The following is a 57,671-nucleotide window of genomic DNA, read 5'->3' as shown; positions in this document are numbered from 1 at the left end:
ACCGTCACGGCTTTGAATGGGATTGATCCTAGTTTAGAAGAAGCTGGAGTCGCCTTTGGGATGACCAAGTGGGAGCGACTCAAAAAGTTTGAACTGCCTCTAGCAATGCCCGTCATCGTATCAGGAGTTCGGACGGCGACTGTCATGATTATCGGGACAGCAACTCTAGCAGCTCTTGTCGGAGCTGGTGGACTAGGTTCCTTTATCCTTCTAGGAATTGACCGTCGAAATGCCAGTCTGATCTTGATTGGAGCAATTTCATCCGCAGTTTTGGCTATTCTTTTCAACAGTCTCCTTAAATGGATGGAAAAGGCTAAGCTTCGGACAGTATTTACAGCTTTTGCGGTCTTAATCCTTGGGCTAGGCGCTTCTTACACACCGAGTCTGCTTCCCAAGCAGGAGAAGGATCATCTGGTTATTGCTGGGAAATTGGGGCCAGAGCCAGAGATTCTTATGAATATGTATAAACTCCTCATTGAGGAAAATACGGATATTACTGTGACAGTCAAGCCAAACTTTGGTAAGACAGACTTCCTTTATCAAGCGCTGAAAAAAGGTGATATTGATATCTATCCTGAGTTTACCGGTACGATTACTGGAACTCTCTTGCAGCCTGCTCCAAAGGTCAGCAATGATGCTGAAGAAGTTTTTGAAGCGGCGCGTGATGGAATCAGAAAACAGGACAATCTAGTCTTGCTCAATCACATGGCTTATCAAAATACCTATGCGATTGCAGTACCTAAGAGTGTTGCTAAAGAATACAATCTTAAAACCATCGCTGACCTTAAGGCAGTCCAAGACAAGCTCAAGGCAGGGTTTACCTTAGAGTTTAACGACCGTGAAGATGGGAACAAGGGACTCCAGTCTGTCTATGGACTCAACCTCAATGTGTCAACTATGGAGCCAGCCCTTCGCTACCAAGCTATCCAGTCGGGTGATATTCAAATCACGGACGCCTATTCGACCGATGCAGAGTTGGCGCGTTATGATTTACAGGTCTTGGAAGATGATAAGCAACTCTTCCCACCATATCAAGGGGCTCCTCTGATGAAAGAAGCTCTTCTCAAGAAACATCCAGAGTTGGAAACGGTTCTTAATAAATTGGCTGGTAAGATTACAGAAAGCCAGATGAGCCAGCTTAACTATCAAGTCGGTGTCGAAGGCAAGCCAGCAGAACAAGTAGCCAAGGAATTTTTGCAAGAACAAGGTTTCTTGAAGAAATAGCTTGAAAATGCTGAACTCAACTTCCTTAAACGACTATATAGAAGAGTGCTCAGATATTTTTGTCTGGGCTTTTTTGATGTTAGAGTTACTGAAGGTCACTTAAAATGGAAAGGAAGAGAAAATTTTCAGGATTTTCTAAAATTTTACTGTAAAGACACTTGACTATTCAGAGAATAGGTGTATAATGTGTTGTGAAATACTTAACAAATAAAGATTTCCAGCTCATGTCGACTAAGGATGGAAATCTTGTGTATAGACAGTTCAGTAGATATATAATAGAGCGTTGCGTCCGAAAGTCTATCCAGACACGGCTCTTTAAAAACAAAAGGAGAAGATTATGAAAACAGAACCGATTCATCGTACCAGTATGTGGAAATTTAAGTTAAGTGCTGCCACCATGACTTTGATTCCCGCTGCCGTGGGGATTAACTATGTTGCCAAAGCCTTGGCGGAGGGGTTAAAGTTGCCCGTTTGGCTGGGGTCTTTGGGAACCTTTCTTGCCAGCATGTTGGCTGGGCCGGTTGCCGGTGCCATTAGTGGTTTCATCAACAACGTGATCTATGGGCTGACCTTATCGCCAATTTCAACCGTGTATGCGATTACCAGCATCGGAATTGGGATTGCTGTCGGAGTTTTGAACGCCAATGGGTGGTTCTCGTCAGCGCGACGAGTATTTGTTTCTGCTATTATTATTGCCATCGTTTCAGCTGTCATTTCAACGCCGCTCAACGTCATCTTTTGGGGTGGTCAGACCGGTATCGCTTGGGGTGACTCATTGTTTGCGGTAATGGTCGCCAATCATGCACCAGTATGGCTGGCCTCATTTACCGATGAGTTTGTCTTGGATATTTTGGATAAAGTCTGCGTGGCCTACCTGGCATTCTTCATCTATCGTCAGCTGCCGAAGCGGATGGTGCACTTCTTTAGCGATGATAAATGATGACTGATAAAACATTGATTTCTGGAGCGCCACGGGTCAAGCTCAAGTGGTACCAGGTGATTGATCCGATTACTAAGCTCTTGTTCATCTTGGACATGACGTTGTTGAGCTTTGCCAGTATGAATTTATTGCTTCAGGCCGGATTAATTCTTGTCGCAACACTGCTATTGTTATTTTCCAAATTGAGTTCTACCACCTTTAAGGCGCTGGGATTCAGCCTGTTTCTGATTTGCACCATGCTGATTATCCAAGGGTTATTTTACAGTCGGAATCAAACTGTGCTGTTTTCTGTGCTTGGGGTGTCGTTCTACAAAGAAGGCCTGATTTACGCCACCACTCTGGGTTGTCGAGTATTGGTGATTATTTTGACCAGTGGCTTTTTTATGGTGACCACGAGTATTTCAGAAAATGCGGCCTATTTGGAACTGTCCGGATTGTCTTATAAAACCGTCTACGTTCTGATGTCGGTGTGTTATATTTTGCCGGAAATGATGCGCAATATGCGGAAAATCCAGCAGGCACAAAAAGTTCGCGGAACCAATCCGCAAAAAACGTTGATTCAGAAATTAAAGTCAGTCCTGCCGGTTCTAATTCCATTGGTGATTAAGACCTTGGATCAATCGATGACGCGGTCGATTTCTCTCCAACTGAGAGGTTTTGATAATCTCAACCGGACTGTCAGAACCTCCCAGCGCGTGTATCGCCTGTCGCGGACGCTGCACATTGGTCTGACTGGATTGGCAATTTTATTGATTGGGTGGAAGATATGGACGAAGATAAACGGATTGTAATTGAAAATTTGACCACCCGTTATCCGGGTACTGAGCAACCACAACTGCGTCAGATTAACGCGGAGGTTCATACCGGCCAGGTGGTTGGGATTATCGGGAATAGCCACTCCGGCAAATCGACTTTGTGCCGTGTGCTGGCAGGGGTCATTCCCAAAATTGTGTCTGCTGAGATTGAGGGCGACTGGCACATGTTTGGCCAGCGAGTGTCCGACAATTGGTCCGTTTATAATGCCATGAATGGAGTTGTACTGCAAAATCCAGCTGGCCAACTAAGCGGGTTGGCAGACACGGTTGCCGATGAAATCGCCTTTGACTTGATTAATCAGGGAATGGCTGAAGGACTGATTCAAAAACGGGTTGAAGAAGTTGCCACGCAAATGGGGCTGATTGAACAGCTGAATTTGCGTCCCGAGAGCCTTTCCGGTGGTCAGATCCAGCGGTTGGCAATTGCCACGGCGATTGTGGCTAATCCGGCTGTTTTGATTATGGATGATCCGACCAGTGAGATGGATCCCCTTGGCCGCCGGCAATTTTTCCAATGGCTAGCCCAAGTCAAAGAGACGACTGTCTTCATTGTCACCAGTGAAATTGACGATTTGTGCGAAGTCGCCGACGTTGTGTGGGTGCTGCACGAGGGTCAAATGGTAGCCCAGGGCAGGCCGGGTGAGGTGTTTAATCATTTGGCAGCTGACTGGCAGATTCCAGCTCCGACAATCCAGCAACTTGCTCAAAAAATGGATTGGCACTTGGCTGATGGCCGGTATCCGGTGAATTACGCTGATCTGAAGGAGGTTCGTTATGTCCACAATTGAACTGAGCCACCTGACGTTCACTTATCCGGAACGGTCCTTTAGCTTGGATGTTGAAGACAAACACTTCGCCGATCCGATGGTGGCGATTGTCGGCCAAAATGGTGCCGGCAAATCAACGCTCTTCAAATTGTTGACGGGCTTGCTGACACCACAAACCGGTGTGATTAAGATCGATGGAGAAAATTTTAATGATCTTAAACCAGTCGAAAAGTTACTGAAGGTTGGGATTACTTTTCAGAATCCTGACGATCAGCTTTTCAACCCGACCGTTCAACGAGAGGTGGAGTGGAATGTCGCGCAGGTCATGGATGACCACGACACGATTACGAGGCGGGCTTTAGCGGCTCTAAAAAGAGTTGGCTTGGATGATAAAACAGCTGAAAGTCCATATGACCTGTCATTGTCGGAACGCAAGCTGTTGAGCGTTGCCACAGTTTTGGCAGTGGATCCGGCGATTTATTTATTTGATGAGCCGATGATGTCGCTTGATTGGGAAAGCCGGCGCAAGTTGACCGCAATTTTCCATCAGTTGGCTGATTCGGGCCACCAAGTTGTGACCATCACCCATGACATGGATTGGGTCGCCGCCGAGTTTGAGTCGGTGTATGTTATGGAACACGGGAAGTTTGGCTTCGCCGGCAGTCCACGGGAATTGTTCAGCAATCACGAACTTGTCCAGCGAGTGGGATTACTACCACCGCGGATTATGGACATAGCGGAGTCGCTGGGTGATTCACAGACATATTTATCGGTTAATGATTATTGCCAGAAAAATCGAGATGTATAGAAAAAGTCACCTCTGCGGGTTTTCCAGGTTGAAGGATTAACTTCAGCTTCTGGCAAGAACTCACATGGGTGACTTTTGTGTTTAATAACGTTTCATGATCATCGGGTGCTTCCTCAGATCACTCGGTTTGATTTTACTTTGTTTCATGGTCATAATCATATACCATTTCTTTTGGATTTTTTGTTTGACTAATACAAAATAGGTCTTCATAGGTCTTCGCATTTTTAGCGCCCATTAGGATCATCAGTATAATTTTCTGAATTAGGAGACTGTCCCATCACTATTCGAACTTCGTCTCCCAACTTACGCTGTTCCCATTCATCCGTGAATCCTTTAAATTGCAATTCTGGAACTTTCTTTTTAACTGAATCATCTATTTTCGCCATAGTCCCCACCATTTTATTGGTTTTTCTTGTTCTTCTATCCTTTTTTGATCTTTGATTTGTTCCTGCAAATTTTCCAACTTCTCTTTAAGAGCATTCACTTCATCTTTATATTGATTGTCTAAGTGTTTGAATTCTGTTTCCTGTGAGGGCATTTTGAGGGCTTTTAAGTTATCATTTTCCGCCTTGTATTCTTCTAGCAACTTTTTATCTTGCAAGGCTAATCGTTGTTACTGGTCTAACAAATTAGTTAGTTTTTCTATTTGTTGGTCTTTGCTACTTATTGGTCTTTGCTACTTATTTGTTGGTCTTTGGTATTTGATTTGCTACTACTTTCTACTTTACCTAAAATTATTTTTTCTGCTTTAGAATTTATTAGATTAGACCCATTGGAACTTTTAAGCTGTAATTCTTTTGGTAACCTTTGGTAGTGATATTGAATATTTTGTTTTGTAACACTCAACTCATCCGCCAGCTCTTTGATCGTTTTTAAGTCTTCACTCATGGTTTAAGTCCTGCCTTTTAACCGTTGGTAGATATTGTTCAATGGCTTTTTTGAGGTAGCGTGCGATATTATGCTTAGAATATTCTTCACGTCTGCTGGCAACATAAGACAAGTGGTCTTTGACACTATTTAGCCCTCTTAATTCTTTCAGTTCGTCATAGAGGGGGTAAACATGGACTTGCAATCCTGCCATGATTTTTGTATCTTGCATTTCAAACGGACTTAGCAACATATTTTCTAGTAATAGCGTGGAGTACTTGCTTTTCATTGCTTCAATAGCTAGCTTAGAAAGACCAGTTTATCATGGTAGATTCCTTTTGTTTGACTATAGTTCTTAAAATTTTCCAGACGCTCGTCCTGGATGATTTCTTCTTGGTCAGTTGTTTCCTCAAGCCCTGTTAGAATCCCGATACGATCAAGCCCTTGGCTGAGGAAGTAATCTACAACTTGTTTTACAGCAGTGTAAAAGTCAGTGATAATACAGGTATGTCCCAATGAAAGAGTATCGCTGTCTAAAAAGACCAGGGGTTTTTGGTATTCTTCAAAGGCAGAAATTTGTGATTGGCTGAACTTTCCAATACAGAGTATCCCAATCACTTCCTCGCTCAGAGTAAAAGGATGGTCGTTAAAATAGCGCAAGATATCATAGTCCAACTCTTGGGCTCTTTTTTCAATACCGAGACGAATCTGGTAGTAGTAGAGGTCGTCCAGTTCCCCCTGCTCGCTGACTCATTGGATAATGGTAATCTTTTGCTTGGGTTTGTGGGATTCGCCTGTCTTGAGGTACTTAGTATAGCCCATTTCTTCAGCGACAGTTAAAATACTGTGTCTGATTTCTTCTGTAACAGATAGACTCTGGTTGCGATAGAGACAGAGGTTAGTTGTGCAATGTCTTTTAATGTAGCTATAAATGCTCCTCCTTTTTGGTTAGTATATCATATTTTTCTCTTTTTACCGATTGTTTAGTAAAACTTTAGTAAAAAGGATTGACTTTGGCAAAAACCTTGGATACAATAGAAGAAAACGATTACAATATCGGACATTTATTTTAAAGGAGTATAGCTTATGTCAAATTTGATTTCAGTGGAGCAAATCCGTACAGATTTTGCCAAGGTCTTTGGAGTAGAAGCGGATCACACTTTCTTTTCACCCGGTCGGATCAATCTGATTGGTGAGCACACCGACTACAACGGCGGCCATGTCTTTCCAGCAGCAATTTCTCTAGGAACTTATGGAGCGGCTCGCAAGCGGGACGACCAACTCTTGCGATTCTTCTCAGGAAATTTTGAAGAAAAAGGGATTATTGAAGTACCACTGGAAAATCTGCGCTTTGAGTCTGAGCATAACTGGACCAATTATCCAAAAGGAGTTCTGCATTTTCTGCAGGAGGCAGGTCATACAATTGACCGAGGCATGGATGTCTATGTTTATGGAAATATTCCCAACGGCTCGGGCTTGTCTTCTTCTGCATCTCTAGAGCTTTTGACGGGTGTCATTGCTGAGAAACTCTTTGATTTGCAGTTGGAACGTTTGGACCTAGTGAAAATCGGTAAATTAACTGAAAACAAGTTTATCGGGGTTAATTCTGGCATTATGGACCAGTTTGCTATCGGAATGGGTGCTGACCAACGGGCTATTTACTTAGATACCAATACTCTTGAGTATGATTTGGTGCCGCTTGATCTTAAGGATAATATCGTAGTGATTATGAATACCAATAAGCGTAGGGAGTTGGCGGATTCTAAGTACAATGAGCGTCAAGCAGAGTGCGAAAAAGCCGTTGAAGAACTGAACCGCAAGCTATCTATCGCAACCTTGGGTGAGTTGGACGAGTGGTCCTTTGACGAGTATAGCTATCTGATAGAGGACGAAAATCGTCTCAAACGGGCTCGCCATGCTGTTTTGGAAAATCAGCGTACTTTGCAAGCGAGGGCAGCTTTGCAGGCAGGCGATCTTGACAAATTTGGCCGTCTCATGAATGCGTCTCATGTTTCATTGGAGCATGACTATGAAGTGACTGGTCTAGAGCTGGATACCTTGGTTCACACAGCCTGGGAGCAAGAAGGTGTTCTGGGGGCTCGTATGACTGGAGCTGGCTTCGGTGGTTGCGCCATTGCTTTAGTTGCTAAGGATGCTGTGGAATCTTTCAAAGAAAATGTCGGTCGCAAGTATCAAGAAGTTGTCGGCTATGCCCCTAGCTTTTACATTGCTGAAGTAGCTGGCGGAAGCCGAGTGCTGGACTAATTCATAGGAAAAAAATCAGGTATGACAGCCTTCCTGTCCATTTATTAACAAAAGAAAGGAAAATCTATGACCAAGAAGTTACTGGATACTTTTGTATCAGCTGTGATTGATAATAGTGCTTTTGAGGAAATGGATACTATTTATCTGAGAAATCGTATCATGGCTTTAGTTGGAGAGACCGAGGCTGAGCAGGAGACCGAGGCTGAGCAGCTAATTGACCTGAAGGATGACATGGTAGCTGTGGCTGTCAAGAATGGGAAAATTGGTGATACCCTAGCTGAGCAGGATATACTGGGAGCTGAGCTCATGGACTTGATTACACCTGCCCCTAGCCAGCTCAATCGGGACTTCTGGACGACTTATGCTTCTAATCCTGAGCAAGCTGTGGCTGATTTTTACCAGCTTAGTCAAAAGAATGACTATATCAAGGTCAAGGCTATTGCTAAAAACATTGCTTTCAAAGCACCTACCGCTTATGGAGATTTGGAAATCACCATCAATCTATCTAAGCCAGAAAAGGATCCCAAAGAGATTGCGGCAGCTAAAAAAGCTAAGAATAGTAATTATCCAGCCTGCCAGCTTTGCATGGAAAATGAAGGCTACCAGGGTCGCTTGGATCACCCAGCCCGCGCTAACCATCGGATTATTCGATTTGACTTGACTGGACAGGAGTGGGGCTTTCAGTATTCGCCCTATGCCTATTTTAATGAGCATTGCATCTTTCTGCACAGCCAGCACCTTCCTATGGCGATTAGCCGGCTGACCTTTGAGCGCTTGTTGGACGTCGTTGAGACCTTTCCAGGCTATTTCGCAGGATCCAACGCCGACCTGCCTATTGTTGGTGGCTCCATCCTGACCCACGACCACTATCAGGGCGGACGTCATACCTTCCCTATGGAAATGGCAGAGCTGGATTGCAGCTTTACTTTTAGCGGTTTTGAAGAGGTAGAGGCAGGCATTGTCAAGTGGCCTATGTCCGTCATTCGTCTAAGGTCTGAGAAAAAGCAATTGTTGATTGAGTTGTCTGACAAGATCCTGCAAGCTTGGCGCACTTATTCTGACCCAAGTGTGCAGGTGTTGGCAGAGTCTGAGGGTGAGCCCCACCATACCATCACACCGATTGCCCGCAGGAAAGATGGATCTTTTGAACTGGACTTGGTCTTGCGGGACAATCAAACTTCCCCAGAACATCCAGACGGCATTTACCATCCTCATGCAGATGTGCAGCATATTAAGAAAGAAAATATCGGCCTGATTGAGGTGATGGGGCTGGCTATTCTACCACCTCGTCTCAAGGAAGAGCTCAAGCAGGTGGAACTGTTTCTGCTGGGAGAAGACTGTCAGGTCGCGACCTATCATCAGGAGTGGGCCAAGCAACTCAAAAACCAGAATCCGAATGTTTCCGCTGAGACGGTGGAAGGAGTAGTTCAGGCCTCGGTTGGACAAATTTTCAGCCGAGTACTGGAAGATGCTGGAGTTTACAAGCGAACAGAGGAGGGCCAGGAGGCTTTCATGCGCTTCGTCCAATCCGTCGGCATCCAGCCTTAGGAAATGTGTTATAATGAATCTAGCGTAACAGGGAAAGGAAGTTTTATGGCAATTTTAGTATTAGGCGGTGCTGGCTATATTGGTTCGCACATGGTGGATCGTTTGGTAGCAGCAGGTAAGGAAGAAGTAGTTGTCGTTGATAATTTGGTGACTGGCCACCGGGCAGCCGTCCATCCGCAAGCAGTCTTTTATGAGGGGGATTTGGCGGATAAGGACTTTATGCGTGATGTCTTTGCCAAACATCCATCCATTGATGCGGTCATTCACTTTGCTGCCTTTTCACTGGTTGCTGAGTCTATGGTAGATCCACTCAAGTATTTTGACAATAACACAGCCGGCATGGTTTCTCTTTTGGAGGTCATGCAGGAATGCGGCGTTAAAAACATCGTCTTTTCTTCGACTGCTGCGACTTATGGTATTCCTGAGGAAATTCCGATTTTGGAAACGACTCCGCAAAAGCCGATCAATCCTTATGGTGAGAGCAAACTCATGATGGAGACCATTATGCGCTGGGCAGACCAGGCCTATGGCATCAAGTTTGTAGCCCTGCGTTATTTCAATGTAGCCGGTGCCAAGCCCGACGGCTCAATTGGTGAGGACCACGGACCTGAAACCCATCTCCTGCCCATTGTACTTCAGGTGGCTCAGGGCAAACGTGAGAAGATTGCCGTCTTTGGTGATGATTACGATACTCCGGACGGGACCAATGTACGCGATTATGTCCATCCTTTCGACTTGGCTGACGCCCATATTTTGGCTGTTGATTACCTACGTGCAGGTCAACTATCAGATGCTTTTAACCTTGGCTCTTCGACTGGTTTTTCCAACCTGCAGATTGTAGAAGCAGCACGAAAGGTGACCGGACATCCTATTCCTTTGGAAATAGCAGAGCGGCGCCCAGGGGATCCGGATACGTTGATTGCTTCTTCTGAGAAGGCAAGAAAAGTTCTGGGCTGGCAACCGAAATTTGACAATATCGAAACCATTATCGAAACCGCTTGGAAATGGCATTCCAGTCATCCAAATGGCTATGATGATAGAGTTTAATAGTCCCTAAAGTAAACCAGTAGGATCTACTGGTTTTTTTGTTTAAATCAAATCTTAAACTAGAAGAAATTAAAAGGCCACTTCACAGTTTGGCCTACTGAAGGCCTGTAATTTTTATGGTATAATGGGTTCATTATAATTTAAAGGGTTCTGAAGATTTCTGTTTGACTCTTATAAAAAAGAATAGGAAATGAGTATGCGTTCGATTCTTGCTTTATATATCACCCTGATGCCGGTCATTCTAGCTGGGGTTCTGAATATGATCTTTTGCAAGTCTTCACTGCTAGAGGCAGCTTATCGACCAATGGATGCTGGGCTGATTTTAAAGGATGGGAATAGGCTTTTTGGAGCTAACAAGACATGGAAAGGTTTCTTGGGTATGATTGTCTGGGGAGCCTTGGCTCAGATCCTTTGGGGTTTGCTCTTAAAGAGTATTCCTACCCTAGAGAAGCTGCACTTGGTCTATGCTTTCTACGAAAATACAGTGCTGTTTAATCTGGTGCTTGGGGCTCTTTTGGGGCTGGCTTATGTTTTGTTTGAGTTGCCCAATAGCTTTATCAAGCGCCGTTTGGAAATCAGAGAGGGCAAGACGGCGGAGAATGGCTGGAAATGGACCTTTATCTGGATTGACCAGATTGATTCCTTGATTGGCTGTATTATTTTCTTACTTTTCTATATCCCTCTGTCTTGGCAGCAGATGCTGGGCATACTAATCCTAGGGGCAGGGACGCATCTGGGAGTCAATCGTCTGCTCTACTGGGCTAAGCTTAGAAAAAATCGTATGTGAGATGGGAGTATTTGATGAAAGAACTATGGCTGGAAAAAGAGCCTTCGGCCGTCTATGGCGGTAAAATCAATCAGTTAATCAACCTCTGTCAGCTGGGGCTTTCGGTTCCTAAGGGTTTGATTTTTCCTGCGGATCAAGTAATGGCTTGGTTAAGAGTGGCTCTGCCAGAATATTCAAAACAAGGACTTGAAGAGTTAATCAAACTGGGCAAGGAGGAAATTGCGGAGCGTTTGCAACATTATCCCTTGGAGTCAGCTTGGTTACAGGAGTTAGAAGACTTTTGCCAGGAAAATCAAGCTTATATTGTTCGCAGCAGTGCCCTCTTAGAAGACGGACAGACCATGTCATTTGCCGGCCAATATGACTCGATTGGCAATTGCCAGACACTGTCAGAAATTGAGCAGGGCATTCGTTCTTGTCTGCTTTCCCTCTTTAATCCAGAAGCGTTGGTTTACTGGCAGCGTCAGGGTCTGTCTGAGCAGGATTTTGCCATGGCAGTGCTGATTCAGGAGCAGATAGAGCCCGACTTTAGCGGTGTCTGCTTTTCCCTAGACGTGGCGACTAATCAGGACCAGACCATGCTATTAGAGTATGTGAAAGGCTCGGCTGAGAGCTTGGTTAGCGGTCTAGTTAATCCTGAGCAGTTGACCCTTCCTTGGTACAAGCCAGACTGGAGCCAATTTGAAAAGGCTGAAATCTCTCTTACAGTCTTGCAGAAACTGCATGCGCAAGTTTTGCAGATTGTGGCGTATTTTGGTCGGCCGATGGATATTGAGTGGTGTGCTGTCCAAGAGCAAGTCTATTTGCTGCAGGCTCGGCCCATCACGACAGTACCAACTAAAATCGACAGTGGCCGCTGGACGACGGCGAATTTTCGGGATGGAGGCGTGGCGGCCCAGCCCTGTCCCAACCTGATGTGGAGTCTTTATCGCCATTCTTGGCAAGAGGCCCTTTCTAGCTTTTTGCTGGCAATTGGCCTAGAGCCTGAAGGTGTGATGCCTCCACTGATGCGTCTCCATTATGCCCGACCTTTCTGGAACTTAGGCGTAGTCAAGCAAGGCATGGAGCAAATTCCAGGCTATATTGAACGTGACTTTGATGATGAGCTGGGAGTCAATAAAGACTACCAAGGTCAAGGTTTTACCAGCAAATTAAGTCCAGCCTTGCTCTTAAATTTCCTGCGGGTAGCTTTGAAAACGCAAAAAGTAACTAAGACTTTTCTGCGTCAGGCGCCAGACAAGCTGCAAGAGCTGCGCCAGCAATTTAACCTCCTGAATCAAGAAATCCAAGAACTGAACGAACAAAGCCCGCTCCAGCAAGTCGAGAGTCTTTGGCAGTTAGTGCTAAATCAGGCTTATTTAGACAGTGAAGGAACTTATTTCTGGCAGGCCTACATCAATACGGTACAGCTGTCTATGAAAAAGACCAGTCTGCTCAAATGGCTGACAGTTGATGAATTTTTCCAATTGATAGCTAAGTTAGGAAATGTTTCGCACACCAAGCCTTTAGCTAGGATGCTGGAAGCTGCGGATTTTGTTTTGGAAGACGAGAAGCTGACAGACGATTGGTTGAAGCTATCGGTGGAAGAGTTGCAGGAACTGGCTGCACAATATCCTGAACGAGCTGATTTTATCAAGATTCAGGATTTCCAAAAGGACTTTGGCTATCACTCGAAACGGGAGCTGGACTTGCGAGTAGCGAGTTATGAAGAAGATGTTCATCAAGTTATGACAGCGATCCAACAGTTGGTTGCTGATTCAGCATATTATCAAGCGGCCAAAGCTTCGCTCAGTCCTGTCTCAGAGTCAGATCTGGATCTTGCTCATCTATCTCGAGCCAAGCAGAAAAAGATAGAAAAAATCAGTCAAGACCTGCGGAACTTGCTCTGGTGGCGAGAGGAGTTCAAGGATATTTCCACGCGCTATTACCACCTCATTCGTCAGATTAGCCTCAAACTCGGCAGAGCCTACGAAAAGCGAGGCTTTCTGAAAAATGAACAAGATATTTTTTACATTAAGAAAGAAAGTCTGACTGCCTTTATGGAAGGGCAAAAGACTGCTGACCAGCTCCAAGAAGAAGTGGCTGATAATCGGCATTATTGCCAGGCCTATCGGAATTTTGAGCCAGTTGGTGATTTGACTGATAAAGAGATGAGTTTGGAAGAAGCGGCCCATGATAGTCAAGCTCTGCTGACGGGAATGCCAGCCAGCAGCGGTCAGGTGACCGGTCGGGTTCGGGTCCTCTTGGATTTGGCTGATATTGAGACGATTGAGCCGGGAGAAATCCTTGTCACTCGCTATACAGATACGGGTTGGAGCTATGTTTTCGGTATTCTGGGCGGTCTTGTGACAGAGTATGGCGGGGTTCTCTGCCATGCATCCATTGTCGCTCGGGAATGCGGGATTCCAGCTCTGGTCTGCGCTAAGAATGCAACTCAGCTGCTAGAAACTGGCATGCTGGTAACCTTAGATGGAAGAAGAGGAGAAATAAGAATTCATGAAGAAGAATGAACCTTTGTTTATCGGTGAATACGATAAATCTGTTATCCTGACCTATATGGGCGCTGCTTTTGCACTGTTGGCAGCCTATGCCATCATTCATTCCCAGCTGCGTCTGGCCATGATGGCCTTTATCGTTAGCGGTATCTGTGACCTCTTTGATGGTGTGGTGGCGCGGCGGATGAAGCGGACTGAAAGCCAGAAGCGCTTCGGCATTGAGATTGATTCGCTCTGTGACATGATTAGTTTTGCGGCTCTTCCGGCTGTGCTCCTCATGACTCAGTTGCCCTTGGGAGTGGCCAATATCATCTTGGCTGTCCTCTATGTCTTGGCTGCGGTCACACGCTTGGCGCATTTTAACCGCTTGGCCAAGCATGATGAAGGATCTGGCTCTTATTTTATCGGCTTGCCCGTGACCTACAGCGCCCTATTTTTCCCTCTGACCTATCTGGTCTTTCAATTGCTGGCGCCTGGTCTCTATGCTTGGGTGTGGCTGGGCTTGTCTCTTTTGCTGACCTTCTTATTTGTTTACAACTGCCGTATTTCCAAGCCAAATAAGCTGGCCTATCTGGTCTTTGCAATTTTAGCTGTTGCAAGTCTGATTGGTCTGGGGGTTCTCCCCCATGGTTAAGATCTATCAGAGAAGGACTGGCCAAGTAGTGGAACCGACAGAATACAAGGCGGGTCTGTTAGACAAGCTTTATGGTACTGCCTGGGGACGCTTCCTATTGCCTATCTTGACCCGACCTAGCATGTCTTATCTTCTAACCTTGAAAGACTACACTGCTTTTTCTCGCAAAAAAATAGCAGCTTTTGTGGAAAATTATCAGCTGAATCTGGCTGACTATGAAGATGGCCTCTATTCTAGCTTCGCTGCTTTTTTCCAGAGGAAAATCAAGCCCGCTCTGCGTCCGGTCTGTCCTGACAGTCAAGTACTGTCAGTGGCGGATGCCAAGCTAGAGGCTTTTACCATCAGTCAGGATTTGCAGCTAACGATAAAGGGTCAGATATACAGTCTAGCTGACTTACTGTTGGATGAAGAATTGGCTCAGCTGTTTAGTGGCGGAACAGCCCTTGTCTATCGTTTGGGAGTGGAAGACCTGCACCGCTATCTGGCTGCTGAATCCGGCAGAATTATCCAAAGCCGAAAAATCAAAGGACGCCTGCATACGGTCAGACAGGTAGCCCAGAAGTGGCGCCTGATTTACAAGGAAAATAAAAGAGAATACTGTCTTTTAGATACCGACCTAGGACCTGTCCTGCAGATGGAAGTAGGGGCTCTGTTGGTTGGTAAAATATACAATCACAGTCAGGACCATTTGGTCAGGGGACAGGAGAAGGGCTGCTTTGGTCTGGGCGGCTCAACCATTCTTGTCCTCTATCCAGTAGGCACGATTCGCTTGGATCAGGATATCCTGACTTACTCAGACCTTGGAATAGAAACCCAGATTCAAATGGGTGAAAAGATTGGAGAAAAGCTATGTTTAAACGATTAGCTGTTTATTATAAGGAAATGTTTCCTTTGCTGCCGCGCTTTTTTGTGGCTGCCATCATGTTTTTTGAGATTTATTTTGTCCTCTTGCTCAATGACGGAGTGACCACCTTTCACTTTGACCATCAGGAGTTGATTGGGATTTTTACGATTTTTGTCTTTTTGATGATTCTTCGGATTGCGGATGATTTCAAGGACTACGAGACCGACCGACGCCTCTTTCCTCATCGGGCTCTGCCGTCTGGCCGGGTGAAAAAGAAGGACATGGCTATTGCCCTCAGCTTTATCGTAGCTGTGTCTGTACTTTTCAATATCCTCTTTATGAACAATATTGGCTGGTTCCTCTTTCTCTATATCTACGGCACCCTCATGTCCTTCTGGTTCTTCAAGCGTGATAAGATTCAAAATTCCCTGCCGCTGGCTCTAGTGACCCATAATCCGGTCATGATGATTTTGAATCTCTATACCATTTCTTTTGTCTGCTACAAGTACAATCTGCCCCTCTTGTCCCTGCCGACGGTTTTACTGGCCTTTACCATGTATTTCCCAAGTCTGATCTGGGAAGTCTGCCGCAAGATTCGGGCGCCAAAAGACGAGACAGAGTATGTGACCTATTCTAAGCTTTTTGGCTACAAAAAAGCCACTCGCTTTATCGAGGTGGTGACTCTGCTGGATATCTTGACCAATTTCGCTCTTCTCTGGAATATTTCCCATGTCGGAGTGCTAGTCTTGGTGCTGAATGTCATCTGGATGACCATCCAGTTTGAGCAGTTTATCAAGGATCCGACTCGCTTTAATATCCGGGAGCGGGTGGAACGTTATACTTATATCACGGAGACGACCATGGTTCTGTCCGTTGCTGTTTATCTCTTAATGGGGGTACTTTGATGAAAAGAATCAAGCAGACAGGGCTTGACCAGGTCGGAGGCAAGGCCTATCATTTGCTGAAAATGCAGGCTGCTGGCTTGCCGATTCCTGACTTTGCAGTGTTTGCTTTTGACTTTTTTCAAAAATCTGCCAGCTCTGCTGACTTGGAGCGGATGGAAGAAGCTTATCGATCTGGAGAGTTGAACTTGTCCCAACTCAGTCAGCAGCTCCAGGACTGGGCTAAAGAGCAGTTTGCGCAGGAAGATCTGACAGCAGCAGAAAACTGGATTCGGCAGGAGTTTTCTCAGAAAGACTGCCGCTTTGCGGTTCGCTCATCAGCAACCATTGAGGATGGGAAGGCCTCCTCCTTTGCCGGTCAGTTTGAGAGCCAGCTCAATGTGAAGCCAGATGGACTTAAAGAAGCTATCCAAGCGACCTTGCTCTCTCTTTATCAGGAGTCAGCTCTTAGTTATCTATTTGAGCAAGGACTATCGTTGAAGCAGGCACAGATGATTTGCCTTGTTCAGATCATGCAGGAGGGAGACTTGTCTGGGATTTACTTCACAGCTAATCCCAAGGGCATTCTGAACGAGCATATCATTGTTATCGGTCGGGGCTTGGGCAATAAGGTTGTCGAGGATAAGATTCCTACGACAATGGTGACGCTTCATCCCAAGGACCAGCTCTTTTATACAGAGCAGACGGAGGACTCACCAGACGTATCACAGGAACAACTCGAGGAGCTACAAGCTTTGGCTAGTCAGGTAAGTCAGCTTTTCGGACCTTATATGGATATGGAATTTACCTTCGCAAATGGCCAGCTCTATCTTTTGCAAGCACGACCTATTACTACCTTGCCAGAGGGACAGCAGATTATTCTGGATAACAGCAACATTGTAGAAAGCTATCCGGGCGTTTCCAGTCCTCTGACTATTAGCTTTATTCAAGAGGCTTATGCCAGTATTTTCCGCAGTCTGGCCCAACGCTTGGTTGGCAAGGATTCCCCTGAGTTGGCTGCCTATGAAGCCACCTTTCAAAATATGCTGCAGCCGGTCAACAGTCGGGTTTATTACCAGATTCAGAGTTGGTATCAGCTCTTGCAACTTCTGCCTTTTTCTAAGAAAATCATTCCTATATGGCAGGATATGCTGGGAGTTCGAGAGACAGAGGTGCCTCAGATGCCGGTGCACCTGTCTGCTTTCAAACGCCTGCAAATCATGCTCCGTATCATCCGAGAGTTTTGGACAGCACCCAAGCAAATGCGGCAATTGGAAGAACAGTTTGCCCAGATTCAGCGCGAATATGATGCGAGTTTTTCTCCCGACGCAGATGCAGAGACCTTGATTGCCTTGGTCAGTAAGCTGAAAGAGGATATTCTGGCTCACTGGGACATTACGCTGGTCAATGACCTCTATGCTTTTGTCTATACTGGTCTCTTGAAGAAGTCGCGTCGCGGCGGAGCTGTTCAGGCTGAGATTGCGGGAATTGAGCAGATAGAAAGTATGAGGCCAGCTTTGGCCCTGCAGGCTTTAACAGCTCAGTTGAAAGCAGAAGAAAATGCAGAGATTAGACAGGCCATGACAAGTGAAAGTCCAGCAGTTGTTCTAAGTAGCCAGCATCCTTTGGCCAAAGAAATAGTCCATTTTATCCATGAATTTGGCGACCGGGCTCCGGAAGAGTTGAAGTTAGAAACACCAACCTTCCGAACGCACCCAGAGCGTCTGCTTAAGCTCCTGCTGCAAATGTGCCAGCAAGAGGAGAAGAAGTTGGCCCCTCAGAAACTTGAAGAAGAGGTGCAAAAATCAGACTGGTGGACGAATTTTCTTCGTAAGCGAGCCATGACTGGTGTTAAATATCGGGAGAGCTCCCGCTTAAACCGCACACGAATCTACGGCATGATGCGACAGATTTTCCGAACGCTTGGGCAGCAATTAGCCGAGCAAGGGCCGCTGGCTACGCCTGAAGAAGTTTTTTACCTGACAAAGGAAGAGTTGTTTGAGCTGACCAGAAAGCCCAGAGATGTTAGTGGCTTGATAGCCGAGCGTCGAGAGAAGTTGGAGGCTGACAAGGAGCTGCCAACCTTTAGTCGCTATGTTTTTGCTGGACAGGTCTTTGAGAAATATCTGAAACCGCAAAACCGCACCAGCAGTCATAATACGGGCAATCAAGCCTTACAAGGGATTGGCTGTTCACCTGGCTGCGTTAAGGCTCAGGTTTTGGTCGTGGAAGATGTGCAGGAGATTGAGTCTGCACAGGACCGAATTATCGTGACCAAGATGACTGATCCGGGATGGGTTTATCTTCTGACCCAAGCCAAGGGTGTCATTGCCGAGCAGGGTTCTCTGCTCTCTCACACAGCTATTATTTCCCGCGAGTTGGGTATTCCTTCTATTGTCAATGTCAGAGGCGCCTGCAGCCAGCTGCAAAACGGTGATTGGATTGAGATGGATGGCCTTACTGGCAAGATTCGACTAATCAAGGAGGAAGGTTATGCTTGAAATTAAACCAGTCAAACCTAATACGACAGAGCTGGCCGATTTTCTAGCCCTGCCTAAGCAGATTTACCAGCCAGATCACCTCATGCAGTCGGAAGAGGAAGAACTGGCTTTAATTGAAGGCAGTCACCCGCTGAGTTCTGGCCTAGATACCTATGCCTTTATTGGCTATGAGGAGAGCCAGCCTTGTATTCGCGGACTTCTGACCTTCTATCCAGATGATGAGGCTGCTTACTTGGGATTTTTCGAGTCGATCAATGACCAGAAGGTTGCATCTGCTTTTATCGAGCATTTAGCAGGTTTTGCTCGCAGTCTCGGAGCTATTAAGATAATCGGTCCCGTACAGGCAAGTTTTTGGCTAGGCTATCGAATGCAGCTGACTGGAACAGAGGAGCTCCCTTTTACAGGGGAGCCTCATAATCCAGCCTATTATCCTGAGCTGTGGCAGGCAGCTGGTTTTGAGCTCAAGGAGCGCTATCTGTCCAATTTTTATCCCAAGGTCAGCAATCAGACTCATCAGGATAAGCTGGCTCATCGTTTTGAGTCTTTTGAAGAAGCGGGTTTCACAATTTGTTCTCCAAAGAAGCAGGAGTGGGAAGAAGCTTCGCTGCAGGTTTTTGAGCTCCTCAATCGCCTTTATCAGGATTTTCCGATTTATCGGTCTATTTCAAGTCAGCAGTTCAGTCAGATTTTTCAAAAATACCAGTATATTCTTGATTTTTCTATGGTTAAACTGGCCTATAAGGAGGGCAAGCTAGCTGGTTTTCTGATTGCCATGCCGGACTATGGTTCTCTGGTTTATCAAAAACTGACTCCTCTTAACCTAGCCAAGTTTTTCTGGGCCAAGCATTTTCCCAAATGTTATACGATTATGTATCTAGGAGTAGATGAGCAATTCTTGGGGTTAGGCTCTGCCTTGGCCTATCCGATTTTTAAAGAAGCGCAGAAGCGACAAGCCTCAGCTATCGGAGCCTTGATTCATCAAAAAACCGTCACGCGCCACTATGCAGCAGAATTGCAAGGAGACAAGCATGAGTATGGTCTCTTTGAATTAAGATTGTATTCGTAGTTACTAAAGCATATTTACAAAAGATAAAAATGAATAATTTATTTGATTGAAAAAGAAGGCATTTTCAGTATTCAAAGATATATTTTTGAGCAAAGAAATTGTTTTTTTGAAAAAAATTCAGTAAAATTTTAAGAGATTATTATATTATGAAAAGGGAATTATTATGGAAAAAAGAATCACTGGTGAGAGGTTCCAGCGCTATTCTTTAAGAAAGTTATCAGTAGGATTGGTTTCCGCTACTATCGGAAGCTTCTTTTTTAGTACAGCGATAGCAGGAAATGTAAGTACGATTGAGGCTGCAGAAGTATCAGCTAGGCAAACTATTCCTGTTCAATATCACTACGTAGTAGAGTCTGAACTGACTGGGGCTGAAAAGAATGCGGTCGTTAAGGAGCTTCCAAAATTTGTAGAAGAAAACTCTGACGCTTATTATTTAGTATATCGTCCAAAAAATCAGGGGCTTTTGGGGAATAATCTGCCGAGGACGGGATACTCAAGTCTGTGGGAAGCAACTTTTGCAGTCGCTGGGCTGACTTTAGCAGTCTTAGTAATTGCACGAGGTAGAAATGGTAAGCGATACCTGTCTTCTATTTTGCTGGTGACGGGTCTAGGCTCTATTCTCTCAGCTCCTTCTGTGTTTGCAGTGACCAATATTGAATTGGCAGCTTACAATCAAAGGCTGAATTTGACAGTGGGAGATAAGCTGCCTGAGCCTTTAGAGATAAACGGTTTTGAATATGTCGGATATCTAAAAAGTGAAGGACAGGATAAGGTGAATGGAGAAAGAAATTACCAGATTCCTACGACTCAAAAGGGCTTGTCATCTGTTGAAGTCAATAAGCAGGTGGGTAAATCTGTGAGTTTTTCTGAGAATACAAGTACTCCCAATAAGCCAGTATCTACTGAAACAGAGAAACTGACAGAGCAAGAAAAAGCCGTTGCTGTCAAGGAGCGCGAGTCTGATCGACGTTTTCCAGTCACTGAATTACCTGAATTGCAACTCAAGAGCCAAGACAGCACCCAAACCCAAGTTCTGCCTTATCAAACTGAGTACCAATATTCAAATGAGCTCGCAGAAGGGCAATCTCAGGTCATTCGCGCAGGTGTCGCAGGTACACGTACTGTCATCACACGAAATTATATTGCTGGTAAAGAAATTGTAAAAAGTGAAGTGGTTTCAGACCAGGTTACTGTTACGCCTATTTCGGAAATTATTTTAGTTGGAACAGCTACAGTCAAATCTGTTCCGAAAGAAACTCCTGTCCAAGAAGTTCCTGAGTTGACCAACTACGGTACAACCCCTGAAACAGCACCAGTGCATGAAGTTCCTGAGCTGACCAACTATGGTACAACTCCTGAAACAGCACCTGTCCAAGAAGTTTCTGAGCTGACCAACTACGGTACAACCCCTGAAACAGCACCAGTGCATGAAGTTCCTGAGCTGACCAATTATGGTACAAGTCCTGAAACAGCGCCAGTGCATGAAGTTCCCGAACTGACAGAATATGGCACCAGTCCCGAGACAGCCCCAATTCACGAGACTCCAGAACTGACGGAATATGGCACAGCACCAGATACAGCACCAGTGCATGAAGTTCCCGAGTTGACCAATTATGGTACAACCCCCGAAACAGCACCGGTCCAAGAAGTTCCTGAGTTAACCAACTATGGTACAACCCCTGAAACAGCACCGGTGCATGAAGTTCCTGAGTTGACCAACTATGGTACAACACCAGAAACAGCACCAGTGCATGAAGTTCCTGAAGTTACAGAATATGGAACTAGTCCCGAGACAGCTCTTATTCATGAGAACTCTGAGTTGGAATTGACTACAAATGACGAGGTTAGAATAGAAAAGATTGATTTTTCTATTGAGGAGCAGTATACAGATGAGATTCCAGAGGGGAGACGTCAAATCGTAACTCCGGGAGTCCAAGGTGAGCGTACGATTAAGACTCGTGTCTACAGTTCTAACGGTCAAGAGGTTGATCGCCAAGAGTTGTCTAACGAGGAAACCCTAGCTCCCGTAACTCAAATCGTCAAAGTCGGCACAGCTAAGCCAAGCATGGTACCGAACGATGCACCGAAATCAGAAGCTTTACCAGAGTATCCGTTGACTTATACTGACGAAATTCGCGTTGAGAAGGTTGCGTTCAACACCGAGGAGCAATATACTGATGAATTGGTTCGAGATGCTCGTCAAATCGCAACTCCGGGTGTCCAAGGTGAACGGACGATTAAGACTCGTATCTACAGTTCTAACGGTCGGGAAATCGACCGCCAAGAGTTGTCTAACGAGGAAACCTTGGCTCCAGTAGCGCAAATCGTCAAAGTCGGCACGGCTAAGCCGAACATGGTACCAAACGATGCGCCGAAAGCAGAAGCTTTACCAGAGTATCCGTTGACTTATACTGACGAAATTCGCGTTGAGAAGGTTGCGTTCAACACCGAGGAGCAATATACTGATGAATTGGTCCGAGATGCTCGTCAAATCGCAACTCCGGGAGTCCAAGGTGAACGAACCATCAAGACTTGTATCTACAGTTCTAACGGTCAAGTGGTTGACCGCCAAGAACTATCTAACGAAGAAACCTTAGCTCCGGTAACGCAAATCGTCAAAGTTGGTACAGCTAAGCCAACCATGGTGCCAAATGAAGCACCAAAAGCAGAAGCTTTAGAAGAGTTCGATTTAATTCCACTGCATAATCTATTAGCAGAAGCGAATCAGATCAAAGCTCAGGCACTTTATTTTAACGATAGTCAGAGTCATCAATCTAACTACGATACTGCCTTGATGGCAGGTCAAGCTATTTTGAGCCAATCCCAAGCCAGTCAAGCAGAAGTTGACCAACTGGTGGAACAAATCAATCAAGCAAAGGCTCAATTAAGCGGTCTTGAGGTTGTCAAAACGGATCTTCAAAATGAGTACGATTTAAATCCAAGAATTAAAACTTCTGTTAAATATAAGAATGCGGATTCAGATAAGCAGACAGCTTATACTGACGAATTGTCCAAGGCAGAAAGTGTTCTGAACAATCAAACTGCCACTCAAGTGCAGGTCAATCAAGCATTTGCTAGCCTGACAGCAGCCAAAGAAGCTCTAAATGGAGTGCCTAAAGTCAAGCCGACAGTTTCTATTCTAAGTTTGACAGAAAATGCAGATGACAAGTCGGTTACAGTCCAATATAGACTGGAAGACCAGACCCAGTCCTTCCGTTCAGCGACTGCTGAATTGTATCAGGGAGATCAGCTTGTCCGCACTCTTCCGATTACCAATTTCGCAGGAAGTCTGAAGATTGGAGATTTAGACTACTACACAGGCTATACCCTGAAAACCAAGCTGACTTATGAATTGGATAATGGCAGCTTCACTGAGCTTGAAACAGACAGTCGTAACTTTGAGCTAGAATACAAGAAGATTGCCTTCCTAGATATTGATTCAGCAGAGTTTTACAGAAAAGAAAACGACCAGTTTAAGCGCGTCGTGTCCATGAGCTCTATGCCTACAGATCTGTCTACCTACTTTGTCAAAGTCAAATCAAGTGAATCTAAGGAAATGCTCCTGCCGGTTCATAGCATAGCGGAAGACCAGAAGGATGGCAGGGATGTCTATAAGGTGACCGTTTCTCTGCCTGAGCTGGTCCAAGAAGGTGAGACAGGCTATAAGTCTGGCTATGACTTCTATATCAGTAAGGCAGCTGTTCCTAGTCAGCAAAATGTCTACACTAGCTTTGCTGGTTTGGTAGACGCTATGAAGCAAAATATGGCTGGCAACTATGTTCTGGGAGCAGATTTGGATGCTAGCGAAGTTAGTCTTGCTCCTGCGGATTATGTCTACCTCAAAGGGAACTTCACAGGCAGTCTGACTGGTAGTCATGATGGCAAGCAGTACGCTATTTATAATCTAGCCAAGCCTTTATTTGAAAACCTCAAGAGTGGTTCCTCTATTTCTAATCTGGACCTGAAAGAGGTCAATATTGTAGGTACCTATGACTCAGCTGCACTAGCTCGTAGTGCTGAAAATGCTCAAATCACAGACCTCTCTGTCCAAGGTAGAGTATCAGTTGTAGGAAACGCTTCTAATGTAGCGGGTCTAGTAGTGAGTGCGACAAACACCCAAATTACCAATAGCTCCTTTACTGGAACTATCGTGTCAAATGATAAGCAGGGCAAAGAATACAATGTCGGTGGTTTGGTTGCCAATCTTAAGGGAGGAAACTCCTTGATTAGCCAAAGCAGGGCAGATGTGACTATTCTAGCTGGCGCTAGAGCCAACAACCAACGCTTCGGCGGTCTGGTTGGCCGTTTAGAAAACAATGCTCGCATTAGCCGTTCTTATGTAACTGGAAAGATCCAAAATTCTTCTAAAAACGGTCAGATTGGTGGGGTAGTAGGTTCCAATTACTTCAATGGCTTGATTGATAATGTCATCAGCAATGTCAGTGGTACAAATGTTTACAGTATTTCTGGCGATCAAGGATATGAGAATAACCGTATCACAGAAGCTTATGCCGTTGAAGGAAATAAAACTCTGGAAAATGACAAGTTTGTTACATCAACACTGACTCTGAACGAGGCAGAAGAGAAGCTGGCTGACCTAGACATTACGACCACGCTAGAAGACACGAATCTCAATATTTATTCTGTCAACTATGCTCAGGAAAAGAATGCCCGAGAAGACCGTCTAATAGCTTATGCTAACATGGAAAAACTCCTTCCATTCTACAATAAGGAGACCATTGTTGCCTATGGAAATAAACTTCCAGATAATCACAAGCTCAATACGGAGTACTTGCTGGATGTTGTTCCGATGAAGGGCGACCAGATTATCACTGATATCAATAGCAACAAGACCGGAATTAACCGTCTGATGCTGCACTTTGAGGATAATACGGTTGACTACCTGGATCTGACCTATAAGGGAGATTTCAAATATAAGGCCATTTCAGAGTACAGTGTAAATGGCTTAGACCTCCTTTATACACCAGAAGCCTTCCTATCAGACTATAGCAGGGTTCTCAATCAAGTGCTACCGGAGTTGAATAAGGTTGTACTTGACTCACCAACTATGCGAACTGTTTTAGGCGTGAATACTGATACTTCTCTGGATGATCTCTATCTGGATACAGCCTTTGACCAAGTCAAGACCAAGCTGTCAGAAGAGTTGCGCAAAGTTCTGGCTATGGACAAGTCCATCAATACTGAAGGCAATGTCGTGGCTGACTATGTAGCCCAGAAGATTACAGACAATAAGGAAGCCTTCCTGCTGGGTCTGACCTATCTCAACCGTTGGTATAATATCAACTATGACAATATCAATGTCAAGGATTTGTCAGCCTATAAGTTTGACTTCTTTGGAAACAATAATGCTTCAACGCTGGATACCATTATTTCACTAGGTCAGTCTGGCTTTAATAATCTTAAAGCCAAGAACAACTATATGGCTTATGATACCTCGCTTTCTGAAGCAACTGGTAAACAAGGACTCTTCAATTATCTTGAAGGCTACCGTCAGCTCTTCCTTCCGGAAAAGAGCAATAATGAATGGCTCAAGACCAATACAAAAGCCTACATCGTTGAGGCTAAGTCCGATGTAGCAGAAGCGAGACAGCTTCAGGATGCAGCCGAGGGCAAGAGCAAGTACTCTGTTGGCGTTTATGATAAGATTACTGCAGATAATTGGGAACACAAGGGCATGCTACTGCCGCTCTTGACCATGACTGAGAAGGGCGTCTATGCTATCTCCAATATGTCCACCATCTCCATGGGAGCTTATGATCGCTATCGCCTTGATGCCAATGGCAGGGTTCGGACAGATGCAGAGCTAGCTGAATATGTCGAAGACCGAGTGAGAAAAACAGCTGAATACCAGCGCGATCACTATGACTTCTGGTATAAGATTCTAAGCGATGAAAGCAAGGACAAGCTCTTCCGTTCTGTTCTGGTTTATGATGGATTCTCATTGGTTGACAAGGATGGTAAAAGATATTGGGCTCCAGCTAATGACAAAAAATCACTGGCTATGCAGGAGTTCTTCGGACCAGCTGGTAAGTGGTACCCAAGCAAGGGCTACAATGCCTATGCTACAGGAAGTGTAACCCACTTTGATGCTGCTCGCTTGTTAGAAGACTATGGAAACTCTGTCTATACGCATGAGATGACCCATAATTCTGACGGTGGTATCTACTTTGAAGGTTATGGTCGTCGTGAGGGCTTGGGTGCGGAACTCTATGCTCGTGGACTCTTGCAGTCTACTCCAAGTGCAGATGAAGCTACCATTACTCTCAATACCCTCTTCAAGGTGGGCAAAGACTCTAAGACACGTCTACACGCATATAACTTCAAGGGACGCGTTCAAAATGCAGAAGACCTGCAGCACTATGTTCATGGTATGTTTGACATGATCTACACCCTAGATTATCTAGAAGGTAGCTCTATGCTTAAGCAGAGCGATGATGCTAAACTTCAGTGGTTCAGAAAGATGGAGAATTACTATATTACAGATAAGTATGGTAAGGAGACTCATGCTGGTAACCAGACGCGAAGCTTTACTGCTGAAGAAATCAAGCAGCTGAAGACCTTTAACTCTTTGATTGAAAATGATGTGATCACTCGTCGGGAGAACAAGGATAGTGGGAAATACGGTCGAAATGGCTATCTCAGTCTCAGCCTCTTCTCACCAATCTACTCAGCCTTGAGCAATCCAAATGGAGCGCCGGGTGATGTCATGTTCCGTCGCACAGCTTATGAGTTACTGGCAGCCAAGGGTTACCATGAAGGATTTATCCCTTATGTTTCTGGTAAGTACTCTAAGGAAGCCTTTGATGAAGGTAAAAAAACGTGGGACGGATGGTCCGGAAGAGATGTTGGTTTAGTGACTGACCAGAAAGTCTTGGAGAATGTATTCAAGGGTGAATATGACTCCTGGGTAGCCTTCAAGAAAGCTATGTACCAAGAGCGGATTGATCAGCTGACCAGGCTTAAACCAATCACCATTGAGTACGAGCTTAAAAATCCAAACAGTACCAAGAAAGTAACCATTCGCTCTTATGAAGAGATGCAGAAGTTGATGGACGCAGCCGTAGCAGAGGATGTGCGCAACATTACCAATGCTACCAATCGTGTCGAAGCTAGCTGGGTCAACCTGCTCAAGAAGAAGATATATAATGCTTATCTTCGTGAGACAGATGACTTCAGACAGTCAATCTTTAATAAGTAAGCATTTTAATACTAGCTAAGGAAACTTAGCTAGTATTTTTTTACTTTTTCCTTGATTTTTGAATTAGGATATGGTTAAATCTTTTAAAGAAACAATTGTTGCGCAACAATTGTATCGGAAAGGAATATCAATGCCTCCAAAAAATAAATTCACCAAAGAAGAAATCATTGAAGCTTGTCTAGATCTTGTTCGAGAAGAGGGGAAGTCGGCTGTCACAGCACGCGCTGTTGCTTCAAGACTGAAGTCTTCGCCTAAGGTCATTTTTGGTCTATTTGATAGCATGGAAGAGCTTGACAAGGCCATTGTTATTGCTGCTGAGGAAACCTTTGTCAGACAAGTTGAAGTTGCTTTGCAGGAAGAAAAAGCCTTTCGAGCTGTAGGAATTGCTTATATCCGTTTTGCTGCTGAGGATGCCCAGCTTTTCCAACTGATCTTTATGAATGAGCCTGAACGTGCAATTCATCAGTTTTCTGAATTTTTACCAATCAAAGATTACAGTTATGAAAAAATGATTTTGTCCATTCAAGAGGAATATGGACTTTCAAGACAGTTATCAGAGCAACTTTATCAGCATCTATTTATTTATTCACATGGAATTGCCAGTATGACTGCTGCAGGAATCTATCGTTTTTCACCATCAGAACTAACAGCCATGATGACACAAGTTTTCACAGCACTTATAAAGGAATTATTAGGAGGAAATCATGATTGAACTAAAGGGAGTAAGAAAGTCCTACGGAGCCAATGAGGTTTTAAAAGGTATCGATTTACGGATAGAAGAGCAAGATTATCTAGTGATTTTGGGAGCTTCTGGATCAGGTAAGTCGACCTTGCTAAATATTCTTTCTGGCTTGGAAAAACCTGATCAGGGTGAAGTATTATATGATGGGGCAAATATTGCGTCTTTGAGTGAAAGTCAACTGACCAAATTCCGTAAAGATCAGGTCGCTTTTATTTTCCAGCAATATTATTTATTACAAGAGTTGACGGTGGAGCAGAACGTTAAAATGGGAGCCCATCTTGCAAAGAATCAGGATTACCTTCCAATCATCGAGGCCATGGGTTTAAAAGAAAAACTCCATCAATACCCTAGTGAACTATCGGGTGGAGAGCAACAACGCGTAGCGATTGCTAGAGCCTTGGCCAAGAAGCCAAAGGTACTTTTCCTTGATGAGCCTACAGGAGCTCTTGATGAGGCGACAGGCCGCCAGATTCTCTCCTACATTGCACAAATGAAAAAAGAGCTTGGATTTACCCTAGTGATGGTTACTCATAATGAGCATATTGCCAAGCTGGCAAATACTGTGGTGAGGGTGAATAGTGGACAAATTCAGGACATCGTGGTTAATGAAAAGCTAAAGAGCGTGGAAGAGATTGGGTGGTAGATTATGGTAATCAGTATCAAAGATTTACGGAATTTATCTGTTGTCTCCATTATCAGCTTTTGTGCAGTTTTGGTCTCGACTTTATTTATCAATTTTTACTTTGATCTTCAATCTATTGAGGTTGAGACATTATCTCTACCAGCCAAGGCCTATTATGATGCACAAGTTCTCATTGCTAAATTTGTCTCCTTAGTAAGTGGAGGAGTGCTTTCTCTTCTAGCTGTTCTTCTCTTATTCTTTTATATCAAGCAGTTTATTGATGATCATAAGGAAGAGCTAGGAATACTTAAAGCTCTGGGCTATCAAAATGTTGAATTAGCCAAGCATTTCTGGATTTTTAGTTGTTCAGTTTTTCTAGGAGCCTTGCTTGGGTTTGCTTCTTCATTCTTCTTTATGAAGGACTTTTATGATTTGCGCAATCAAAAAGATCTCTTGCCCACTATTGAAATTCATTTTCATTGGCAATTGTTCCTCGCTATGGTCATCTTGCCGACTTTTCTATTTGCCTTCTTAGGAATTGGCTATGCTTTGATAAAATTGAAGCAGCCAAGCCTTTATTTGCTGAAGAGATTAGAGTTGGCACAAGTAAAGCAAAAACATCGCACGACTAAAGCAAATAAACCTTTTTTGAAAGAGTTGGGGGCTGTTCATTTTTATAAAAGGAAATTATTGATTTTCTTTGTCGTCTTTGCAGCATTTTCTTTTGCAGCCATGATGCAGCTTTCCCTAGGAATGAAAGACTTTATAGATGGTACCATTCAAGTTATGATGATGGGAATAGGCATTCTTTTGTCACTTTCGATTTTGCTCCTTTGTCTAGGAACTGTCGTCCAAGAAAACAAAGCCAGTTTGGCTTTTATGAAGGCTTTTGGCTATAGCAAAAAAGAATGTAGTCTCGTTATTTTTGCTCGTTATCGAGTGGTTGCTTACCTTGGTTTTGTCTTAGGGACGGTATATCAGTATGCCCTGATGAAGATACTACTCAAAGTCATTGTAAAGAATGTTCAGGGTGTGCCCGATTATTCATTTGATGTTCAGCTTTGCTTAATCGCCTTCTTAGTCTTTGTAATCTTATATGAATTGCTCCTTGCCTACTATGTCAAAACTATTGAAGGCTTGACCTTAAAAGAAGTCATGCTAGCTGAATAATATAAATAATCTAGCTTTTACACTGATAAACCCATCTGTAAAAGCTATTTTTGTGCTATAATGATAAAAAAATATGAGGAGATTAAAATGAATCAAACTGTTCAATATTTACAAGAATTAACGGCGATTCCTTCCCCAACAGGCTTCACAGCCGAGGTGGCTGACTATCTGGTAAAAACTTTGGAAGGATTAGGATATGAGCCTGTACGGACTAATAAAGGTGGCGTCCATGTTGTGGTTAAGGGAGAAAATGATTCCCAGCATCGGGTAGTGACTGCTCATGTGGATACACTGGGGGCTATTGTTCGGGCTATTAAGTCTGATGGTCGTCTTAAGCTGGATCGGATTGGCGGTTTCCCTTGGAACATGATTGAAGGAGAAAACTGTCTGGTTCATGTGGCAAGTAGCGGTAAGACTATCAGTGGGACTATTTTGGTCCACCAGACTTCTTGTCATGTCTACAAGGATGCTGGGACGGTTGAGCGTACTCAGGACAATATGGAAGTTCGTTTGGATGAACAGGTGACAAGTGAGAAAGAAACACGTGATTTAGGAATTGAAGTTGGCGATTTTATTTCTTTTGATCCTCGTACCACAGTTACCGAGTCAGGCTTTATAAAGTCTCGCTTTCTAGATGACAAGGTCAGCGCAGCTATTTTGCTCAATCTTTTGCGCATTTATAAAGAGGAAAATGTTCAGCTACCAGTGACGACTCATTTTGCTTTCAGTGTCTTTGAGGAAGTTGGTCACGGGGCTAATTCCAGCCTTCCTGAGCAAGCGGTGGAATATCTGGCTGTTGATATGGGCGCTATGGGTGACGACCAGCAGACAGATGAGTATACGGTTTCCATTTGTGTCAAGGATGCTTCAGGCCCTTATCACTATGAATTTCGCCAGCATTTGGTAAATTTAGCCAAGGAGCAGGACATCCCTTACAAACTGGACATCTATCCATTTTACGGGTCAGACGCCTCTGCAGCCATGAGTGCGGGAGCAGAAGTCAAGCATGCCCTGCTAGGTGCAGGTATCGAATCCAGCCACTCTTATGAGCGTACGCATATCGATTCAGTCGTCGCGACAGAGCGCATGGTCGATGCTTATTTGAAAAGCGAGTTAGTAAGATAGGCAAAAGCGGAGTCCTATGCTAAAGTTTCTAAAATATTTTTCAAGCTTACTTCTGTTTATTCTAGTTCTTGCGTTTTTATACCATCAATATAGTCTGAACAAAGAAAAAAAGTTCCTCACCTCTAGTATCGGTCAGCGAGTAGAGGTAGACGGAAAGCAAATGAATGTCTATGTGGCTGGAAATGGACCGAAAACCCTGGTCTTTCTCTCGGGTAGTGGGACAAGTTCACCTATCCTTGATTTTAAATCCCTGTATTCCAAACTTGTCAAGGACTATCGAGTAGTTGTGGTAGAGAAGTTTGGATATGGCTTTAGCGATGACTGGTCTAAACATCGTGATTTGGATACTATTCTAAGTCAAACAAGGAAAGCTTTACAGAAGGCTGATGTCAAAGGGCCATATGTTCTCCTTCCTCATTCTATGTCGGGATTAGAAGCCATGCATTGGTCTGCTTCCTATGCTAAGGAAGTTGAAGCGATTATTGGGTTAGATATGTCCCTTCCTCAAGCATACGATAATTATAGACCCAATCAGCTTCTATACAAGACTTTGCATTTTGCTGCTAACTTGGGTCTGAGTCGATGGCTTTATTCTGCAGATAAAGAGGTTCATTCCCTGTCTAATGGTTCTTTAAATCTTAAGGAAAGGTCGATTTATAAAGCTTTATTCTATCGACGCCCCTTATCTAATGCCATAATAAAGGAGGCAGAAGAAGTAAAAAAGAATGCAAAACTTGTAAAACAAGACAAAGTCCCTGCCATTCCTTATTTACTATTTGTTTCCAATGGCCAAGGGACAGGTTTTGCTAAAGAGGAGTGGCAAGATATGTCAAAAGACTTTGCTAAAGATCATAAAAATGTTCAGCTGAAAATTTTTGATGTTCCTCACTATATTCATAGTTATATCCCTGATGAGCTTGCCAAGGAAATAAGAAAATTTTTGAAGTAAGTTCTGGAAAGGATATCTAGGAGATTTAATAAAAAACAGCAGATTAAACAAACTGCTGTTTTTCTAATATTTATTTTTTAAAAAAATTTTAATATAAATTTGTAGCTTGATGGGTTATAATAGATAATACACTCTAGGAATGAGATACAGAGATAGGATAGGTTTATGAGAAAACATAATAAAAAAAGAATTAATATAAAGAAACTGCTTTTCTTTAGCTTGCTTAGTTTTACAGTGGTTCTTGCCCTCTTTTTTGGAGTTAAGAGAATTTACTCATATTTTCAAGATAAGGAATACCAGGAGAAGATTGAAGCCTTAATTTCCAAGGAAGAGAAAAAATACGCATCAAATACTGAGAAGAAGAGTAGACAAGAGGGGAGCCACTATATTGAAACTTTCTATCCATTGAGAGATGGTCAAGTCAATACGACTGTCAAAGAAATGATGGATGCTGACAGTCAAACCATCAAGAATGACCATAAAAAAGATAGGAAGATTGATCAATTGACTTTCTATTATTCAGAAGAAAAAGATACCAGTCTAACTGATGTAAAAGAAGTTTTGGTCCATCGAAAGGACTATCAAACTAAAAACAGGAAAATTAGTCCTGCTGAAACTCGCCAAATAGCTTGGAACTATCTAGGTTCAGATGGCAATCGTTTCACCTTAGATAAGGTCTTTCAGGATGCAGAAGTTGCAAAAGAAGTCCTCCTAAGTGAAATCTCTAGCCAACTCACCTTTAGACAGATAGATGAGACGGCTCAGACAGAAGTTCTTAACAGTTTGTCCGCGAGTGACTTAAGCCAGTGGAATTTCCGGTATGAGAATAGTCATTTTTCTATTAGCTTACCTAGGGAAATTCAAGGCTTGACTAGTATAGATGTCCCTTTATCCAGCCTTTATAATCAAATCAACCCTTCTTTTCTTAAAGGAGCAGACTTGGAAGCATATCAGAACTATGAATCTAAAAGACATGAAAAAATGGTTGCTCTGACTTTTGATGATGGACCGGATGCTAAAACAACACCACAAGCGTTGGATATCCTAAAGAAATACGGTGTTAAGGCTACTTTCTTTATGCTAGGTCAAAATGTAGTAAGCAATCCAGACATTGTCAAGAGAGTAAAAAATGAAGGTCATCAAATTGGAATACATACATGGGATCATCCAGTTTTAACCAAACTTCCTATGGAAACAGTCAAGAAAGAAATTTTTGATACTCAGACGGCTATATATAACGTTGTAGGGATTAAGCCAACGATTACGCGACCACCTTATGGAGCTATTAATTCTACGATTCAAAATGCGATTGACCAATCCTTCATCATGTGGAATGTGGATAGTCTAGATTGGAAGACACGGAATACTAAAGCCATTATGCAGGAGGTTGCCAAGACCCAACCAGGCTCTATCATCCTCATGCACGATATACATCAGACCAGTATTGATGCTCTCCCTAGTGTCATCCAGTATCTGCAAAATAATGGCTACACTCTAGTGACAGTCGATGAGTTGCTAGAGGGTCAGTTAGAGCCACATCGTATCTATTATGGTAGAGACTAAGACAGTTCTTGGGGTTAGATTTTTGAAATCATTGTTGGTAATGAGTAAAAGCAAAAAGCTTTGGAAACATTAGATTTCCAAAGCTTTTTTAGCTTAACTCGTTACATAAAGTTCTTGATTTTTTAGTACAATTTCGCGAACAGAAGCATATTTTTTTAATGTCTTCAGCTCTTCTGGATGGCTGATGAGAGTGATGACATTGCCTTCTTTGCCCATACGGCCGGTTCGGCCAGAACGATGGGTATAGGTTTCTAAATCGCGCGGAAGTTCATAGTTGACGACGCATTCTAGGGAGTCAATATCAATGCCACGAGCAACCAAGTCAGTGGCCAGCAAGAGAGTAATCTGGTGTTCTTTGAACTTATCTAGAATAACCTTGCGGAACTTAACATTGATATCGCTGGCAAGTGAAACAGCATTGGCTTCTCGATACTGGAGTTTTTCTTCGGCACTGCCCAGGTCTGACAGAGCGTTGAAGAAAACCAACCCACGAAATTCTTCTACATTAGACAGTTTGCGTAGCAACTCTACTTTGTCACGTTTTTCAACTTGTATGTAAAAATGCTGGATATTGTCCAAGACTTGATTATCAATGCTGATTTTTAGGGTGTCTTTAGCAATCTTATCGTGGTCGAACTTAGCGGTGGCGCTCATATATACCAGCTGGTGGTCACGAGGTGCATAGCGAACGATTTTATCAACAAAATGATACTGAGAATCGCTGAGCAGTTGGTCAAATTCATCTAAGACGATTGTATCAATATTCATCATCTTAATTTTTTTCAGCTTGACCAATTCAAAAATTCGACCGGGAGTGCCAATGATAATTTCAGGTCCTTTTTTTAGACGTTCAATCTGGCGTTTTTGACTGGATCCGGAAATGAATAGCTGAGTGTTCAAACCAAGTGAGTCTGCCCAGCTTTTGCAAACTTCAAAGATTTGTCCAGCTAACTCAGTATTAGGAGCTAAAATCAAGAGCTGTTGAGCTTTTTTTGGTGTTAGCTTAAGTAGACAGGGAAAGAGATAGGCTAGAGTTTTGCCAGTTCCCGTTGGACTGATCCCTAAAACAGATTTTCCTGATGAAATCGGCTCAAATATCTCTTCCTGTATACTTGTAAGCTCTGAAAATCCTAAGTCTTCTAACTTGTCTTGCCAAGAGTTAGGAAAATATTTTTTAATCATAATCAACCTCAAATCTAATGCCAGCATCCTTACGCATGGTCCACAATGTTTGGTGAACGGCAGATGCTGCTTTTAGCCATTCCTCATAAGCTGTTCGATCTTTTCTTAGTAATACTGTTGCAAAGGCTTTAGCTTCCTCCTGCATGGTATGAGAAGCTTGCTGGATGAGAAGAAGGGTTTCTTGTCCATCTAGTCCTTGGAAAATAGCAGAACTGATAAATTCAATACTGTCTAAAGTCAGAGTTCCCTGATCCGTGTAGATTTCTGCGGGTAGATTGCTATTGATATTTTTTCCAGCCTGAATCCCGACTTGGAAATCAGGGTATATCAAAGCTCCCACTCCATTTAAGTCAATGGTATTAGGTAATTGTTGAGCACTGTATCGGGCAGATTGAGGGGAACCAAAGAGCCTAATAGCAGCGTAGACGGGATAGACACCTAGGTCCATCAAAGCTCCACCAGAAAACTTAGCAGAAAAGACATTAGGCTCTTTACCTGAAAGTAGTGCCTGCATCTTAGAAGAATATTTGGCATAGGTGAAGTGGGCTCCCCAGACAGTCTTGTCCTTGAGGAAGCCTTGAATAGTAGAGAAGGCTTTTTCATGATAGTTACGGGCAGCTTCAAAAATATAAACTTCTTTTTTCTTAGAAAGGGCTACTAGTTCTTGCCATTCTTCCGGTAGCGACACAGCTGGTTTTTCAATAATCGCGTGTTTACCTGCTAAAATAACTTGTTTAGCCTGCTCAAAGTGTAAGGAATTTGGACTTGCAATATAGACTACATCGAGCGAACTTTTTAAAAAATCTGTCAAATCACTAAAAAGTTCTACATTTTGATAATCTTGGGCAAAGGCTTGAGCAGAAGTTAAGCTCCGCGAATATACAGCCTGTAACTCATAATGGCCACTGAGTTTAGCAGCCTTGATAAACTCATGGGAAATCTGTCCTGTTCCAATAATACCTAATTTTAACATGCTTCCCTCCTTTAAAAATCTCTCTATTTTTTACTGATTAGCCCTTTCATTATACCATGATTTGGTGTAAAATAGATAGGATTAAAAATATTGGAGCAAGAAATGCAAAACAGACCTATTATTATTGGAGTGACCGGTGGATCAGGTGGTGGTAAAACCAGTGTCTCCAGAGCAATTTTATCTAATTTCCCAAATGAAAAGATTGCTATGATTGAGCATGATTCTTACTATAAAGACCAGTCTCATCTGACTTTTGAGGAAAGGATTAAGACCAACTATGACCATCCTTTTGCCTTCGATACAGATCTAATGATTGAACAAATCAAGGAGCTTTTGGCTGGCCGTCCAGTAGATATCCCAACCTACGATTATACGGAGCATACACGTAGTAGTAAAACCTATCGCCAGGAACCCAAAGATGTATTTATTGTAGAAGGGATCTTGGTACTTGAAGATCAGCGTTTGCGAGACTTGATGGATATCAAAATTTTTGTTGACACAGATGATGATGTTCGAATCATTCGCCGGATCAAGCGAGATATGGAAGAACGTGGTCGTAGTCTGGATAGCGTTATTGAACAATATTTGGGTGTTGTGAAACCCATGTATCATCAGTTTATTGAGCCAACTAAGCGTTATGCTGATGTTATCATTCCTGAGGGAGCTTCAAACAAAGTTGCCATTGATTTGATCACAACTAAGATTGAAAAAATCTTAAAAGAAGCTAGAAATTAATGAGGAGGAAGTCTAGTAAGGAGCTAGACTTTTTAAATAAAATGAGAAATATTGTGAAAAGAGAATTTCATTCCCGATCTAAATTTTTCGCCTGTTTGCTAACATTTTGCGCGGGGTTTGTGGATGCCTATACCTTCATTGAAAGGGGAGGGACCTTGGTAGCTGGGCAAACAGGAAATGTTGTTTTCCTTTCAGTTGAATTGATTAATCATGAGGCAAGAGAAATTGAAGTAAAACTGGCTACGATGTTAGCTTTTATGCTAGGGATCTTTTTAATGACGGTTTTTCAAAATCTTTTTGAGAAATCTTGGTGGCGACTTTCGAGCATTGTGCCACTAATTCTAGTATCTTCTATAATTGGATTTTTGCCAGGCAACTTCGCCAATATCTACATTGTGCCTCCTCTTGGTTTTTGTATGGGTTTGGTAGCGACGGCTTTTGGAGAAGTAGATGGCATTGCCTATAATAATTCCTTTATGACAGGTAATCTTAAGAAGACCATGGTTGCTTTTGGGACTTACGTTCGAACCAAGAAAATACCTTACTTAGAAGAAGGCTTGTTTTTTGTAGCTCTCTTAGCTAGTTTTGTAACGGGAGCCATCGTGTCTACCTATCTCATCCAATTCTGGTACCTGAGGACGATTTGGTTAGTAAGTTTGATTTTATCAGCCTTTCTAATCTTTAGATTAACTCAATATCTGCGTAGAAGATAACAAGTAAATAGCATTAAATATAAACTGAGATCAGCTTATCTCGGTTTTTTTGTTTCTTAATTTGGTTAAGTAGGGTAGACGTCATGTATTTCAGAATTTATGCCCAAATGATTTTTAAAGAGTTAGAAAAATATCTTGACTTTTAACTGCTTTTAGAGAAGGATTCAGCTAGGAGAGTCTCTTTATGATATAATAATAAGGAAATAAGGAGGAATGAAAATGTCTAAGATAATTAATACAAATAAAGCACCTAAAGCTATTGGTCCCTACGTTCAAGGTCGAGTGGCTGGTAATCTTTTGTTTGCAAGTGGTCAGATCCCTTTATCGCCAGAAACTGGTGAGATTGTCGGTAGCACGATTGAGGAGCAGACTGAGCAAGTTCTTTCAAATATCAAGGCTATTCTAACAGAAGCTGGAACTGATTTTGATCATGTTGTCAAAGCAACTTGTTTTCTGAGCGATATCAATGATTTCGCGGCCTTTAACGCTGTTTATCAAACAGCTTTTTCAAGCGCCTATCCTGCTCGATCTGCTGTAGAAGTAGCGCGCTTACCTCGTGATGTTAAAATTGAAATTGAAGTCATTGCTGAGCTAGATTAAAGCTCTAGCTGGAGGGGAGAGAATATGTCAGAGAAAGAGATGAAACTAGTCATTGTTACAGGAATGAGCGGTGCAGGAAAGACAGTAGCTATTCAGTCATTCGAAGATTTGGGCTACTTTACTATTGATAATATCCCGCCAACACTTGTACCCAAGTTCCTGCAATTATTAGAAACAACTAATGATATTGACAAACTAGCTCTTGTCGTGGATATGCGTAGCCGTTCATTTTTTGCTGAAATTCAGAACGTTTTAGATCAGGTGGAAAACAATTTAGAAATTGATTTTAAAATTCTCTTTCTAGATGCGGCTGATAAAGAATTAGTAGCTCGTTACAAGGAGACACGACGAAGCCATCCATTGGCAGCAGACGGTCGGATTTTAGACGGAATTAAGTTGGAGCGGGAATTGTTGGCTCCTCTTAAGAATCTCAGTCAAAATGTTGTTGATACGACAGATTTAACTCCTCGTGAATTGCGAAAGACTATTTCAGAACAGTTTTCTGACCAGTCTCAACTACAATCCTTTCGTGTTGAGGTCATGAGTTTTGGATTTAAGTATGGGCTTCCTTTGGATGCGGATCTGGTTTTTGATGTTCGTTTTTTACCAAACCCATACTATCAGCCAGAACTACGTAATCAAACAGGATTGGATAAACCAGTCTTTGACTATGTCATGAACCACGAGGAGTCATCCGAATTTTATCAACATCTTCTGAATTTAATTGAACCGATTTTACCTGGTTACAAGAAAGAAGGGAAGTCAGTCTTGACAATTGCAGTTGGTTGTACGGGGGGGCAGCATAGAAGTGTTGCTTTTGCTCAACGTTTGGCAGACGATTTAGCTAAAAATTGGCCTGTCAACTGTAGTCATCGTGACAAAGACCGTAGAAAGGAAACGGTAAATCGCTCATGAGAAAGCCCAAAATAGCTGTTATTGGTGGTGGAACCGGGATTTCCGTTATCCTTGATAGTTTACGAAAAAGGGATGTAGATATTTCTGCTATCGTAACGGTTGCTGATGATGGGGGGAGTTCAGGTGAGTTAAGAAAAAATACCCAGCTAACTCCTCCAGGCGATTTACGAAATGTACTTGTTGCTTTGTCTGATATGCCAAAGTTTTATGAGCGCGTCTTTCAGTATCGATTTGCTGACCAAGATGGACCTTTAGCGGGGCATCCTTTAGGAAATTTAATTATTGCTGGTATTTCTGAAATGCAGGGCTCAACCTATAATGCCATGCAAATTCTGACTAAGTTTTTCCATACAACAGGAAAAATCTATCCATCCAGCGATAGTCCATTAACCCTTCATGCTGTTTTTACTGATGGTGTCGAAGTAGCTGGTGAAAGTCGGATTGCCGATTATAAAGGCATGATTGACCATGTCTATGTGACTAATACTTATGATGATGAAAAGCCCCAAGCCAGTCGTAAGGTTGTCCAGACTATTCTAGACAGCGATATGGTCGTACTTGGTCCAGGATCACTTTTTACCTCTATTTTGCCAAATTTGGTGATTGAAGAGATTGGCCAAGCTCTACTTGAAACCAAGGCTCAGGTAGCTTATGTCTGTAATATTATGACCCAAAGAGGGGAAACTGAACACTTCACGGATGCCAATCATGTGGAAGTTTTGCATCGTCATTTGGGACAAAAATTTATCGATACAGTACTGGTGAATATTGAAAATGTTCCAAAAGATTATATGAATTGTAATAAATTTGATGAGTATTTGGTACAAGTTGAGCATGACTTTAAGGGACTCCAAGAACAAGTTCCCCGTGTCATTTCTTCTAATTTTTTACGTTTGGAAAATGGTGGAGCCTTCCACGATGGTAATTTGGTTGTGGAAGAATTGATGAAGAACATTCAGGTGCGAAAATGAGCTTTACGGTAAAGGTAAAAGAAGAACTATTGGGACTAGATACCAAGAGTAAGAGTGAATTGGCTGCTATCATGAAGATGTCTGGTAGTTTAGGAATTGCAAGTCAAGGACTAACTCTATCCATTACTACTGAGAATGCAAAAATTGCTCGTCATATTTATGAGTTGCTTTTGAGCTTTTACCAGGTGAAATCTGACATACGTCATCACCAGAAAACCAATCTCCGAAAGAACCGTGTCTATACTGTTTTTCTAGATGAAAAAGTTGAAGATATCTTGTCAGACTTGCACCTGGCGGATGCTTTCTTTGGAATCCAAGAGGGGATTGATCCTCTTATTCTATCTGATGATGAAGCAAGTAGAGCTTATCTTAGAGGGGCTTTCTTATCAAACGGTAGTATGCGAGACCCAGAATCTGGTAAATACCAACTAGAAATTGTTTCTGTCTATTTGGACCATGCTCAAGGACTTGCTAGTTTGATGCAACGTTTTTTACTAGATGCAAAAACCATCGAACGAAAAAAAGGAGCAGTTACATATTTGCAGCGAGCAGAAGATATCATGGATTTTCTGATTGTTGTTGGAGCAATGGAGGCCATGGCTGAGTTTGAAGCTGTGAAAATCCTTCGGGAGACTAGAAATGATATCAATAGAGCTAATAATGCAGAGACTGCCAATATAGCTCGAACCGTGACAGCTAGTATGAAGACCATCAATAATATTGTAAAGATTATGGAGACAAGTGGTTTGGAGAGTCTGCCAATTGATTTACAAGAGGTTGCACATTTGAGAGTTAATCATCCTGATTACTCTATCCAGCAGTTGGCTGATAGCCTTAGTAAACCTCTGACCAAAAGTGGCGTGAATCACCGCCTTCGGAAAATTAATAAGATTGCAGATGATTTATAACCAAGAAAACTAGAAACGGCTCTAGTTTTCTTTTTTATCAAGGGAAAACTCGGCTTTGTCATGTTACCGCATAGGAATGTCATCTTTTTGTCACAAAAGTAATAGGAAATTAGTGTAAAATATATCTATTATGATTTTAGAGCAGGCAGAATCAGACTTCTGACTTGTTACAAAAAGGAATAAAAATGAAAAAAATAATCAAACGTACTGTAGTTGGTCTTCTTGTCTTATTATTTGGCCTGATCCTGATTTTGGTACCTTCTTCAATTCAATCCTCTGATCAGCTAAAGAATGTAGAAAGCACAATTAGTTTGTCTAGTATGGTTGAATCTGGACTTCAGAATGCAACCGTAGGAACAAATGGTCTAAGTACAGAGATTACGATTAACAGCAAACAATTGAATCAGTTACTGAAACCATTTTTGACTGATAATCAGAGTCAAGAATTATTGGAGAGTGCGTACAGCATTGAAGGGGATAAATTAAGATTGCAACTCCCTATAAAAATCCTTGGGATTGACAGCAAACTTGATTTGCGATTCTACGCGGCCTACGAAAATCATACCCTACGATTTGATCTTGCTAGCTCTCGTCTAGGAAATCTACCAGTACCAAAAGCTATTGTAGCTTCGATTTTACAAAATAGATTGAAAGACCAGTCCAGCAATCTAGCCATGGAACAAGAAACAATTTTGGTTTCTCTACCAGAGTCTCAGTTTAAAATTACAGGACTTAACATACAGGATGATACTGCTAAGGTTAAGCTGACAATGAATGTGTCAGGTTTGCTGGGTCAATAGGAGTAGAGATTATGCCTATAGTAAATTCAGCTCAACCTGATTTTATTCAGATTAATAGCAACTTGCGTTTGCGAGCTTATGATGGCCACTATCAAGTGGCCTTTTCTTGGTATCAGGATCCAGAGCTTGTCTATTTCGTTGACGGCAAAAAAGAAAGCTATTCACTAGAAAAGATCAAGAAGATGTATGAGGTCCTTAGTCAGCGAGGAGAACTATATTTCATTGAAGTTAAGCAGGATGGTTCCTGGTTGCCAATTGGTGATGTGACTTTTTCAGAGAATGACTTACCTATTGTTATCGGAGTGGAGACTTATCGATCAATTGGTATTGGACGAGAAGTTATCGGAGCATTGATTGAGAGGGCTCGATCTCTGTCTTATCAGCAGTTACAGGTTCAGGACATTTATGATTTTAATCTCTCTTCTAAAAAACTATTTACTTCATTCGGTTTTTATCCTTATGAAGAAACGGATCTGGGACATCGTTATGTTTTAGATTTAGTTTTACCTTTTTCTGAAATTCAGCCTAGCCAATTTTTCCTTTCAGAAAAAAAGCTAGAAGAAATTGCGACATGGTTTGACCAAGAAGGATTAAAGCCTTTGCCAGTAAAAAGATTGGAGGGCAAATGGTTCCTGACAGATGGTCATAGCAGAGCTTTCACTGCATATCTTAGAGGATGGTCAGAAATACCGATATATTTTGACAGAGACGACATAAATTTAAAATTTTATTCCAATTGTATTAGACTCTGTAAGGAAAAGAATATCAAGTCAATAGCTGATTTGAAGGACCGTATCCTATCTGAGGAAGCCTACCAAACAGAATGGATTGACTGGTGTAAAAATTCCTTTGAAAGTATGAATGGGATAGGTAGCTAATTCGTCTTTTTTTCACTAGTTGTGATATAATAAACAAGAAAGAATTAGAATAATATCATAATAAATTAAAGGAGTAGCGGATGCTATACGAATTTTGTGCTGAAAATGTAACCTTGCTTGAAAAAGCAATGCAAGCAGGAGCTCGTCGTGTTGAACTCTGTGACAATTTAAGTGTCGGAGGAACCACGCCAAGTTATGGAGTCATTCGTGCTGCAGTGGACTTGGCTAAGTCTTATGATACCACTATAATGACCATGATTCGCCCTAGAGGCGGTGATTTTGTTTATACTGATCTTGAAGTGGAAATCATGATAGAAGATATCAAAAAGTCGCGTGAGGCTGGAAGTCAGGGAGTCGTATTTGGCTTGCTGACAGTGGAGAATGAGCTAGATACAGAAAATCTTGAGTCTTTGCTAGCTGTGTCACAAGGTTTAGAAGTAGTCTTTCACATGGCTTTTGATTCTATTCCAAGGGACAAGCAATTCGAGGCCTTGGATTGGTTGGCTGAGCATGGTGTTAAGCGCATTCTGACTCATGGAGGTCCAGCTACAGAAACGATTCAAGAACACTTTGCTTGGTTAAAAGAGTTGGTGGCCTATGCAGACAAGCGAATTCAAATCCTGCCAGGCGGTGGCATTACGACTCAAAATTGCGATGAAATCGTTGTTGAGTTGGGTGTGGATCAGCTACATGGAACCAAGGTAGTATTTTAGGAGGATAAGGAGAGGAGCTATGGCTCCCTTTCCTTTTTATAGACATGTTTGAACTATTCGAAAAATATAAAGCTAACTATGATAAGCTAGTTAAGTATGGTTTTTTAGAAAAGGAAGGCATCTATCAGATATCAAGAAAAGTCATGTCTGGAGATTTTCAGATGGTGATCAATGTTGAAGATAGTAGTGTCAGTTTTCTGCTGTTTGATTGTGAGACAGGGGATGAGTATAGGCAGGTTCACATGGAATCTATGACAGGCGAGTTTGTCGGTCAGGTGCGTCAAGCTTGTTTGGACCTTCTCTTAGATATTCGTCGCCATTGTTTTGATGAAATTGGCTTCCTTTATGAACAAAGTCAGCGCTTGGTAGCTCACGTTTCTAAGCATTATCAGGGAAGTTTGGAATACCTTTGGGCTAAGTCTTCAAGAAAAAGTTCTACCCAGGCAGCTGTATTTCGCCATGAGGGCACAAAGAAATGGTATGGAGCTTTTCTGACGACTGACTGGTCTAAGTTTGATTCAGGACGAAGTGGAGCAATTGAGGTTCTTAATGTCAAGAACAATCAGGTCTCAGAACGAATCCAAGAAAAAGGAATTTACCCAGCCTTTCACATGAATAAAAAGTATTGGCTGAGTCTTCCGCTAGATGATACTCTGACGGATCAAGAATTATTTTCTCTTTTAGAAGAGAGCTTTCTTTTAACAAAGAAAAAATAAGAGGCTGAGTTTTCCAGCCTCTTTCGCTATCAATAATGCAAAAATGAGTGTATAATGAATAGTATTTGGAGGTTAGAAAAAGCACAAGTATGAAGTTATTAAAGAAATTATCTTGGTTTTTTAAATTAGAAAAGTGGCCCTATATCACTGGTATTTTAGCTCTATCTTTGGTCAGTCTTTTAAACTTGCTCCCTCCTCGAGTGATAGGAGAGGTGATTGACCAGATTGCCAGTAGAGATTTGACGAATATGGAACTGGCCTACCAACTTTTTCTCTTGGTTTTGTCTGCTTTGGCCATGTATGCTTTGCGTTTTGTCTGGCGTAAGTATATTTTGGGGACAGCCAATCGTTTGGGTAGAATCTTACGCTACCGTCTCTTTGAGCATTTTACTCGTATGTCTCCTTCCTTTTATCAGACTTATCGGACCGGTGATTTGATGGCTCATGCTACCAATGATATCAATGCTGTTGTTGGGGTTGCTGGTGGAGGAGTCATGTCAGCTGTAGACGCTTCAATCACAGCTCTAGTGACTGTTCTTACCATGTTTTTCGTCTTGGACTGGAGGCTGACTCTGATTGCCATTTTACCCTTGCCTTTTATGGCTTGGGGGACCAGTCTGATCGGTCGAAAAAATCATGAAAGTTTTAAGGCTGCCCAAGAAGCCTTTTCAGATTTGAACAATAAGGTCCAAGAAAGTGTCTCAGGTATCAAAGTAACCAAGTCTTTTGGTTATCAAGATGCAGAGACAGCTGCTTTTGCTAGGATCAACCAAGATGTTTTTAAGAAAAATATCCTTGCAGCAAAGTACAATGCTCTTTTTGATCCTATGGTTTTGATTTTTGTCGGCCTGTCCTATCTTTTAACCTTGATTTTTGGTGGTCTTTTCATTAGTCAAGGTCAGTTGACAGTGGGAGAGTTGGTCACTTTTATTACTTATCTGGATATGTTAGTCTGGCCCCTTCAAGCCATGGGCTATCTCTTCAATATCAGCCAACGAGGAGCTGTGTCTTACGAGCGAATTGAAAGCTTGCTAGCCCAAGAAAGTGATGTGACAGAAGTGGCTTCGCCCATTAAGGACATTAAAAATGGTCGTCTGGATTACTCTATTCAAGAATTTGCATATGATGATCGACCAACTCTCAGGGATATTCATTTTTCAATTGATCAGGGTCAGACCTTAGGAATTGTTGGTGTTACAGGCTCTGGAAAAACGACCTTGCTTCGCCTTTTGCTTCGAGAACAAGATATACAAGATGGGAATATTTGCCTAGCTGGACATGACATAAGAGATTACAGCCTTTCTGCTTTGCGGAGCTTGATTGGTTATGTTCCTCAAGATCAAATCTTGTTTGCTACATCGATTAGAGATAATATCCGTTTTGGAAATCCAAGTCTTTCTGATGAGGACGTTATCGCTGTTACTAAACTTTGCGGAATTTATGAAGACATCATGCAAATGCCCGATAGATTTGATACTTTGGTTGGGGAGCGTGGTGTATCCTTATCTGGTGGACAAAAGCAACGCTTGGCCATGTGTCGTGCTTTGATTCTTAATCCCGATATCTTAATCTTGGATGATTCTTTATCTGCTGTTGATGCCAAGACCGAGCACTTGATTTTAGATAATCTCAAGAGAGAGCGTTCTGGTAAGACTACATTGATTACTGCCCATCGCTTATCAGCAGTAGTGCATGCAGACTTGATCCTAGTTTTAGATCAGGGACGGATTATTGAGAGTGGTAGTCATCAGGAACTTTTAACACAGGATGGCTGGTATGCCACTACTTATCAAAATCAGCAATTGGCTGAAAGCTTAGAGGAGGTCTAATATGAAAAAACAATCAACTTTTCAACGACTTCTAAGCTATATGCTTGCATATAAATGGCTCACACTTTCAGCATTTGCCTTTGTTTTTCTAACCACTTTGGTTACCACTGCCTTACCTCTTTTGGCTAGAACTTATATCGATCAGTTCATTAGTTCTGGACAGGCGGCTGCAGGCTTTTATCTCTTGGCTATTTACTATGGCTTATTTATACTGCGTGTGCTTTTGACTTTTTTAGGTCAGTATTCATTTGCAAAGGTAGCACACAGTATTGTTCGTGACTTACGTCAAGAAGCCTTTGCCAATATTCAAAAGCTACGAATGGCCTATTTTGACCAAACACCTGCTGGAGCCATCGTTTCTCGTCTGACCAATGATACTCAAGCAGTGGCGGATATGTTTAGTAGTATTTTCTCAAGCTTTTTAAGTTCAATCTTCATTTTAGTGGTAACTGCCGCAACTATGTTTGCTCTGGATTGGCGTCTGGCTCTTTTAATACTTTTATTTCTACCAATCATGCTGGCCTCGATCTTGCTTTATCAAAAACTGTCAACTGGCTTGCTCAAGCAAGTCCGTAGTAAGTTGAGCGATTTAAACGTAAAGCTTTCCGAGACTATTGAAGGAATGAGAATCGTCCAAGCCTTTGGTCAGGAAAAGCGATTGATTGATGAATTTGAAGAAATCAATCAGGAGCATCTAAACTACACTAATCGCTATCTGGATGTTAACAGTCTGCTTTTACGTCCAGCTATGTCTCTTTTGAAAATTCTGGCCTATGGCGTTATTCTGACTTATTTCGGTCTGACTTGGCAAAATGCTGGGATTACAGCAGGGATTATGTATGCCTTTATCCAGTATGCCAACCAGCTCTTTAATCCTTTGATTGAAGTCATGCAAAACTACTCAGTTCTTCAGACTTCTATGATCTCTGCTGAGCGTGTCTTTGAAGTCATTGATAGGAGAGACTATGAACCAATCCAAAATAATAAAGACTTGAAAATCCAAAAAGGTGATATAGAATTCAGAGATGTTAGTTTTTCTTATGACGGAGAAAGAGATATTTTGAAACATATTTCTTTCAAGGTCAAGCAAGGTGAAACGATCGCTTTTGTTGGATCTACTGGATCGGGAAAATCATCCATCATCAACCTCTTTTTACGCTTTTATGAGTTTGAAAGAGGACAAATACTGATTGACGGACACGATATAAAAGACTATAGTCAATCAGAGCTTAGGCGACATATTGGGCTGGTCCTTCAAGATCCCTTCCTTTACCATGGGACTGTTGCTAGCAATATCCAGATGTACCAAGAAGGACTTAGCCAACAGGACATTGAAGAGGCTGCTAAGTTTGTTGATGCTCATGACTTTATTCATCAACTGCCATTGACTTATGATGCACCAGTAACAGAGCGAGGAGCTGCATTTTCCAGTGGCCAGCGCCAGCTCTTAGCTTTTGCTAGGACAGTCGCTACCAAGCCTAAGATTTTGATTTTAGACGAGGCTACTGCCAATATTGACTCAGAGACAGAAGAGTTGATTCAAGCTTCGCTGAAAAAAATGCGACAAGGAAGAACGACGATTGCCATCGCCCATCGCCTCTCTACCATTCAGGATGCTGACTGTATCTATGTGCTAGATAAGGGCCAGATCATCGAATCTGGTAGCCACGAAGAGCTCCTAGCTCAAAATGGCACCTATAAGAAAATGTATCAACTTCAGGCTGGCATGCTAGAAAAAGCTTAGGAATGGATTTTCCTAAGCCTTTTTTAAACATTTTTTCAGCCCGTCTATAGAGGCTTCAAGGTCTTGGTATCGAATCTTAGCATAGCGATAGGGGCAAGGGTCAATATAAGCAGACTCAAAAAAATCAAGAGGAAGACCACTATGCTTTAGAGAGCTAATGGATGTTAGTGTTTTTAGATCCAATAAAATACCTCCCGGTGTCAGTAGGTAAGGTAGCCCTAAACCAGCTTTTTCAAGTAAATGTTGGGCCTTTTCTTTTTCTTCCTCCTGTAAACGCAGTAGCGCTAGTCTATTTTTTTGAAACATTTGATTATCAATATAAAGAGAGAGAGCCTTTTGCATGATGAGATTGCTGTCATAGTCCAAAATGCTTTTGAAAGCGATAAATTGCTTCTTGACGCTATCAGGCAATAGCAAAGCTGTAATTCGAAGTGCAGGGAAAAGACTAGTTGAAAAAGATTTGATATAAATAACAGAGTCGCTATCATCTAGATAATGAAAACTTAGTTCTGACTTATTGTCAAAATCAGCTAGGTAATCATCCTCAATAAGAAAGACCTGATAAAGCTTAGCTAGGCGGAGAATTTCTTCTTTTTCCTGACGGCTGTAAGTGTGTCCTAAGGGATAGTGAAACCGAGGAATGGTATAGAAAAACTTGATGTTTCCTGAACGAAAGATATTTTCTAATTCCAGTAAGTCAATTCCTTTTGGACTTCGTTCTATGGTCTTATATTTTAAATTTTGAGCCTTGAGAAAATCATTTATTCTGTGATAGGTTGGTTGTTCTACTAAAATAGTGTCACCATGATTAGGGAAGTCTATTTGAGATAGGATATAGAGTGCTTGCTGGGTACCAGATGTCAAAGCTATCTTGTCTAAAGTTGGGTATATAGCTGATTCTAGAAGTAGATTTTTGACAGACTGTCTCAAATCTTCTAGTCCCTCTTGTTGAGAGTAGTAGTTAAAAAGGTAATTTTCTCGTCCAATTAATGTTTCATTGAGACAGATTCGAAAATCTTCATAGACTTGATGGCGGTCGTTTCTTAAGGGAAGCTCTAGATCATTATTTTCTTCTTGAGCTTGCTCTAATACATAATAACCGCTTTTGGGAACGGCATAGATGTACTTCTGATAACTCAGATCTAGAAGGGCCTTTTGAACGGTATCCTTGCTACAATGGTAACTTTTAGACAAAAGTCGAATAGAGGGAAGCTTATCTCCTTTTTTAAGCTGACCATTTTTGATTTGTTCAATCAGATGATCTAAAATTTCTTGATATTTAGTCTTCAACACACAACTGTCCCCATACAGATTTGATTTTTCCATATTGTAACTTATTTTAAAGTGTTTTACAATAAAAAAGTAGAAACGGAGAGGGACGAATGGAATGATCATGACAAAGCCAAAGAGAATTATTTTAGCTAGTGATATTTCTGGCTTAGGGAAGGTTGCTGTGACAGCAGCCCTGCCGTTGTTTGCCGTATGTCAGTTGGAAGTCTCTGTTCTTCCCACAGTTCTTTTATCATCTCACACTGGTGGTTTTCCTAATGTTTACATTGATGACTACACTGTTGGAATGCAGGCTTTTTTAAAGCAATGGCAGAGCTTAGAGATCGGTTTTTCTGCATTAGTTACTGGCTATCTTAAATCAAGTCAGCAAATAGCGTCTCTGATTGATTTTTTGGAGCGTGAGAACATCCCCTTGATTGTAGACCCCATTATGGCCGACAATGGTAAGCTATACAAAGGCTTTGATGATCATTATATTTCTAGCATGCGTACTCTCTGTCAAAAAGCAGTTTTGATTCTGCCCAATTTAACAGAAGCTTGTTTTCTTGCTGATTTGCCTTATCAAGATAATGATTTGACAGAGCAATTTTTAAAAGATCTTGCTCAGCGTCTGAGCGAATTAGGAGCAAAGAAAATTATATTAACCGGACTTCCACTGAGTCACGATCAGATAGGTGTAGCTTATTTCGATAAAGCAGAAGGCAACTTTAGCCTGTATAAAGGTAAGAGATTTCAGCAACAATTTTTCGGAACGGGCGATATGCTGACTGGTTTGGTAGCGGCTGCATTTGTACAGGGGATTGACCTGCAAAAGTGTCTTCCGGTTTTCATCAACTTCATAGAGAAAAGTCTAGCGACGACACTGGATTGCCACTTTGATCTTCGTTATGGAGTGTACTACCAGCCCCATTTGGAAGATTTATTTATAGAATTTAAAAGATTATTGGAGGTTTCTAATGAAAAATAATAAACTAACTACCCGTGAACTAGTGGAATTGAGTCTTTTTTCGGCCCTAATTGCACTTAGTATTCAGTTTTTCAGAATTCCTGTTGGTCCTCAATTTATTCATTTTGGAAATGCTCTGGTTGTGGTGGCTACTCTCATTTACGGAGCAAGAAAAGGTGCTTTGGTTGCAACTGTTGGTCTAGGAGTCTTTGATATATTAAACGGCTATGCTTCAGTAGTTTGGATTACAATCTTGGAAGCATTAGTTGTTATTCTTGTTGTTCATTTTGTTTATGAAGCAATGCCAGAGAATAGAGAAAGGTTAGTGATTGTTGGTTTTGCAGCTGCTTTGACCAAAATAGTATTAAATCTATTCAAATACACTTTGATTGGAATGCTCGGCAACCTCACTTTAGGTGCTTCCTTAAATTTAGCTCTTGTTAAGATAGTTGGAACTTTTGGTTCAAGCTTGGCTACAGTTATAGCTGTTCCTATCCTTTATCCAATATTTAAGAAAATTAGTGAAACAATTAGAAAATAATTTTAAATATCAAACATAGTTTAAATACTTTGAATAGAAAGAATCAGCAATAAAAAATGCATATTTAAAGACGGTTTATAAACTCGTCTTTTTTAGTATTTGAGGATGTAAAAAATAATCAATTTTTCTTGTAAAAAATACTTAGAAAGCCGTTGTTTCCACTGAAAATATGATACTATAGATACGATACTTTTTTAAATACTAAGTTTTTGGGATATTAAATTAAGTAGAGGGGATTACATGTTTTTTAAACGTCAAAAGGGTCAATACCACGAAGTTGAACGTGTTACGCGTTTTAAACTGATTAAGTCTGGAAAACACTGGCTTCGTGCGGCTACATCTCAATTTGGTCTTTTAAGATTAATGAAGGGTGCTGATATTTCTTCCGCAGAAGTGAAGGTAGTGGAGGAGCAGTCTGTAGAAAAGGCTGGACTGAATTACCTGAAAGGAATTATAGCGACGGGAGCTGTGCTTGGTGGAGCGGTTGTTACAAGCTCTTCTGTTTACGCTGAAGAAGAACAGGCTCATGAAAAAGTGATTGATACGAGGGATGTTTTAGCAACTCGTGGAGAAGCAGTTTTAAGCGAAGAAGCTGTAACTACTTTGTCATCTACAGAAGCCAATCCAGTGGAATCCTTGTCAGATACTTTGTCTGCAAGTCAAAGCACTTCAGCTAGCTCTTCTGTTTCAACTAGCATATCTGTATCTGAGTCATTTTCGGTATCTGGGTCATTATCCTATAGCATAAGTCTTTCTCAGTCAGTCTCTGCATCTGCAAGTGCGTCTGAGTCTCTTTCAGTGTCCTCAAGTGCATCTGATTCTGTGAGTGCAAGTACAAGTACGTCAGCTAGTGCTTCTCAGTCAGTCTCAGCCAGTCAGAGATCTACCACCTCTACATCAGAGAGTACTAGATCCGAAAGTAGCCAACAGTCGACAGAAGCTTCTAGTCAAACAGGGCGGAGAAGAACGCGTCGAGCTGTTACTGAAAGTGCTCCTAACGTTGAGTATCACGATGTAAAAGGGGACATGATTCAAAGTGTCACAACAAGTTTTGATGACACTAGCAGACTTTTGACTTGGACGATTAACCTAACACCAAGACAAGTGAAGTCTAATCTTGGCGCACTAGTATCTATCAGTGGTAATCAGGAAACTCGTACAGTAACGATAAACGGTAAAAATGCTGCAAATGGTGGAATCTACAATTCAGGCGGCGCTTGGAATCTGTATACTGGTGAATCTGTTAACAATAATGTTCTCAGAATCACTACTCAAGTAAACGATACCGGTGGGGAAGTCAAACTTGGACTCCGCTTAGTAACAAGTGATAAAAAAATCACCAAGACAAATCTACCACTTGAGTTTAGTCAAGTTGCTGCTACGACTAATGGCAGTTGGGATAAAGCGGGATATAACACAACGATTGTTGAGAAGGATACAGAAAGGCCAGTTGTTAATGTTCCAAGTGAAATTACTGTTTACCGTGGAGAGTCATTTGAATATTTTGCGACAGTAACAGATAATTCAAATGCTTTTGATTTGGCTAAAACGGTTGTTCGCTGGTTATATAATAACCAACCTGGTAGAGGTACTGAATGGTTGCAGTATTCTGTGACTCAAGTAGGGAATCAGTTAAAAGTTAGAATTTTTGGTAATGTTCCAATAGACACAACAATTGGTGATTACACTCGTTATGTTGTAGCTACGGATGCGGCAGGGAATGTTAATGCAACACAAACAGAAATGGGAAATGCTGCTGTTGCCAAGACATCGGTAAATGGTCAGTTTAAACTGATTATTCGATTTAGAATTAAGACACCCGAAAATACCGTATTTGTCAATAATCCAAATCAATTAACAGAAGTAGAAAAAAATTTAGTTCGTGAAGCTGTCAAGAAGAGCAATCCCGATTTAAGAGCTCAAGATGTTCTAAATTCCAATTACGTCACTGGTATTACTGTCTCAAACAATGGTACAACGACTATCACTTATAGAGATGGTAGAAAAGACATTATTGACGGAAGTAAATTTATTGATACAAGAGCTGGAAGTATATCTAAATCTCAGAGCACTTCCAATTCTATCAGTGTTTCTCTTTCCAAAAGTGAGAGCGCTTCAGCAAGTTTAGTGACCTCAAAATTAAATTCCATTAGCTCAAGCGCATCTGTATCTGCAAGTACATCTGCCTCTACTAGCGCCTCAGTCTCTGCCAGTGAGTCCACATCAACCAGTGCATCTGTATCGGCAAGCGGGTCCGCATCAACGAGTACGTCTGTAAGTGCGAGCGAATCGGCCTCCATGAGTGCGTCTGTATCAGCCAGCGAATCCGCGTCGACGAGCGCATCTGTTTCAGCAAGTACGTCCGCGTCCACCAGTGCATCTGTCAGTGCGAGTGAGTCCGCGTCCACAAGCGCTTCAGTAAGTGCGAGCGAATCGGCCTCCATGAGTGCATCTGTATCTGCAAGTGAGTCCGCGTCCACCAGTGCATCTGTATCTGCGAGTGAGTCCGCGTCCACCAGTGCATCTGTATCGGCAAGCGAGTCAGCTTCAACGAGCGCATCGGTAAGTGCAAGCGAATCAGCCTCCACGAGTGCGTCTGTATCTGCGAGTGAGTCAGCGTCAACGAGTGCATCTGTATCTGCAAGTACGTCCGCGTCCACGAGCGCGTCAGTAAGTGCAAGCGAATCGGCCTCAACGAGCGCTTCAGTTTCTGCAAGTGAGTCTGCCTCCACGAGTGCATCTGTATCTGCAAGTACGTCTGCGTCCACAAGCGCTTCAGCAAGTGCAAGCGAATCAGCGTCGACGAGCGCTTCGGTAAGTGGCAGTGAGTCCGCGTCCACAAGCGCTTCAGTAAGTGCGAGCGAATCGGCCTCCACGAGTGCATCTGTGTCTGCAAGTGAGTCCGCGTCCACCAGTGCATCAGTAAGTGCGAGCGAATCAGCGTCAACGAGTGCATCTGTATCTGCGAGTGAGTCCGCGTCAACCAGTGCATCTGTATCGGCAAGCGAGTCAGCTTCAACGAGCGCATCGGTAAGTGCAAGCGAATCAGCCTCCACGAGTGCGTCAGTAAGTGCGAGTGAGTCCGCGTCCACAAGCACTTCAGTAAGTGCGAGTGAATCCGCGTCCACGAGCGCCTCTGTGTCTGCAAGCGAATCAGCTTCAACGAGCGCGTCTGTAAGTGCGAGCGAATCAGCTTCGACGAGTGCATCAGTAAGTGCGAGTGAGTCCGCTTCCACGAGTGCATCTGTATCTGCAAGTACGTCTGCGTCCACAAGCGCTTCAGCAAGTGCAAGCGAATCCGCATCTACGAACGCCTCAGTTTCTGCGAGCGAATCCGCGTCTACGAGTGCGTCAGTAAGTGCGAGTGAGTCCGCATCTACGAGCGCTTCAGCAAGTGCCAGCGAATCGGCCTCCACGAGCGCATCGGTAAGTGCGAGCGAATCCGCGTCGACGAGCGCATCTGTTTCAGCAAGTACGTCCGCGTCCACAAGTGCTTCAGTAAGTGCAAGTGAATCGGCCTCCACGAGTGCCTCTGTATCTGCGAGTGAGTCCGCATCTACCAGTGCATCTGTGTCTGCGAGCGAATCGGCCTCCACGAGTGCCTCTGTATCTGCAAGCGAATCAGCTTCAACGAGCGCGTCTGTAAGTGCGAGCGAATCAGCTTCGACGAGTGCATCAGTAAGTGCGAGTGAGTCAGCCTCCACGAGTGCGTCTGTCAGTGCGAGTGAGTCCGCGTCCACAAGCGCTTCAGTAAGTGCGAGCGAATCGGCCTCCACGAGTGCATCTGTATCTGCAAGCGAATCCGCGTCGACCAGTGCATCTGTAAGTGCCAGTGAGTCCGCGTCGACCAGTGCCTCAGTAAGTGCGAGTGAGTCCGCCTCCACGAGTGCGTCTGTAAGCGCTAGTGAGTCTGCGTCAACGAGTGCCTCAGTAAGTGCGAGTGAATCGGCCTCAACGAGCGCATCAGCCTCTGCAAGCGAATCGGCCTCAACAAGTGCGTCTGTTTCAGCAAGTACGTCCGCTTCAACGAGTGCCTCAGTAAGCGCGAGCGAATCAGCTTCGACGAGTGCATCAGTAAGTGCGAGTGAGTCCGCTTCCACGAGTGCATCTGTAAGTGCGAGTGAGTCCGCGTCTACGAGTGCATCTGTATCGGCAAGCGAGTCAGCCTCAACCAGTGCGTCTGTTTCAGCAAGTACGTCCGCTTCCACGAGTGCCACAGTAAGCGCGAGCGAATCAGCTTCCACGAGTGCATCTGTAAGTGCGAGCGAATCAGCCTCAACCAGTGCGTCAGTTTCTGCAAGCGAGTCCGCTTCGACGAGTGCATCTGTATCTGCAAGCGAATCCGCTTCGACGAGCGCATCTGTTTCAGCAAGTACGTCCTCGTCCACAAGCGCTTCAGTAAGTGCGAGCGAATCGGCCTCCACGAGTGCGTCTGTAAGTGCGAGTGAGTCCACCTCAACCAGTGCATCTGTATCGGCAAGCGAGTCAGCCTCAACGAGTGCATCTGTATCAGCCAGCGAATCCGCGTCGACGAGCGCATCTGTTTCAGCAAGTACGTCCGCGTCCACGAGTGCGTCAGTAAGTGCTAGCGAATCCGCATCAATAAGTGCTTCAGTAAGTGCGAGCGAATCAGCCTCAACGAGCGCGTCTGTCAGCGCGAGTGAGTCCGCATCGACGAGCGCTTCAGTTTCTGCGAGTGAATCAGCTTCCACGAGTGCATCAGTAAGTGCAAGCGAGTCAGCCTCCACGAGCGCATCTTTTTCAGCAAGTACGTCCGCGTCAACCAGTGCCTCAGTAAGTGCTAGCGAATCGGCTTCCACGAGTGCGTCTGTTTCAGCAAGTACGTCCGCGTCGACAAGCGCTTCAGTAAGTGCGAGCGAATCGGCCTCCACGAGTGCATCTGTATCGGCAAGCGAGTCCGCTTCAACGAGTGCCTCAGTAAGTGCCAGCGAATCCGCTTCAACGAGCGAATCTGTATCTGCAAGCGAGTCCGCTTCCACGAGTGCATCTGTATCTGCGAGTGAGTCCGCTTCCACGAGTGCATCTGTATCGGCAAGCGAGTCAGCTTCAACCAGTGCATCTGTATCGGCAAGCGAGTCAGCCTCAACCAGTGCATCTGTATCAGCAAGCGAATCGGCTTCCACGAGTGCGTCTGTTTCAGCGAGCGAATCCGCGTCAACCAGCACTTCAGTATCTGCCAGTGAATCAGCCTCAATGAGTGCATCTGTAAGTGCGAGCGAGTCCGCTTCGACGAGTGCGTCAGTAAGTGCGAGCGAATCGGCCTCAACCAGCGCCTCAGTAAGTGCGAGCGAATCGGCCTCCACGAGTGCGTCTGTTAGTGCGAGTGAGTCCGCGTCCACGAGTACGTCAGTATCTGCAAGCGAATCCGCATCCACGAGCGCATCTGTATCTGCAAGTGAGTCCGCATCGACCAGTGCCTCAGTAAGTGCCAGCGAATCCGCTTCAACGAGCGCATCAGTAAGTGCGAGCGAATCAGCCTCCACGAGTGCCTCTGTATCTGCAAGCGAGTCCGCATCAACGAGTGCCTCAGTATCAGCAAGCGAATCAGCTTCCACAAGCGCTTCAGTAAGTGCGAGTGAATCGGCCTCCACGAGTGCGTCTGTAGGTGCTAGTGAGTCCGCTTCAACGAGTGCGTCTGTTTCAGCAAGTACGTCCGCTTCGACGAGTGCCTCAGTAAGTGCGAGCGAATCAGCGTCCACGAGCGCTTCAGTAAGTGCGAGCGAATCAGAGTCCACGAGTGCGTCTGTTTCAGCAAGTACGTCCGCGTCCACCAGTGCATCGGTAAGTGCGAGTGAGTCTGCGTCAATGAGTGCGTCAGTAAGTGCGAGCGAATCGGCCTCCACGAGCGCTTCAGTAAGTGCAAGTGAGTCCGCCTCCACGAGTGCCTCAGTATCAGCTAGTGAATCAGCGTCCACGAGCGCTTCAGTTTCTGCGAGTGAATCGGCCTTAACGAGTGCGTCTGTTTCTGCAAGCGAGTCAGCTTCGACGAGTGCGTCTGTATCTGCGAGTGAATCAGCTTCGACGAATGCATCAGTAAGTGTTAGCGAATCAATGTCTGTTAGTGAGTCACTATCATTGAGTATTAGTACATCTGTGCTACACAGCCAGCTAAATGATATATATGAAAGCGAATTGTATTCACTAAGTCTTTCTGAAAGTTTATCTGCCTCACAATCGCTTAGCCAGAGCCTGTCTGAGAGTCAATCTTCTTCAGCAAGTCAATCAATGCATGATAGGATTTCTAAAGGACAACTTCCTCGAACAGGTGAATCTGAAAGCAAAGCATCCATTTTGGCTTTAGGGTTGGGAGCTTTGGGATTGGCGTTTAAGAAAAGGAAGAAAAATGAGTCAGAGGATTAAACATTAATTAAAGCAGGAAGTTTTTGAACTTCCTGTTTTGATTTTGCTATCAAAATCCTTGATATTCTAGCTTTTTCTAGCAATATTTTATATAATATCTAGTATAGCTTGATGTATTTGTACTTGATGTATTCAACTAAAATTTGGATAAGTAATTATCAAGAAAATCGCAAGTAATTATGGACATAAAAATATAGTAAAATCTAGATTTAAAAACTCTTTCTATTTTTGTTAAAAACTCTATGATTCTTTGATTTTACAGTTGTGAAAGAGTTATAAATAACCTTCTAGATTGAGATTAAGTTAATGATTATTTTCATAAGGAGTATGTGGCTAAGTGGATATGTTAGAGAATAAAAGTATAGCTAACTATGATGAATACCGAGCAGTTGTTATTTGTGCCAGCTTTTCTGAATGTAATCAAGTTTTAACCACCATTAAGTCCATCGTCTGCCACAACCGCTTTATCAAGTTTTATGTCATCAATAGTGACTTTCCGACAGAGTGGTTTGTCAGCATGCAAAAAAAGCTGGCCAAGCTGGACTGCCAGATCGTCAATGCTCGGCTGGATGGCAGTCATATTAGTCAATATAAGACAAATATTCTTTATTCAGTTTTCTTGAGATATTTTACGGCTATTTTTGTAGAGGAAGATCAAGCCCTTTATTTGGATTGCGATATTGTAGTAACACGTGATTTATCAGAAATTTTTGCAGTTGATTTGGGTTCCTATCCGCTTGGAGCGGTAAGAGATCTGGGTGGAGAAGTATATTTTGGCGAGCAGATTTTTAATTCAGGTGTTTTACTAATTAATGTGAACTACTGGAGAGAAAACGATATTGCGGGTCAATTGATTGAGATGACTGATAACTTACATGATAAAGTTACTCAGGGTGACCAAAGCATTCTCAATATGCTCTTTGAAAACAGCTGGATGGAGCTGCCTTTTGCTTATAACTGCATTACGCTCCACACGACCTTTTCGGACTATGAGCCAGAAAAAGGTCTCTATCCGCCTGTGATTCACTATCTGACCGAGCGAAAGCCTTGGAAAGAGTATACCCAGTCCATCTATCGTGAAGTCTGGTGGTTCTATCAGGGACTGGATTGGTCGGATATGCAGGAGCCAGTCGGAGCCCTGACTCAAAAGATGGTGGAAGAGGAAGATGGCTCAAGCCTGTCCTGCCTGGTCTACACCTACTCTTGTGACCTGATGCATATCAATTATCTGATTCAAGCACTGCCTGCCTGTCATTTCTACATCGCGGCACCGGTAGTGGTAGCAGAGCCAATCACGCGTCTGCTCCAGTATCCTAATGTCAACGTCAGCTCAGATATTGCGCGCATTCCGGCTCTCTTGGAGTCGCTGGAAGCCAAGTCTCAGCTGCTGCTGGATATCAATGCCGGTGATGAGGTAGGTGATATCATTGCTCGCTTTAAGTCTGCTGGCAAGCCAGTCTTTGCCTTTGATAGTACAGTCCATGGCCAGCAGGGGCAGGAAGTCTTTCCAACCGATAATCCTGATGTCATGGTGCAGGCTATTGAGAAGCTTAGATTGGCTGAGCCTGAGGAGCGGCAGATCTCTGTACTCTCTATTGACCAATCGTTGGATTATCTCTTGGAGAAAGGTGCTTCAGTGGTTCGTTTTGGAGATGGGGAGATGGATTTGATTGCGGGTCGCAGTATCCCTTATCAGGATTTTGATCCAGAACTGTCAGCGCGCTTGAGAGAGATGATGTCTATGAAAACCGATGAGCATATGATGATCTGTCTGCCCGATGTCTTTACAGGGCTAGAGCGCTACTCCATTGATGCCCAGAATTTTTGGAAAGCTCATCTGCAGCACCATTTGGCAGATTATCTAGAAATTTGCCGGTCAACTTGGTATGGATCAACTTTTATTTCTCGGCCTTATATCGACCTGGAAGATAAAACGCCGTCTGCGGGCTATTTTGCA

General features: G+C 43.1%; 43 protein-coding genes and 3 pseudogenes (2 of these 46 cut by a window edge). 38 read left to right on the top strand and 8 right to left on the bottom strand.

All coding sequences use genetic code 11. From position 1 onward, the window contains the following. The 5 genes from HMPREF0847_RS03830 to HMPREF0847_RS03810 form a co-directional block, all read left to right on the top strand. On the top strand, window positions 1-1,224 hold the 3' portion of the coding sequence (locus HMPREF0847_RS03830) for an ABC transporter permease/substrate-binding protein (RefSeq protein WP_008808881.1). It extends 297 nt beyond the left edge of the window; the window shows 1,224 of its 1,521 coding nt (coding positions 298-1,521); the start codon falls outside the window, past its left edge; it ends in the stop codon at window positions 1,222-1,224. Between the two features lie 337 nt (window positions 1,225-1,561). Continuing rightward, the gene (locus HMPREF0847_RS03825) at window positions 1,562-2,164 is read left to right on the top strand and encodes a hypothetical protein (RefSeq protein WP_008808880.1); all 603 of its coding nucleotides are present in this window, start codon (window positions 1,562-1,564) and stop codon (window positions 2,162-2,164) included. Then, window positions 2,164-2,955, top strand: coding sequence for an energy-coupling factor transporter transmembrane component T (locus tag HMPREF0847_RS03820; RefSeq protein WP_000130448.1), 792 nt, complete (start codon window positions 2,164-2,166; stop codon window positions 2,953-2,955). Before HMPREF0847_RS03825 ends, HMPREF0847_RS03820 begins: the two co-directional genes overlap by 1 nt. Beyond that, window positions 2,931-3,767 carry an ABC transporter ATP-binding protein gene (locus tag HMPREF0847_RS03815; RefSeq protein ID WP_008808879.1) on the top strand — a complete coding sequence of 279 codons (837 nt, stop codon included), beginning with the start codon at window positions 2,931-2,933 and terminating at the stop codon, window positions 3,765-3,767. The genes HMPREF0847_RS03820 and HMPREF0847_RS03815 overlap by 25 nt, the downstream gene beginning before the upstream one ends. Beyond that, window positions 3,754-4,554 carry an energy-coupling factor ABC transporter ATP-binding protein gene (locus tag HMPREF0847_RS03810; protein ID WP_000103848.1) on the top strand — a complete coding sequence of 267 codons (801 nt, stop codon included), beginning with the start codon at window positions 3,754-3,756 and terminating at the stop codon, window positions 4,552-4,554. Before HMPREF0847_RS03815 ends, HMPREF0847_RS03810 begins: the two co-directional genes overlap by 14 nt. A 224-nt stretch (window positions 4,555-4,778) precedes the next feature. Here the strand turns inward: HMPREF0847_RS03810 and HMPREF0847_RS11335 are convergent, their stop codons facing one another. From HMPREF0847_RS11335 to HMPREF0847_RS11415, 5 genes and pseudogenes are all read right to left on the bottom strand, one after another. Further along, a complete protein-coding gene (locus HMPREF0847_RS11335) occupies window positions 4,779-4,940 on the bottom strand; it encodes a hypothetical protein (protein ID WP_020992655.1) in 162 nt (53 codons plus the stop codon). Then, window positions 4,928-5,155: a hypothetical protein gene (locus tag HMPREF0847_RS03800; RefSeq protein WP_001152920.1), complete on the bottom strand. Its 228-nt coding sequence runs from the start codon at window positions 5,153-5,155 to the stop codon at window positions 4,928-4,930. The genes HMPREF0847_RS11335 and HMPREF0847_RS03800 overlap by 13 nt, the downstream gene beginning before the upstream one ends. Window positions 5,156-5,217: 62 nt before the next feature. Beyond that, on the bottom strand, window positions 5,218-5,442 hold the full coding sequence (locus HMPREF0847_RS03795; protein ID WP_008808877.1) for a hypothetical protein: 225 nt from the start codon (window positions 5,440-5,442) through the stop codon (window positions 5,218-5,220). After that, a pseudogene (locus tag HMPREF0847_RS03790) lies at window positions 5,435-5,725 on the bottom strand (DNA replication protein); the annotation flags it as partial. The gene HMPREF0847_RS03795 and the pseudogene HMPREF0847_RS03790, both read right to left, overlap by 8 nt. Window positions 5,726-5,730: 5 nt before the next feature. Next, window positions 5,731-6,350: pseudogene (locus HMPREF0847_RS11415) on the bottom strand (LacI family transcriptional regulator); the annotation flags it as partial. Between the two features lie 157 nt (window positions 6,351-6,507). Here HMPREF0847_RS11415 and HMPREF0847_RS03780 point away from each other — a divergent pair. The 17 genes from HMPREF0847_RS03780 to HMPREF0847_RS03700 all read left to right on the top strand — a co-directional run bounded on the left by HMPREF0847_RS03780 (window position 6,508) and on the right by HMPREF0847_RS03700 (window position 32,879). Continuing rightward, the gene (locus tag HMPREF0847_RS03780; RefSeq protein ID WP_008808874.1) at window positions 6,508-7,686 is read left to right on the top strand and encodes a galactokinase; all 1,179 of its coding nucleotides are present in this window, start codon (window positions 6,508-6,510) and stop codon (window positions 7,684-7,686) included. A 66-nt stretch (window positions 7,687-7,752) separates the two neighbouring features. Continuing rightward, window positions 7,753-9,234 (top strand): UDP-glucose--hexose-1-phosphate uridylyltransferase, encoded by a 1,482-nt coding sequence (gene galT / locus HMPREF0847_RS03775; RefSeq protein ID WP_008808873.1) that lies wholly within the window; start codon window positions 7,753-7,755, stop codon window positions 9,232-9,234. Between the two features lie 45 nt (window positions 9,235-9,279). After that, window positions 9,280-10,281 (top strand): UDP-glucose 4-epimerase GalE, encoded by a 1,002-nt coding sequence (gene galE / locus HMPREF0847_RS03770; RefSeq protein ID WP_008808872.1) that lies wholly within the window; start codon window positions 9,280-9,282, stop codon window positions 10,279-10,281. A gap of 196 nt (window positions 10,282-10,477) precedes the next feature. Next, window positions 10,478-11,068 (top strand): CDP-archaeol synthase, encoded by a 591-nt coding sequence (locus HMPREF0847_RS03765; protein WP_008808871.1) that lies wholly within the window; start codon window positions 10,478-10,480, stop codon window positions 11,066-11,068. 14 nt (window positions 11,069-11,082) lie between these two features. Next, entirely contained in the window at window positions 11,083-13,578 is a 2,496-nt protein-coding gene (locus HMPREF0847_RS03760; RefSeq protein WP_020992654.1) for a PEP/pyruvate-binding domain-containing protein, read from the top strand. Beyond that, window positions 13,565-14,197, top strand: a complete 633-nt coding sequence (locus tag HMPREF0847_RS03755; RefSeq protein ID WP_008808869.1) for a CDP-alcohol phosphatidyltransferase family protein — start codon at window positions 13,565-13,567, stop codon at window positions 14,195-14,197. Before HMPREF0847_RS03760 ends, HMPREF0847_RS03755 begins: the two co-directional genes overlap by 14 nt. Further along, a complete protein-coding gene (locus HMPREF0847_RS03750) occupies window positions 14,190-15,062 on the top strand; it encodes a phosphatidylserine decarboxylase (RefSeq protein WP_008808868.1) in 873 nt (290 codons plus the stop codon). Before HMPREF0847_RS03755 ends, HMPREF0847_RS03750 begins: the two co-directional genes overlap by 8 nt. Next, window positions 15,047-15,946 (top strand): UbiA family prenyltransferase, encoded by a 900-nt coding sequence (locus HMPREF0847_RS03745; protein ID WP_008808867.1) that lies wholly within the window; start codon window positions 15,047-15,049, stop codon window positions 15,944-15,946. Before HMPREF0847_RS03750 ends, HMPREF0847_RS03745 begins: the two co-directional genes overlap by 16 nt. Continuing rightward, window positions 15,946-18,423, top strand: a complete 2,478-nt coding sequence (locus tag HMPREF0847_RS03740) for a phosphoenolpyruvate synthase (RefSeq protein ID WP_008808866.1) — start codon at window positions 15,946-15,948, stop codon at window positions 18,421-18,423. The genes HMPREF0847_RS03745 and HMPREF0847_RS03740 overlap by 1 nt, the downstream gene beginning before the upstream one ends. Beyond that, window positions 18,416-19,489 carry a hypothetical protein gene (locus tag HMPREF0847_RS03735; RefSeq protein ID WP_008808865.1) on the top strand — a complete coding sequence of 358 codons (1,074 nt, stop codon included), beginning with the start codon at window positions 18,416-18,418 and terminating at the stop codon, window positions 19,487-19,489. Before HMPREF0847_RS03740 ends, HMPREF0847_RS03735 begins: the two co-directional genes overlap by 8 nt. A gap of 163 nt (window positions 19,490-19,652) precedes the next feature. Then, window positions 19,653-26,708 (top strand): SIALI-17 repeat-containing surface protein, encoded by a 7,056-nt coding sequence (locus HMPREF0847_RS03730; RefSeq protein ID WP_020992653.1) that lies wholly within the window; start codon window positions 19,653-19,655, stop codon window positions 26,706-26,708. 130 nt (window positions 26,709-26,838) lie between these two features. Then, window positions 26,839-27,420, top strand: a complete 582-nt coding sequence (locus HMPREF0847_RS03725; protein WP_008808863.1) for a TetR/AcrR family transcriptional regulator — start codon at window positions 26,839-26,841, stop codon at window positions 27,418-27,420. Then, entirely contained in the window at window positions 27,413-28,093 is a 681-nt protein-coding gene (locus HMPREF0847_RS03720; protein WP_008808862.1) for an ABC transporter ATP-binding protein, read from the top strand. Before HMPREF0847_RS03725 ends, HMPREF0847_RS03720 begins: the two co-directional genes overlap by 8 nt. A 3-nt stretch (window positions 28,094-28,096) precedes the next feature. Then, window positions 28,097-29,242, top strand: a complete 1,146-nt coding sequence (locus HMPREF0847_RS03715) for an FtsX-like permease family protein (RefSeq protein WP_008808861.1) — start codon at window positions 28,097-28,099, stop codon at window positions 29,240-29,242. A gap of 87 nt (window positions 29,243-29,329) precedes the next feature. Continuing rightward, a complete protein-coding gene (locus HMPREF0847_RS03710; RefSeq protein ID WP_008808860.1) occupies window positions 29,330-30,367 on the top strand; it encodes a M42 family metallopeptidase in 1,038 nt (345 codons plus the stop codon). A 16-nt stretch (window positions 30,368-30,383) separates the two neighbouring features. Further along, a complete protein-coding gene (locus HMPREF0847_RS03705) occupies window positions 30,384-31,316 on the top strand; it encodes an alpha/beta fold hydrolase (protein ID WP_008808859.1) in 933 nt (310 codons plus the stop codon). A 165-nt stretch (window positions 31,317-31,481) separates the two neighbouring features. Continuing rightward, entirely contained in the window at window positions 31,482-32,879 is a 1,398-nt protein-coding gene (locus tag HMPREF0847_RS03700; RefSeq protein ID WP_008808858.1) for a polysaccharide deacetylase family protein, read from the top strand. 93 nt (window positions 32,880-32,972) lie between these two features. Here the strand turns inward: HMPREF0847_RS03700 and HMPREF0847_RS03695 are convergent, their stop codons facing one another. Together HMPREF0847_RS03695 and HMPREF0847_RS03690 are read right to left on the bottom strand one after the other, a co-directional pair. Further along, entirely contained in the window at window positions 32,973-34,064 is a 1,092-nt protein-coding gene (locus HMPREF0847_RS03695) for a DEAD/DEAH box helicase (RefSeq protein ID WP_187364087.1), read from the bottom strand. Beyond that, window positions 34,054-35,034: a Gfo/Idh/MocA family protein gene (locus HMPREF0847_RS03690; RefSeq protein WP_008808856.1), complete on the bottom strand. Its 981-nt coding sequence runs from the start codon at window positions 35,032-35,034 to the stop codon at window positions 34,054-34,056. The genes HMPREF0847_RS03695 and HMPREF0847_RS03690 overlap by 11 nt, the downstream gene beginning before the upstream one ends. 102 nt (window positions 35,035-35,136) lie before the next feature. On the opposite strand from HMPREF0847_RS03690, the gene udk reads away from it, so the two are divergent. From udk to HMPREF0847_RS03630, 12 genes are all read left to right on the top strand, one after another. Next, on the top strand, window positions 35,137-35,769 hold the full coding sequence (udk, locus tag HMPREF0847_RS03685) for a uridine kinase (protein ID WP_008808855.1): 633 nt from the start codon (window positions 35,137-35,139) through the stop codon (window positions 35,767-35,769). 41 nt (window positions 35,770-35,810) lie between these two features. Next, window positions 35,811-36,482 (top strand): YoaK family protein, encoded by a 672-nt coding sequence (locus tag HMPREF0847_RS03680; RefSeq protein WP_008808854.1) that lies wholly within the window; start codon window positions 35,811-35,813, stop codon window positions 36,480-36,482. Between the two features lie 219 nt (window positions 36,483-36,701). Next, window positions 36,702-37,082: a RidA family protein gene (locus HMPREF0847_RS03675; protein ID WP_008808853.1), complete on the top strand. Its 381-nt coding sequence runs from the start codon at window positions 36,702-36,704 to the stop codon at window positions 37,080-37,082. Between the two features lie 24 nt (window positions 37,083-37,106). Then, window positions 37,107-37,997: an RNase adapter RapZ gene (rapZ, locus tag HMPREF0847_RS03670; RefSeq protein WP_008808852.1), complete on the top strand. Its 891-nt coding sequence runs from the start codon at window positions 37,107-37,109 to the stop codon at window positions 37,995-37,997. After that, complete coding sequence (locus HMPREF0847_RS03665; RefSeq protein ID WP_008808851.1) at window positions 37,994-38,968, top strand: YvcK family protein; 975 nt, start codon at window positions 37,994-37,996, stop codon at window positions 38,966-38,968. The genes rapZ and HMPREF0847_RS03665 overlap by 4 nt, the downstream gene beginning before the upstream one ends. Beyond that, on the top strand, window positions 38,965-39,876 hold the full coding sequence (gene whiA, locus HMPREF0847_RS03660) for a DNA-binding protein WhiA (RefSeq protein WP_008808850.1): 912 nt from the start codon (window positions 38,965-38,967) through the stop codon (window positions 39,874-39,876). The genes HMPREF0847_RS03665 and whiA overlap by 4 nt, the downstream gene beginning before the upstream one ends. Window positions 39,877-40,061: 185 nt before the next feature. Next, window positions 40,062-40,676 carry a hypothetical protein gene (locus HMPREF0847_RS03655; protein WP_008808849.1) on the top strand — a complete coding sequence of 205 codons (615 nt, stop codon included), beginning with the start codon at window positions 40,062-40,064 and terminating at the stop codon, window positions 40,674-40,676. Between the two features lie 11 nt (window positions 40,677-40,687). Further along, on the top strand, window positions 40,688-41,554 hold the full coding sequence (locus tag HMPREF0847_RS03650; RefSeq protein WP_008808848.1) for a GNAT family N-acetyltransferase: 867 nt from the start codon (window positions 40,688-40,690) through the stop codon (window positions 41,552-41,554). A gap of 80 nt (window positions 41,555-41,634) precedes the next feature. After that, window positions 41,635-42,267 carry a copper homeostasis protein CutC gene (locus tag HMPREF0847_RS03645; protein ID WP_008808847.1) on the top strand — a complete coding sequence of 211 codons (633 nt, stop codon included), beginning with the start codon at window positions 41,635-41,637 and terminating at the stop codon, window positions 42,265-42,267. A gap of 44 nt (window positions 42,268-42,311) precedes the next feature. Beyond that, window positions 42,312-42,983 carry an MmcQ/YjbR family DNA-binding protein gene (locus tag HMPREF0847_RS03640; protein ID WP_008808846.1) on the top strand — a complete coding sequence of 224 codons (672 nt, stop codon included), beginning with the start codon at window positions 42,312-42,314 and terminating at the stop codon, window positions 42,981-42,983. Window positions 42,984-43,072: 89 nt separating this feature from the next. Further along, complete coding sequence (locus HMPREF0847_RS03635; protein WP_008808845.1) at window positions 43,073-44,812, top strand: ABC transporter ATP-binding protein; 1,740 nt, start codon at window positions 43,073-43,075, stop codon at window positions 44,810-44,812. Between the two features lies 1 nt (window position 44,813). Then, window positions 44,814-46,556 (top strand): ABC transporter ATP-binding protein, encoded by a 1,743-nt coding sequence (locus tag HMPREF0847_RS03630; RefSeq protein WP_008808844.1) that lies wholly within the window; start codon window positions 44,814-44,816, stop codon window positions 46,554-46,556. A gap of 12 nt (window positions 46,557-46,568) precedes the next feature. Here the strand turns inward: HMPREF0847_RS03630 and HMPREF0847_RS03625 are convergent, their stop codons facing one another. Next, entirely contained in the window at window positions 46,569-47,894 is a 1,326-nt protein-coding gene (locus HMPREF0847_RS03625; protein ID WP_037622367.1) for an aminotransferase-like domain-containing protein, read from the bottom strand. 55 nt (window positions 47,895-47,949) lie between these two features. On the opposite strand from HMPREF0847_RS03625, the gene HMPREF0847_RS03620 reads away from it, so the two are divergent. The 4 genes and pseudogenes from HMPREF0847_RS03620 to HMPREF0847_RS03605 form a co-directional block, all read left to right on the top strand. Further along, on the top strand, window positions 47,950-48,813 hold the full coding sequence (locus HMPREF0847_RS03620) for a pyridoxamine kinase (protein WP_008808842.1): 864 nt from the start codon (window positions 47,950-47,952) through the stop codon (window positions 48,811-48,813). Beyond that, window positions 48,803-49,333 (top strand): ECF transporter S component, encoded by a 531-nt coding sequence (locus HMPREF0847_RS03615; protein ID WP_008808841.1) that lies wholly within the window; start codon window positions 48,803-48,805, stop codon window positions 49,331-49,333. Before HMPREF0847_RS03620 ends, HMPREF0847_RS03615 begins: the two co-directional genes overlap by 11 nt. Window positions 49,334-49,573: 240 nt before the next feature. Continuing rightward, on the top strand, window positions 49,574-55,714 hold the full coding sequence (locus HMPREF0847_RS11025; RefSeq protein ID WP_084624300.1) for an accessory Sec-dependent serine-rich glycoprotein adhesin: 6,141 nt from the start codon (window positions 49,574-49,576) through the stop codon (window positions 55,712-55,714). Window positions 55,715-56,093: 379 nt separating this feature from the next. Then, window positions 56,094-57,671, top strand: a pseudogene (locus HMPREF0847_RS03605) (SP_1767 family glycosyltransferase) (its annotated part continues 429 nt past the right edge of the window); the annotation flags it as partial.

Origin of the sequence: Streptococcus sp. 2_1_36FAA (assembly GCF_000161955.2) — a bacterium.
GTDB classification, from domain to species: domain Bacteria; phylum Bacillota; class Bacilli; order Lactobacillales; family Streptococcaceae; genus Streptococcus; species Streptococcus gordonii.
This window is presented reverse-complemented; position numbering and strand designations above follow the sequence as displayed.

What these genes read in the sequence shown, in the direction of transcription:
- HMPREF0847_RS03825 (WP_008808880.1), top strand. Translation starts at nt 1,562, where the DNA reads ATGAAAACAGAACCGATTCATCGTACCAGTATGTGGAAATTTAAGTTA.
- HMPREF0847_RS03820 (WP_000130448.1), top strand. Translation starts at nt 2,164, where the DNA reads ATGACTGATAAAACATTGATTTCTGGAGCGCCACGGGTCAAGCTCAAG.
- HMPREF0847_RS03815 (WP_008808879.1), top strand. Translation starts at nt 2,931, where the DNA reads ATGGACGAAGATAAACGGATTGTAATTGAAAATTTGACCACCCGTTAT.
- HMPREF0847_RS03810 (WP_000103848.1), top strand. Translation starts at nt 3,754, where the DNA reads ATGTCCACAATTGAACTGAGCCACCTGACGTTCACTTATCCGGAACGG.
- HMPREF0847_RS11335 (WP_020992655.1), bottom strand. Translation starts at nt 4,940, where the DNA reads ATGGCGAAAATAGATGATTCAGTTAAAAAGAAAGTTCCAGAATTGCAA.
- HMPREF0847_RS03795 (WP_008808877.1), bottom strand. Translation starts at nt 5,442, where the DNA reads ATGAGTGAAGACTTAAAAACGATCAAAGAGCTGGCGGATGAGTTGAGT.
- HMPREF0847_RS03780 (WP_008808874.1), top strand. Translation starts at nt 6,508, where the DNA reads ATGTCAAATTTGATTTCAGTGGAGCAAATCCGTACAGATTTTGCCAAG.
- galT (WP_008808873.1), top strand. Translation starts at nt 7,753, where the DNA reads ATGACCAAGAAGTTACTGGATACTTTTGTATCAGCTGTGATTGATAAT.
- galE (WP_008808872.1), top strand. Translation starts at nt 9,280, where the DNA reads ATGGCAATTTTAGTATTAGGCGGTGCTGGCTATATTGGTTCGCACATG.
- HMPREF0847_RS03765 (WP_008808871.1), top strand. Translation starts at nt 10,478, where the DNA reads ATGCGTTCGATTCTTGCTTTATATATCACCCTGATGCCGGTCATTCTA.
- HMPREF0847_RS03760 (WP_020992654.1), top strand. Translation starts at nt 11,083, where the DNA reads ATGAAAGAACTATGGCTGGAAAAAGAGCCTTCGGCCGTCTATGGCGGT.
- HMPREF0847_RS03755 (WP_008808869.1), top strand. Translation starts at nt 13,565, where the DNA reads ATGAAGAAGAATGAACCTTTGTTTATCGGTGAATACGATAAATCTGTT.
- HMPREF0847_RS03750 (WP_008808868.1), top strand. Translation starts at nt 14,190, where the DNA reads ATGGTTAAGATCTATCAGAGAAGGACTGGCCAAGTAGTGGAACCGACA.
- HMPREF0847_RS03745 (WP_008808867.1), top strand. Translation starts at nt 15,047, where the DNA reads ATGTTTAAACGATTAGCTGTTTATTATAAGGAAATGTTTCCTTTGCTG.
- HMPREF0847_RS03740 (WP_008808866.1), top strand. Translation starts at nt 15,946, where the DNA reads ATGAAAAGAATCAAGCAGACAGGGCTTGACCAGGTCGGAGGCAAGGCC.
- HMPREF0847_RS03735 (WP_008808865.1), top strand. Translation starts at nt 18,416, where the DNA reads ATGCTTGAAATTAAACCAGTCAAACCTAATACGACAGAGCTGGCCGAT.
- HMPREF0847_RS03730 (WP_020992653.1), top strand. Translation starts at nt 19,653, where the DNA reads ATGGAAAAAAGAATCACTGGTGAGAGGTTCCAGCGCTATTCTTTAAGA.
- HMPREF0847_RS03725 (WP_008808863.1), top strand. Translation starts at nt 26,839, where the DNA reads ATGCCTCCAAAAAATAAATTCACCAAAGAAGAAATCATTGAAGCTTGT.
- HMPREF0847_RS03720 (WP_008808862.1), top strand. Translation starts at nt 27,413, where the DNA reads ATGATTGAACTAAAGGGAGTAAGAAAGTCCTACGGAGCCAATGAGGTT.
- HMPREF0847_RS03715 (WP_008808861.1), top strand. Translation starts at nt 28,097, where the DNA reads ATGGTAATCAGTATCAAAGATTTACGGAATTTATCTGTTGTCTCCATT.
- HMPREF0847_RS03710 (WP_008808860.1), top strand. Translation starts at nt 29,330, where the DNA reads ATGAATCAAACTGTTCAATATTTACAAGAATTAACGGCGATTCCTTCC.
- HMPREF0847_RS03705 (WP_008808859.1), top strand. Translation starts at nt 30,384, where the DNA reads ATGCTAAAGTTTCTAAAATATTTTTCAAGCTTACTTCTGTTTATTCTA.
- HMPREF0847_RS03700 (WP_008808858.1), top strand. Translation starts at nt 31,482, where the DNA reads ATGAGAAAACATAATAAAAAAAGAATTAATATAAAGAAACTGCTTTTC.
- HMPREF0847_RS03690 (WP_008808856.1), bottom strand. Translation starts at nt 35,034, where the DNA reads ATGTTAAAATTAGGTATTATTGGAACAGGACAGATTTCCCATGAGTTT.
- udk (WP_008808855.1), top strand. Translation starts at nt 35,137, where the DNA reads ATGCAAAACAGACCTATTATTATTGGAGTGACCGGTGGATCAGGTGGT.
- HMPREF0847_RS03680 (WP_008808854.1), top strand. Translation starts at nt 35,811, where the DNA reads ATGAGAAATATTGTGAAAAGAGAATTTCATTCCCGATCTAAATTTTTC.
- HMPREF0847_RS03675 (WP_008808853.1), top strand. Translation starts at nt 36,702, where the DNA reads ATGTCTAAGATAATTAATACAAATAAAGCACCTAAAGCTATTGGTCCC.
- rapZ (WP_008808852.1), top strand. Translation starts at nt 37,107, where the DNA reads ATGTCAGAGAAAGAGATGAAACTAGTCATTGTTACAGGAATGAGCGGT.
- HMPREF0847_RS03665 (WP_008808851.1), top strand. Translation starts at nt 37,994, where the DNA reads ATGAGAAAGCCCAAAATAGCTGTTATTGGTGGTGGAACCGGGATTTCC.
- whiA (WP_008808850.1), top strand. Translation starts at nt 38,965, where the DNA reads ATGAGCTTTACGGTAAAGGTAAAAGAAGAACTATTGGGACTAGATACC.
- HMPREF0847_RS03655 (WP_008808849.1), top strand. Translation starts at nt 40,062, where the DNA reads ATGAAAAAAATAATCAAACGTACTGTAGTTGGTCTTCTTGTCTTATTA.
- HMPREF0847_RS03650 (WP_008808848.1), top strand. Translation starts at nt 40,688, where the DNA reads ATGCCTATAGTAAATTCAGCTCAACCTGATTTTATTCAGATTAATAGC.
- HMPREF0847_RS03645 (WP_008808847.1), top strand. Translation starts at nt 41,635, where the DNA reads ATGCTATACGAATTTTGTGCTGAAAATGTAACCTTGCTTGAAAAAGCA.
- HMPREF0847_RS03640 (WP_008808846.1), top strand. Translation starts at nt 42,312, where the DNA reads ATGTTTGAACTATTCGAAAAATATAAAGCTAACTATGATAAGCTAGTT.
- HMPREF0847_RS03635 (WP_008808845.1), top strand. Translation starts at nt 43,073, where the DNA reads ATGAAGTTATTAAAGAAATTATCTTGGTTTTTTAAATTAGAAAAGTGG.
- HMPREF0847_RS03630 (WP_008808844.1), top strand. Translation starts at nt 44,814, where the DNA reads ATGAAAAAACAATCAACTTTTCAACGACTTCTAAGCTATATGCTTGCA.
- HMPREF0847_RS03620 (WP_008808842.1), top strand. Translation starts at nt 47,950, where the DNA reads ATGACAAAGCCAAAGAGAATTATTTTAGCTAGTGATATTTCTGGCTTA.
- HMPREF0847_RS03615 (WP_008808841.1), top strand. Translation starts at nt 48,803, where the DNA reads ATGAAAAATAATAAACTAACTACCCGTGAACTAGTGGAATTGAGTCTT.
- HMPREF0847_RS11025 (WP_084624300.1), top strand. Translation starts at nt 49,574, where the DNA reads ATGTTTTTTAAACGTCAAAAGGGTCAATACCACGAAGTTGAACGTGTT.